This is a genomic window from Planctomycetaceae bacterium, from assembly GCA_041398785.1.
In the GTDB taxonomy this organism is placed as follows: Bacteria; Planctomycetota; Planctomycetia; order Planctomycetales; family Planctomycetaceae; genus JAWKUA01.
This window is the reverse complement of sequence record JAWKUA010000004.1, coordinates 173015-230685: the sequence shown is the minus strand read 5'-3', so window position 1 is coordinate 230685 and position 57671 is coordinate 173015. Positions and strand designations below refer to the sequence as shown.

Genomic DNA, 57671 nt, shown 5'->3' with positions numbered 1-57671 from the left:
GGGATGACAGCAATCGACGGTGGCGGCGATGGCTTTCCCGAAGCCAGCCGATTACCCCATGGCTTCCCTGAGAGCATCCCGCGTCAATCTCCGGACGCGCTTGACGCAGCAGGTCGGGAAGCCGGTGCCTGCATTAACGCGACGTAAGGCGTGCGGCAGATGAGAATCTACCCGCCAGCCCCGGTTCTCTGCGCACACAACCGCGGCGAGCGCCGTGCGGCTCGCGGGCGGGTAACAGCTCAACTGCCGCTCGCGTAAGGTCACGAAAGCTGGCGGCAAGAAGGTGCCGTGCAATTCACGCGAGGTCGCGATCTTCGAAGAGGATGAACGCCACCAGGATGATTGCTGCCGAATATGCCACGCCGTACAGCAGTGTGTACCCCAAATAGGAAGGCTGAACGGCGCGGCCTGTCGCGATGGCGGCGGAGATGTTAAACGATTCCAGCGACGGCAGAATTGTGGCAATCAGTCGAGCCGTAAAGGTCACGGCTTCGTTCTTGATGACGCGGTCACCCTGAGAAACCATCATGGGCGTCAGGTTGCCGATCACGAACACCGCGAAGCAGGCCACCAGATTCACAACCATCGGCAGCCGAGTGGCGATCGCGACGCTGATGGCAGCCAGCACGCTGACCTGAAACAGGGTCAGCACGATGCCCGGCAAGACCTGCGTCACAACGCTGAGTCGGTATGACTCCGGCCAGGGGTATTCAAAGCCACTGGAAGTTTTCGCCCACTCAAACAGCGGAGCAATTTCCTGCGACATCTCTCGCTGGTCGTAGCCGACCTTGTAGTAGACCAGCAGCGTGAACAGCAGCGCCAGCGGAGCAAACAGCCACAGCACTCCCTGAATGATCCCGATATACTTTCCCAGAACAAACTGTCGTCGATTGATGGGCTTGGAAAGCAGCGTCATTGCTGTCTTCCCTTCGATCTCACTGGTGATGCTGGTCCCCGCGGTCCAGACCGCCAGAAGTGCTCCGGCGATAAGCAGCGTCGCCAGGCCGCATTCCTTCAGCATTTTCACGTCATCTTCCAGCGTGAAGAATGGCATGAACGTGTTGACCAGCAGGACGGTGGCCGAAATCAGCAAAAGCAGCACGAACAACGGCTGCCGAATGGCCTCTTTAGTGGTCGCTCTGGCGATGATTCCGGCGCGGGTGCCATAGGCAAACCCAACCAGCGAGAAAAACAGCAGAAGAGCAACAACCCAGGCGGGGCGCCAGTCGGCGACGGACGCGACATTCTGCTGTGCAACAAGGAGAAGGTGGTTCATTGAGAATTTGCAGTAAAAACCTGTCAAACCGGGTCCACGGACGTCCTGACTACGCCGCCCCTATGGGCAGCGTTGGACGGAATTGTCAGAACTGCCGGATCAGTGCCGGATTTCGAAACTGCTGAATTCCCGCACTGGTTCGATCGCCATCTGCTCTACGGATTCGATATTTCCGCGAAAATGCTGGCGAATCGCGTCCAGCAGGGACTCGATTGCCGCCTGGTGGCCGGAAACAACGGCTTCGACACGACCGTCAGCCAGGTTGCGGACAAAGCCGGTCACCGTCAACTCCGCCGCGAGCCTGGAGACCGTCCAGCGAAATCCTACTCCCTGAACCTGTCCGCTGAAGAAGAACTGCCTCGTCGAATCGTCCACAGTGTCAGTCCTGCGGCCCCGTCAGCACTTCGTCGATCACCGGATTTGTCAGCATGCCGATTTTTTCGATTTCGACGCTCACGGTGTCGCCGTGTTTGAGGAAAACCGGGGGATTGCGAGCCATGCCGACTCCATGAGGCGTCCCGGTCAGAATCACGGTGCCGGGAGCCAGAACAGTGCTGGCACTCAGGAACTCGATGATTGTCGGCACGTCGAAAATCATGTCGTCGGTGTTCCAGTCCTGAACGACATCGCCGTTCAGTACGGTTCGAATCGACAGAGAATTCGGGTCGGGAATCTCGTCTGCTGTAACCAGACACGGACCCAGCGGGCAGAACGTGGCGAACGTCTTGCCGCGGCACCACTGGCCTCCGCCGCCGTTGCGCTGCCAGTCGCGGGCGCTGACGTCGTTGGCACAGGTGTAGCCGAGCACATAATTCAGCGCATCGTCCTTCGACACGTTGTAGCACGTCCTGCCGATCACAACCGCCAGCTCGCATTCATAATCGACCTTGTCGCTGTTCAGCTTTCGGGGCAGCACGATGGGATCGCCCGGATTCTGAGCTGCGGTGCTGGTCTTCATGAACAGCACCGGGTTTTCGGGAATCGCCGCTCCGCCTTCCTGAGCATGCCGCCGATAGTTCAGACCGATGCAAAGAATGTCCACCGGCTGAATCGGAGCCAGTTGCTTTCCCTTCACGACTTCGCCCGTATCCGTGAAATTTCCGAACAGAAAGCCGCCGATGCGCGTGAAATGGCCGTCGTCGTGCTGACGTGCGAAACTGGACGAGCCATCCTTTTGTTGCAATCGGGCGATCTTCATCGGCTTTGTGACCTCCGGTTAAGTGATGCCGAAACGGCTGGAACTGACGGCTTTCCTTTTTCCGGCATACCGCACGAATGGAAAGCATCGTCGTTCGCCGCGACCGTGTTCCGTGCCCGGCCGGGCGATTTATCGGAGATCAGCATACCAAAGAAAAATGCCCTGTCTTCCGTCTGAAGGAAGCAGGGCATTCTTTGAAACCGGGGGACTCTGTTCGAAACGTGCCGCGGCGAATCAGCGGGCTGCGCTCCATCGCCACGGGTTCGGCGGGCGAACACCTCCCGCGAAATCGGGTTCATGTCACCACTGAAGGCCGCAGTTTGCGCTGTCGGAACATTCGGCGCTGGTCGCCGACTTCATCCGGGCCGGGTTTTCAATATCCGGCGGTTCCGGGATAGACATGCACCGGCTGCGAACTGTACGGGTTTTGAGCCGGAGCGTGGCCGGACAGCAGTGGCGCCGCCTGGTAGCTGACCGGTGCTGCGGGAACGCCGTATCCGGAATTCTGAACCTGCTGCAGCGGGCGCTGTACCGGAACGGCCTGAGAATGCAGATTGCCGTTCAGATAGGGCTGGCGATAGCGATTCCAGAACTGCTGCGAATAAGGAGTGCCGTGCGACGCTCCCCAGACGCTGGTCGCGATCTGGGTCTGCGACAAAACGTGGCGGTAGTTGTACGGACGGAAGCTGTTGAACCCGCCGTATGCCGGAACTCGCTGGTATTGTCCGTGCAGCCACGGATCCTGGCGGTCGAACGGAAACAGCTGGCCGCCGGTTCCTGCGGCGATGCTGTCGGAGTACATGACTCCGGGCATCCCGACGTCCTGAGCCGAAGCACTTGCCACGCATAACAGGCAGCCGAGGGCCGCAATGAGGTGAGTTCGACGCATTGAATCCCTCCAAAGTCGAAAATTTCCGCGGAGACGCCTGGTCATCCGATAGTGATCGCGCTGCTGTACTGCATCCCTGACAGCGAATGTTCCTGTCTTCCTATCGGTCGCCGTGATCGTCGTCTTTTTCCAAAGCTGAAAATGTGAACGCTTCATTCAATTCTACGCGGAAGGCGCATTTCGGACGCTCTGACCGTCACATCTTGCCGCGGCGGGATTCTGCGGGAATTGCCAGCGACGATCACTCATTCACCGGGTAGAGATGTGTCTGTGCGGACACGCCGTCGTGTTGACGGGTCACGGTCCTGCTTCCCCGGTCACGATGAGATGAGAGGTTCCATCACATGAAGTTTCTGACTCTGCTGGCTGGTGTTTCCACACTGGCAATCACATGCACAGCATCCGCCACCGCCGGAGGACACGGGCTGTTGGGCCTGAGACCGTTCCATCATGCCGCCGACTGCGGCTGCGCTCAGCCCGCGGCATCCTGTGCGATGCCGACCTGCGCGATGCCGACGTGCGCAGGGCCAACGTGCGCGGCACCGGTGGTTCACGCGCCCGTTCTTGAACCAGGATGTCACTGCGGAGCCGCCGTCAGCGGTTGCTGCGGTCTGGGAGGTGCGGCCGGGCTCGCGGGACTGTACGCAGGCGGCGGTTATGCAGCGGGCGGATCGCTGACCGGTTACGAGGGACTTCCAAACATGGATGGCGGCGGAATCCACAATCGGTACCCGTACCACAGTTACCGACGTCCCTGGGCGCATCCCGGGCCGGCCTCAACCAACATCAACATTGTCTGGTAAGGCCTGCCGCGATCGGTCAATGTGGTTTCGGGGACCGTGACGGCAGACGGACACGATTGTCAGTGGATTCCCTACGGACAGGACGCCGACGCCGGCGGCGTCCTGCAATTCTCACCCCGCGGCGGTCCGTCAGGCAGTTTCGGCCGGCTCTGAACACCGCTTTCGGATTCCGCACCACCGTCAGGCATTCCCTATCTTTCCTGACCGGACCCCGCAATCGCCCCGCGGCGAATTTGATCGCAGTTCGATACGAGCGCCATCAGGTTTCGCTGAATCGAACGACGATAAGCCTTGCAATGATTGCACGGTGTCCGCCCCGTGACTCCGGATGTTCCGCGCGAGCCAGATCCTGGCGTTGCGCGGGGTAACGGCGTCGCCGCGGAAGTTCAACGATTCCGGCGGGCGAAAGCCCGCTGCCCCGAAGATGCGACATGGAAGGAGCAGCTTCGAATGTCAGCCGACCTTTTCGGTTCCTTTGCTCTCTTGCGACGACTGCGGACGACCGCATCTTCACTGGCCCGGCGTGCGTTTGTCGCGGGAACCGTGGCGGGCACCTGCCTGGCCATGTCATCCGCGGACGCTCAGATCGGACTGCCGGGGCTGCACCATACGCAGCCGCAAGGCCAGCCACAGGTCGCCGCGACGCCCGTCGCGATGTCCATGCAGCCGGACTCGACGGTGTCGGGTCGCGTCGATGCGATTCACAGCCCCAACGTCCAGAAGCTGCTGTCTCCGCAATACAAGCTGGACCTTGAGCGACGTCACAGCCAACTGGTCATCACCAACCGGAATATTCGCCGGATTGCCGTGACGGACTCAACGGTTGCCAACTACGTCCAGTACAGCCCGACGGAAGTTGCCGTCGTGGGACTGGAAATTGGCAAGACAGACCTTGCCATCTGGTTTGAAGGTGAAGCGGCGCCGTCGATCTACGAAGTGTCGGTCGTTCGCGACCACAGCCTGGAAGAGCAGCGGCAGACGGACTTCGGACGCCTTGAACGACGCCTGTCCGTCATCTTCCCGAATTCCAATGTCTACCTGGAACCTGTCGGCAATCAGGTCATCATCAAAGGACAGGCCTACGATTCCCAGGAAGCCTCTCAGATCATGCAGATCGTCCGGACGGAAGTCTTCAGCTCCTTCGGACGATACAACAACTTCTACGATCAGGGCGGTGCGGGCGCCGTGTCCGGCATCAACGGACAGTTCGGCCAGAACCAGTTCCAGAACGGAATCGGCGCTGCCAATGACATCGTTGTCAACATGCTGCAGGTTCCCGGTGAGTTCAACATCAAGATGCGAGTCGTCATCGCGGAAGTTGACCGCTCCCAGATGAGGAACGCGGGCATCGACTGGGATGTGTTCTTCAACAACGGACGACACGTTGTCAGCGGAGCACTCGGCGGGCTGACCGGAACAACGCTTAGCGGCGTCTTCGAAAACGGCGAAATCGGAGTCTTTGTTCGCTGGCTGGCAACGAACGGAACCGCCACTCTGCTGGCCGAACCGACGATCGTCTGCATGAGCGGCCATTCGGCCAGCCTGCTGGCCGGCGGTGAATTCGCCGTTCCCACAATCATCGGACTCGGCGGAGGACAGAACACGACCTTCCGCGGTATCGGTACCAGCATGATCGTGACGCCGACCGTCATCGATCGCGACCTGATTCGACTGCAGATCGTCCCGGAATTCAGCGCTCTGAACAACACCAACGCCGTGAACGGAATTCCGGGAACGACCGTCAAGCGAGTTCAGACGACCGTGGAACTGCGGGAAGGTCAGACGCTGGCACTCGGCGGCCTGATTTCGCGAAAGACGAACTCATCAGTCAGCCGGATTCCGCTGCTGGGAGACATTCCGTTCATCGGCAGCCGCATTTTCCACGCCAAGAATGCTGACGAAGGTGAAACTGAACTTCTGGTGCTGGTGTCTCCGGAAATCGTTCGTCCGATGGAACCCGATGAAGTTCCGCCGCTGCCGAACTACTACGTCACGCATCCCAACGATCATGATCTGTGGAAGTATGGCCGCACCGAAGGCAACCCGGACACAAACGTCTACCAGGTTCAGCCCTTCGGATCAGGTGCAACCTACGGCGTTCCGCAGGGATACAGCCTGTTCAATCCGCCGGTCAACGGACCGGGATTCACTCCGACTCAGACGGCCATGTCGCCTCAGCCGATCCAATACAACGGCGGCTATGACCAGAGTGCTCAGTACCTGACACCGCAGCCTGACATGATGCTGCCGCCTGCATCGGGCTATCAAAGTCCCGCTCCCATGTACCAGGCTCCGCCGGCTTATCAGCAGATGAACCCGGCTCCGCAGATGGGAGTTCCGGGAGCTGCCCCGCAGACACCATTGCCTCCGATTCCCGGCGGCTACCAGGGTTCCATCGAACCTGCCGGGAAGTCGAATGAATCGATGCTGACCAAAATGGGCAACCTGTTTCGGGGTGGTCAGGCTGCCGAACAGAACAATCGGCCGATCCACACAGTCGGATGGACCCGCTGACCGGAAGATGAATCCGCATCGGGAACAACTTTGGTATCCGGGGACCGCATGAAGTCTCCGATACCCGGGCAATGCCGGATGCTGGTTTCAACAGTCTGCAACAGCAGCGTTCCGACGGGTACATCGCCCTGTGGAATGACGCCTGACCTGAAACACAAAAACTCCTCTCTCAAACCCGCCGGACCGGTAATACGAGGATTCTCATGCTGACTCATCGCCTACATCAATGGAAACTCGTCGCCGTGGCCGCCCTGACAGGTGCCTGCACCGGCTGCATTGTCCCCATGCCATTGGCGTCCTCTCACCATTCAATGGCGGTTCCCGACATGATGCCGCTGGGAGCCATCAGCCGGGCTCACTGGCATATGATGGAAACCAACGGCGAAGCCAGTGACTTTGTCATTCATCGCAGTGAGTTCGTCGACAACTCATCCGAGCTGTCGCCGTATGGTCGCGATCATATTCAGGAAATTGCTGCACGCATGTCGTCCGCTCCGTTTCCGGTGCTGGTCGAACGCAGCGTCAACAACTCCGATCCCGAACTGGATGCAATTCGTCGCAACCTGGTCTCCCGCGTGCTCACCGACTTGGGCAACCCGGATGCCGATCAGAGGACGGTGGTGGCACAGCCCTACAGCAACGGCATCAATTCCATCGAAGGCGAAGCGGACCTGTCACGGTTTCGTCTCAGCCGCGGCCGTTCGGGTGGGTACGGCGGCGGCGGGTTCGGCGGTGGTTTCGGAGGCGGCGGATTCGGCGGCGGCGGATTCGGCGGCGGATTCGGTTTCTAAACCCTGCGGAACGGCAGTTCAGCCGGCAGCCCCGGTCATCAGAATCAAGACGGGCGAACGGACTCATCAGGAATCCGGTCGCCCGTTTTCGTTTGCGCAGAAGACCGGAAATTCTCCATTCTCTGTCATCGCCCCGGTCTGCGGCACAAATTGCCGGTTCGCCGGTTTCGGTGCAGGGTCATCTCGACATGGTTTTTCAGTTGGCCTATAACGCCAGTCCTCTCATTGCCGGATCGAGTTAGGATTCGGCATCTCCGACCGATTCACCGGTCAGACAACTGCTGTCTCTGCAGACTCCTCTCACAACTCTCCCGCCGTTTTCGCAATAGGGAAGCCCTGTTATGTCAGGCCACTCGCAGTGGGCGTTGCTTGTCTGCGCCGTTGTGTTGTCCGGGTGCCAGTCGACCGGTTCCAGCCGATTTCCCTGGTTGCCGCTTGCCAGCCGCGACGAATTCTCCGCGGACAAGATGAGTTCCGTGGATGAACTCCAGCCGGCGTTCGCCGCGAATTCGTCGTCGACGGGGCAGCCGTCCGGCGGCTCCGGAGACCAGCGAGCTGTCGCATCGGAGCGAGTTTCCCGACTGATCGCCGACGCTCAGCGTTCCGTTCAAAGCGCCGGGCAATCTCCGACCGATCCTGCCCGCCTGGAAAACGCGAAGCATCTTTATCAGCAGGCACTGCAGCTTGATCCTCGCAGCGCGGCCGCGCATCACGGGATTGCTGTCATCGCCGACCTGGAAAAGAACTGGGGACTTGCCGAGATTCACTACAAACAGGCCCTCGCCCGGTCTCCGCGAGACGCCAGCCTGCTGAACGACCTGGGTTACTCTTACCTGCTGCAGAACCGCTTTCATGAGTCGTCTGAGTATCTGAATCAGGCAATTCAGGTCGAACCCAATCATGAACACGCACGAATCAACCTGGCACTGCTGTCGGTGAAGCGAGGTGATCGGGACGCCGCCTACGCTCAGTTGTCGCACCTGTTTCCACCGCAGGAAGCGCAGCGGATGCTGACACGTCTGGAGAACGATGTGCAGTCAACGGCCAACAACGTGGCCGCCACGGAAACACCCGAGATTCCAAGAGGCGCCAGCTTCGACGAAGCAATGCGCATCGCAGCGCAGGTCGGTCGGCAGGAACGACTGGAACGTCAGCAGCGATCCGCTCCCGCGCCCATCGCTCCCCATGGCGCGAACCCGCAGTGGCCGGGATCCTCCGCGAATCAGCAGGATCCTCGTGCCATCGCACAGGGTGCCTTCCCACAAGGCACCTTCCCACAAGGCACCTTCCCACAAGGCACCTTCCCACAAGGCACGGCTGCGCAGGGAACCTTCGCACCCGTCAGTGACACCAGAACTCTTCAGCCGCCCAGGCTTCAGCCGAATCTGTCGCAACCGAATTCGGGACAATTCGCAGCCCCGCTGCCGCAGGTGCTTCCCGCGGCAGTCGCTACTTCCGGAACCGGGAGGATGGGTGCGAATGTCAGTACGGCCACGCTGACCAATCCGCCGCAAAACTTCCAGCCGCCTCCGCAGTTCCACAACATTCCGTACACACAGAATGTCACACCGAATATTCCGGGCAGCAACCAATATGCCGGAAGCGGTCAACCATCCGCGGCAAACAATTACCCGAACTCCGGGCAGCCTGTCGGAGGCGTCGTGGCTCTGAACCATGAAGCAGGAACCACAGCAGCAGCCTCAAACATCCAGACCGCATCCTATCCACAGACGGGAACTCCTGGACCGAGTTCATTTCCCGGCGAGCAACAGCCGTACTCACAATCGCAGTACACTCAGCCGGCATACTCGCAACCACAATACGACCAGCAACGTTATGGACAGCCGCAATACATGCAGCTTGGACCGGTTGGTTCCAGTGCCGGGAACTACGGCCAGTATCCGGCGACAACGTCCACAGCAAACAGTCAGGTCTCCGGACTGGGATTGATTCAACAGGTCACGCCGCAGTCCTCGCTCAATGGCACAGGTTCACCGCTGAATCCGCGTGTCAGCCAGGCTCCGATGACGGGACTGAACACCGGCCCGGATTCGCTGTTTCCCATTGGCGCGCCACCGCGATCAATGGCAGCCTATGAGAATTCAGCCGCATCCGGCGGAGAAGCCTACGGACTTCCACCCCAGCAACAGCCAACGTCCGGTCCCGCCTTTTCTTCGTCACCGGGATCGAATTCCGTCCTGAACGGAGCCATGTTCCCGCAGACTCAAAGCTATCTTCCGACGCAGCAGCAGTTCGACGTGGCGTCACAGCGATATCAGAACATGTCCTCGGTGCCATCCGCTATCGGAATGTATCCCGGCGGCTATCCTGCAGCGGGTCAGCAGCCGGGCTATGGTGTGAATCCGCCGAATCCGTCGCCATACTCGACGGCCGCATACGGGCAGTCGCCTGCGGGTCAGAATACCGGTCTGCCCGTATCGCCCGCCAGCTACGGAAGCAATCCGCCACAGCCAACCGTGGCAGCTCCGAACCCACTGGCCGCCTACGAACAGCAGCTCCGCAATCACGACAGCGACTACCACCGCGCCCTGCAGCAGATCAACAATCCGCAGGCCGGAATTGAAGCTGTCCCCGCGCAGTATTGAGCCCGGCAGCAAAGAACTCGCTCTCCACGTTCGTCAGCCTGACGTGACCAGTACGTTCCGGCGGTCCAACGGAACCCCGCGCGATGGCCCCACTGCTGTGCGAATTCGACTTCTGGAGCTGCGGCAGACCGCAATCACTCCCGCCACGAGCCAAATCAGGCACGATTGCGGTTCGGGAACGGCCGTGGCGGTTCCTTCGACTCGAAACGCCAGCGGACGCTCAATGGCCGCATCGGTCCACGGGTCAACTGGAAAGCCACCGCGGCGTGACTGCGACAAGACGGACACGCTCTGCCCCGTCGTGTTCAGCGCCCAGTTGTAATCGTAGTTGGACGTCGTGCCGGAAATTAAAGTCCGCGTCGGTTCCAGGACAATCCAGTACGTGCCCCCGTTTATGAGCAAGGGGTTTAACGCGGACTCCAGTCGGGTGTTTTCCGCAAGAAAGGGACTGTCATTCGGCCAGAGAATGCTGCTGTCGTCGAGGATTTCCAGTGTGTTTCCCGGCATTCCCATTTCGTCAGCGGCCAGCCGAACTTCGAGGCTTTGGTTGAACGCCGGGGGACCAGCGAACGTGACTGGCAACGTCACTGCGGTCAGGCGAAAGTCGTTTCCCGAAACTGTAAAAGCTGCCGCACTTCTCTTGTAGCTGGATCCCAGAATCGGAGCAGATGACCCGCCAGCCGCGCGATAGACTGATGCTCCCGCTGCACCGCCTGGGTCGTAGTTATCAAAAACGATCGCCGCAAATGAGGTCTGAGCCGTCGTTGGAATTGCGAGCAGTATGGTGAAAAACAAACCCAGCAGGCGAGTCGATCCCGACAGACAACGAATCCTCCTGTCGCTCATCATGGAACTCCTGATTTTTCACGAAGCCAGTCCGCTGGAAGTTCCGCGGCGGATCTCTGAGTGCGCTACAAACTTCAGCTGCCGAATGTTCCAGGGTGCTGCGGGCAAGTCACTTTGACCATGAGCCCGGAAGCTGTCCCGCTGCAGGAAGTTATGCAGTCGCCGCCGACCACCAGCAGCGAGAAACAGCAGGCCAAACGCCATGATCATCGGCGCGGTGGCCGTCGGTTCCGGCACGGCGGTGAGATCCAGATTGCGCAGAAAATCTCTTCCGTAGCTGGCATCGATGTCAAAAACCAGTTGCCGGACTCCGGCGATGCTGCCGTTCAGCGTGGCGGTGTGCGGGGTTGTCGAACCTCCGATCGTGGCGTAATTCCAAAAATCGTCCGCGACGTCGTAGGACCAGGGATCTGATCCGAACCCCGATGTTGTGTCTGCCGTCAAGCTACTGAGATCAATTGCTTCTCCAGAGGCATCGAACATCTGGACGCTGAAAATGCTTCGGTCTGCAACTTCGTTCAGTCCGGTGAAACTCACAGCATTGAATTGCCAGGATTCCGGCAGAGTCATCGTGATGGTGAAGTCGCGGCTGCTGGCGACGCTAACATCACCGCCAATTCCCCAGTCGAGGCTCCGTGTGGAGCCGTCTCCCAGGACTTCACGAACCGGATTCACCACATCCGCGTTGCTGCCATCGGGCACCGCTGTCCAGGTGAAAATCCTGCCGTCGACCGTGCCGGTTCCCGATGAACTGCCATCCGAAAACGAAACCAGACCGCCGTTCGCCACCGAACTGAACAGCAGGAACCCGGCTACATACGCCAGCCGACAGCCGCTGAAAATCCGTCGGGGTCGGCAGCAGGTTGAAAACGTCGCTGGTCGAATGAGCTGCACTCCGCCAGCTTCGATAGTTTTAAGAAAGCCCATAGACATGCCTCAACGATCCGAGTCGCCTGAAGATTGCGCAGCTCCGCCGCGTAAGGACGGCGTTCTTGCTGGAAAAGGTCCGGGCGGGAGGCCGCAATCACACAATCCTCCCCCAAGAGACTCAATCCAAGCGCGCCACACGAAAATCCGGTGAAACAGGGCGCGCGGCGTAAGTCAGTCTTCCAGAACGACTTCGCAGTCGGGAATCGCCGCCAGCAGCCTGTCTACTCCCGCCTCGGTGACAGCGGTTTCGACGAGATACAGAGTCTGCAGCCGCCGCAGATCCTTTAGAAACGACAGACCGTCGTCCGTCACACCGGTGTTCGACAGGGAAAGCGATTCCAGACTGGTGAGCGACGACAAATGAGCCAACCCGGAATCCGTCACACTGGTCTGCCTCAGATCGAGTTCCTCCAGCGATTCCAGCTGGCCGACGAACTTCAGTCCGGCATCTGTGATCCGCGTGCCTTTGACAAACAGTCGCCGCAGGTGTTGCTGATCGGCGAGTCGCTGCAGCGTCAGATCAGTGATTTTGGTATCGCTGAGAACCAGTTCCAGCAGGTTGCTCAGTTGTGTCAGAGGCTCCACTCCTTCGTCGGTCAGCGCTGCTCCGTAAAGGTAAATATCAGACAGCGTTTTGACCTGACCCAGCAGATGGACGCCGCGGTCGCTGATTCGAGTGTGCTGCAGAGTCAGTCCGACCAGGTTGCGCAAGCCGGAAATTTCTTCCAGGAATTCGTCGTCGACCTGCGGATTGCCAGCCAGCATGATGTACACAAGACGAAAGGGAGTTTGCGGCAAATCGTCGGCCGACGTGACTCGGATCGAATCTTCCCGGTCAGCAATATCGATCTCGCCACCGATCTCCAGCACACGGACGGCGACTTCGCGATCGGTTTGAATGGCGGCTTGCGCTGGCGGTGTGATTGTGGAAGCATTCGTCACATTCGCCTGTGACAACTTGTTACCGGATGTCTCGTCGGGCCCCGGGAGCGCAGTCCACAATGCGCCGGCCAGAACCAGCAGCAACGCGCCAATAATGGCTGCGGGAATGGGCATCGCGCGACGTAGACCGGCCGTGTCAACAGTTTGCGCTTTCCACGTGGTGGCCAGCTCTGCTGAAGGAAACGCCAGGTCCGTTCCGATTGCAGTCGCCAATTCATCCGGCTCGGCGATGCCTGCGGCCATGCTCAACGCGGGCAGATCGCATCCCGCTGTGAAGGGTTCGAGTGCCGCGGCGACGTCAACGGGCTGTGAAGGTCGTTCCTCCGGGTGTCGGTTCAACATGCGGTTGACCAGGCTAGCCAGTTCCGGTGGCAGTTCCGAACGGCGCGTCGTCACGTCGGGTGCTTCAAAGTTCGGCAGCGCGGCCGCTTTCTTCAATGGAGTATCCAGGTTGAGTGCGTCCAGTGGCGACTTTCCGGTCAGCAGCTTGAACAGTGTCGCTCCGAGTCCATAAACGTCCGCTCGAATATCGACTTCGGTGCTGACCGCCTGCTCCGGAGCCATGTAGTCGAGCGTGCCCATCACCTGTCCGGTTTCTGTCAGTTCTTCGGCAGTCGGAAACCGCCGGTCATCCAGCAGGGCAAGTCCCAGGTCTGTCACCTTCACGGTGCCCTCTCGGGTCAGCATCAGATTTGATGGTGCGATGTCGCGGTGAACGAGACCATGTTCGTGAATGTGCTGCAGCCCCAGCGCCGCCTGTTTGACAATTTCACAGGCGTCTGGAATCGTCAGCGAGCCTTGCGACCGCAGCAACCTTGAAAGATCGCATCCGTCGACGACGTCCATCACCAGAAAATGCTGCCCGCGGTATTCGCCGGCATCAGCCGCGCGGACAAGATTCGGATGATTGAACCGCCCCATCGCTTCAATTTCACGGCGAAAGCGAGCGATTGCCTTTGAAGACTTTGTCCGCGAAGGATGCAACAGTTTCAACGCCACCTGACGGTTCAGACCGACGTGAACCGCAAGGTAGACGACTCCCATTCCGCCTTTTCCCAGAATTCGCAGCAATCTGTAGTCGCGAATCTGAGTCGCAGGCGGTTCCGTTACGGCAGCGGGTGCCGGCGCTGCAGGTGACTCGAATGGCGTCGCCTGTTCTGCCATCCGGATGGCGGTTTCACACTGCGGCTCATCGGCGTAGTGGTTGTCCGGCGGCTGATCGTTCAGCAGCTCGAATTCCGGCAGGCCATCGCGTTCCATTTCAGCGACCGACTCGCTGCATCGCTGGCAACCATCGACATGATCGCTGATCCGAGCCGCCTGGGATTCGTCCAACTCTGCTGTCAGCCATGCATGCAGCGTTTCTTTGGCGGGGCAGGATGTTTTCATGTAAGTCGAAGTGGTTTCCGGAACTGCCGGCCTTGTTTTGAAATCTACAGTAGAAAGGTCTTGGCGCATTCTTCGCGCAGTCGTTTCAGCACACGATACCTCGCCTGCCGCACCGCCTTGCAGGTCATCGAATGGTCTTCCGCGATGTCTGCGGTTGCGTGACCAAGTACTGCGGAACGCCAGAACACTTCCCACGTATGCGATTCGAAATCAGCACGAATCGTATCCAGAGCGGAACGCAGCAGCAGGACCGATTCTGATTCAAACGACGGATCGTCTTCGCAATTCTCAGGAACTTCATGAAGCCGCAGCAAGTGGTCGGTGCCGCCAGTTCCCTGAGCATCCTGCTGATGTCGGCCGGCATAGCGGCGGACCGCGTTCCTCGAAATCGTCCACAACCAGCCGCGGAATGTACTTCCCGGATTGTGTCGCGAAAAACGACGGACGGCCGCAGCGACCGATCGAAACACATCCTGCACGATGTCAGGAGCGTCGTCGGCAGGAACCTGCCAACGCCGACACCAGCGATAAACCAGCGGACCGTACAGTGCAACCAGACGAGACCACGCCGCCTGGTCCAGATCCGGATCCTGCAAACGCCGCAGCAGATTTGCCGAAATCGATTCCGACAAGTCTTCGAGATTCTCGATTGACATCTCCGATCCAAACTCCGGCGACACCTGACAGCAGTTCGTAAATCCACAGATCTTTCTCGCCCATGGCGTCGCATCAGTATAACCATGCCGTGCCGCCGAAGCGGCGAAGAATTCCGTGAACCGATCCGCCGGGTCCAGCTTTCGTCGCGCCGGTCTTTTCCAATTTGATACAGGAGTACCTTATTTCGCCGGGCTTAGCGTAGAGTATTCCCACTCCATTCTCGGCTGGATTCTTCTCTGCATCGTCCGCAGGAGCGGTGAGTGGTGCTATGCTTCAGCGGCGGCTCCACGCGGAACACACCGCGTTGCGGGATGTCGAATTGATCATGACGTCGTCTCAATTGTGAAAGTGTGAGTCGAATCTGCAGACTGCCAACACTGTTGGATGTCCGATTCGGTTGATTGTGCCGCCGAACGATGTGATTTGAGCCCCCATTACCAGAGTCTGGACAGAGGTTCTCTCAGGCACTTTGCTGCTTGATTACTTGCCCGACGGAAGCAACGCAGTCTTGAGCGCTTCCTGGATTCGCCGTTCCGAGCCGGGGGCGACCCAGAGCCATTTGTCGTGGAAGCTGTCGGCGAAGGCGGATTCTGTGGGGATATAGCCGGGCCAGCATTCGCCGTAGCCTACCGAAACGACGAATGAATCCGGTTTCATTTGCTGAGCCATCAGTTGATAGCCGACGAAGGATTCCCCAGGAAACAGCAGCAGTTGCGCGTTGCCGAAGTCGATGCACGGGACGTCAATCGGCTGACCCGAGGATGCTCGCTGGAAGTTCGACAGGCCCATGGCTGCCAGAATGCGGTCTTCCGTCCGCTGTGTTTCGTCGGCAAGAGTTGCTCGCAGCTTGTCGGGTTCCAAATCGCCGTGACGGTAGTACTCAAGCTGCAGCGGTGTGCTTCGAAACGTGATCTTCGTCAGCGGAACGGTGGTGGTTGCGTCCCAGGCGGCGGTCATCGCGGCGTGAAGCCGGTTGGTTAGTTCAACACGGCTCGCTTCTGAGCCGTCGTTGTATTTTCCCGCTGTCACGTCGCCGCTGCAGCCTGAGGCGTAGATCTGCATGACGCCGGGAAGATCCCGCTGGCGCTGTCGTCGCGCGAGTCCGACGAAATCGGCCGACACCTCGCCCTGTCCGTAGTAGCTCATCGGATGGGTCGCGTAGACACTGAGCGCGACCAGCGGTTTGTCGCCGTTCCAGAACGAAAGCGTCCTGACATCGGGGTCGATCTCTCCGACGGGAGCACTGCTGAGAAACTCATCGGCGCCGCTGCGGCTGCCGCGATCAAATGTGACTCGCCCGTCCGCCATGACGACTCGACGATTCGACGCGATGTTTTCAACCGGTGCTTTCCCCGTTCCGACATGCGTCACCGGCTGTGACGATTCGAGTCCCTGCCTCAGCGCTGCGGCAACGCGTTCGATGCAGACGGCGTGGAAGTCTTCGTCGTAGAGTTCGCCTTTCAGGCCGACTTCGGCCAGCAGCGCTGCCGCACCGGCATCGGCGACCGGAGCGTCGTGCTGATGCAGACTCGTCACCAGCACGTGACCCCGCACGGTTCCGGCCGCCGCGGCCAGAGCGTCTCGCCATTCGTCGTAGGCTCCGTTGCGGATTTCGCACCAGTCCACGGCAACGACGACAATCGGCTTGTCGGCTCCCAGCAGCACAAAGCCGTGAGCTTCCAAAGGATCAGCGATCTTCCGGACTTTCGTCGGCAGAACTCCCATGCACCGATGGCCGATCGGTACGGTCACATCGGCGGAGAACGTGGCGACGCGGAACCCTCCTTCGTTCGGCGGATCAGCGACCGCATTCACTGCGAACGCAGCGAGCACGACGAGCGCCGCGATGATCCGGGCACCAAGTACGAATGGCCGACCGACGACAGTTGATGGCGTCTGCGAAGCGCGCGTTCGCCGCTGCTTCGTCATCAAAGAGAGCGTTTGGACTTGATTCCGCCGGACCATTATTCATCTGCCTCCAACTTGACCAGCGCATCAGCAAACTGACGGCCGAGATCCACGTAGCCCGCCGAATCGTAATGCCACGGATCGGAGTAGCCGTACTCATCCGTTGAAACTACCAGCGCGGCATTCGCATCGTTCTTCGCAAAGTCGGCCTGAGCCTGTCGCACGATTTCGCCGTGGACCCAGGCCGGCTTGTTCCTGTCCGCGTAGGAAATCCGGCCGATCACAACCGGAAGGTCATCGGCCCGAAACGCGGCACGAATCAGGTCCATCAGCCGCTTCAGGTTTGCTTCGTACTTTTCCGCGATTTCCGGTGAGTAGGCCGCATCGCTTTCCCCCTGCATCCAGACGATGCCGGCGGGGATCAGTCTGTCCGGGGTTCCGTCGTCGTCGATATCCGCATCGGCGCAGGCACCTCGAACGGTGGCCAGGAAATGGTCGTACTGGTTCACTCCGTTTTTGCCCTTGAAGTCGGGTTCCCAGCAGCCGAACTGACCGGCCGCGTCCTGAGCAATCGACGTCCCGCCGCGCGAGTACTTGATGATCGCGATACGGCGGTCGGGAAATTGTTTTTTCAGCTCATGCGCAAACGTGACTTCAACGCCGAACCGGTTGGAGTAGTTATTCGCTTTGCCGTCCGACGTGAACCCGGTTCCGTGGCCGGGCCGCACTGTTGCCCACACACCCCTGCCGTCCACGGCTGTGTCGTCAGCAGCCATGTTGCCGTGAAAGATCGGCACATCGTCAACGGGCTGCCTGAGTTCCTCCGGCAGCTCCTCAACATAACCGAACCCGTCCATGTTCGACTGACCGCCGAGATAGTACACGTGGAAGTCAGTGGCGAACGCAGGGACGGAAGTCGATGCGAAAAACGTCAGACAGAAACAAACTGAACGGTGAGAAAACATGCAGCGTCCTTTGTGATCGAAGAATTGTGTCGGAACACAGCGGAGTCACGCCAGTGACGTCGCCGACATGTTACCGCAGAAACCCGCACTCCGTCATTCCCGCGCAGGCGGCGGCGGCCCGTCATTCCCGCGCAGGCGGTCGCTGTCCCGTCATTCCCGCGCAGGCGGGAACCCAGTCTCGTTCCAGCTGGGTTCCCGCCTGCGCGGGAATGACGGGGCGGAGGGACGGCTGGGTTCCGGCCTGCGCGGGAATGACGGAGTGGTGGGGCGGCTGAGCGATGACAACCGAGTGAATTCAGATGATTGCCGGGTAGAGATCGTTCCAGTCAGAGTTCTTCTCTTCGATCAAACGCAGCTTCCACGCGCGATTCCACTTCTTGATTCGCTTCTCCCGCGTGATCGCGGATTCCATGTCTTCGTGCAGTTCGAAGTAGACCAGCGTGTGAACGGCGTAGTCTTTCGTGAAGCCTTCTCGAACGTCGTTCTTGTGCTCCCACACGCGCTGGACCAGATCACTGGTGACCCCGGTGTACAGTGTGCCGTTGCGTTTGCTGGCAAGTATGTAAACCGCCGGTTGTTTGGGTGTGAGTTCGCCAGCCATTTCGCGAATCAGAACGTGTCGTGGATTGGTCGGGGTGAAGCGTACTGGTCAAGCGGTTCAGTGCACACCTTTCTTCGGGGTTCCGGGCTTCGCGGGAATGACGGGACGGAGAGGCGACGCTGGGTTCCCGCCTGCGCGGGAATGACGGAGCGGAGGGGCGACGCTGGGTTCCCGCCTGCGCGGGAATGACGGGGCGGAGGCGACGGCTGGGTTCCCGCCTTCGCGGGAATGACGGGCGGAGGGCGGCTGGGTTCCCGCCTGCGCGCGGAATGACGGGAATGACGGGGCGGTCCCGGCGCGGGAATGACGGGGCGGTGACTGCGGGAATGACGGGGGTCGGTTGGCTCGGTAGAATGAAGTTGCCTGTGGTTAGCCACCCGCCATCGAACTCTTACCTGCATTCCCGCCACTCTTCGGTTAGACAGCAATGACTCAGAATCGTTGGATGAAAACTGCTCCCGCCGTCACCGCTATCACACTGCTTTTTGCCGGCGTGGTCCGCGCTGATGGACCCGTCACCGAGGCGAAGGTCGACTTTCCTCGTGAGATCCTTCCGATCCTGTCGAACAAGTGCTTCGTTTGTCACGGCCCGGACTCCCACGATGCTGATCTGCTGCGACTTGACTCATTCGAAACCGCAACTGCGGACCGCGGCGGCTATCGCGCGATCGATCCGCAGCACCCCGACCAAAGTGAGATCCTGAAGCGGATTCACTCCGCCGATGACCCCATGCCGCCGGCCGACGCGGAAAAGCAACTGTCGCCACAGGAACGCGACGTGATCACCCGGTGGGTGAAGCAGGGCGGGACGTATGCCATGCACTGGGCGTTTGTGCCGCCAAAGAAACAAGTTCCCGCGATTGTGACATCATCGAACGCAAGCGACATCATTGATGCGTTCATCGCCGAAAAGCAGGCGGCTCAGGGAGTCACGTTCGCGCCGGAAGCCGACCGCGCCACTCTTGCACGGCGGGCGGCTCTGACGCTGATCGGTCTGCCTCCGGAACCCAAACAGCTTGAGGCGTTCCTGTCCGACAACCGCCCCGATGCGTATGAGCGATACGTCGACGACCTGCTTGCCGATCCGCATTACGGCGAACATCAGGCGCGGTACTGGCTGGACGCGGTTCGGTACGGCGATACTCACGGTCTGCACCTCGACAACCGCCGCGGCATTTATCCGTATCGCGACTGGGTCGTAAACGCCTTCAACAGCAACCTGCCGCTGAATGAGTTCATTACCTGGCAGCTTGCCGGAGACCTGCTGCCCGAGCCGTCGCTCGATCAGCTTGTCGCGACGGGTTACGTTCGCCTGAATCCCAGCACAGGCGAAGGCGGCGCGATCCCGGACGAGTTTCAGGTCAAGAACAATTTCGACCGCGTTGAAACGCTGGGCACGGTGTTCCTCGGCATGTCGCTGACCTGCGCTCGATGCCACTCTCACAAGTACGATCCGATTCCGCAGACGGAGTACTACCGGCTGCTGGCATTCTTCAACAACACCACCGAACCGCCTCTCGACGGCAACAAGTACGAATATGGTGCCGTCGTCAAAGCTCCGCAGAATCAGGACTCGTGGAATGCGTGGCACGAACTGGCCGCCGAACGCGCGGATCTGATCGACACCGCCAAAGCGGCTCTGACGAAGTCCGCCACGGCTGAAGAACTGACCGCATGGGAGACTGCCGACGCGGACCAGCGGCTGCAATTGCTGGCCGACCAGAACGGACCGTTCGCGAAGCTCGCGATGCAGCAGCCGGCAGCCGATCTGATCGCAAAGATCACCGCCGCGCAGGAACAATTCACGACGACCCTCGTCGCCGAGGAACTGCCCGAACCCCGCAAGACGTTCCTTCTGCGGCGAGGAGAATACGATCTGCCGACCGGCGACCCGCTCGATCCGGGTGTCATCAGCGTCATGGGAAGCCTGCCGGCAGACGCCCCGAAGAACCGCCTTGGTCTGGCTCAGTGGCTGACGTCTTCCAACCATCCGCTGGTCGCCAGAGTGCTCATCAATCGAGTCTGGCAGAACACGTTTGGCTACGGTCTCGTGCGGACTCCGGAGGATTTTGGTCTGCAGGGCCGCCAGCCGACTCATCCGGAACTGCTGGACTGGCTGGCCGTCGAACTTCAGGACAGCGGCTGGGATCTGAAACACATGCGGCGGCTGATGGTCAACAGTCGCACGTTTCGTCAGAACTCCGCGTGGCGAACCGACGTGGATGACCCGGAAAACCGGCTGCTCGCGCGAGGTCCGGGGTACCGGCTGGATGCGGAAGTCATCCGGGACATCGGACTCTGGTCCAGCAACCTGCTGGATCCTCAGATGGGAGGCGAAGGAGTGAAACCGTATCAGCCCGCGGGCATGTGGGAGGCTTTAGCTCATCCGGCGAGCAACACAAAGAATTACGTCGCCGACACAGGCCCGCTGCTTTACCGCCGCAGCCTGTATGTCTACTGGAAACGCACCAGCCCGCATCCCATGATGACGCTGTTCGACGCACCGGATCGCGAATCAAGCTGCGTTCGCCGTTCACGAACCAGCACTCCGCTGCAATCGCTGGGCATGCTGAACGAAACACAGCGGATTGAAATGTCGCGAAAACTCGCCGAACGCCTGCTGCACGAAGGTGCGAATACCGCAGAACGGCTGAGTCTGCTGTTCACATTGGTCGCCAGCCGTCCGCCAACGGATGTGGAACGTTCCGCCTGCGAACGTCTGCTGAAGACGATGCAGGCACGATATCAAAACGCCACCGAAGATGCGGTCGCATTGCTGTCAACCGGCGAAGCGAAGCGGGACGAGTCACTGGATCCCGCGGAACTCGCGTCATGGACTCAGGTTTGCGTCACGGTTCTGGCCAGCGACCTGGCGATTCTGATGTATTGAAAATCTGTCCCGCGCCGTCGCGGGTTCGACTGACATCGGAACGCGCAGACGGAAAACGAAGATGTCGAACAACACACTGCAAAGACACAACTTCAGGAGTCTGACAATGCATCACATGAATCCCCTTCGAGAATACGATCTTATGCTGACCCGCCGGCAACTCTTCGGCCGCTCGGCTCTGGGTCTTGGCACGGCTGCGATGGCCGGACTTCTGGCGCCGGAGATGGCTCGCGGCGACGAACTGACGCCTCCGGGAACACACCACACACCGAAAGCACAGCGAGTCATCTATCTGTTCATGAGCGGCGGTCCCAGTCAGCACGACATGTGGGACTATAAGCCGAAGATGACCGACATGTTCAATAAGCAATTGCCCGATGAAATCCGCAGCGGGCAGCGAATCACGGGGATGACGGCGAACCAGAAGAACGGACTGCCTGTTTGCCCCTCGAAGTACAAGTTCACGAAATATGACAACAACCAGAACGGTGTCTGGGTCAGTGAACTGCTGCCTCACACCGCCACCGTCGCGAAGGAGTTGTGCGTCGTTCACAGCACATTCACCGAAGCAATCAATCACGACCCGGCGATCACCTTCATTCAGACGGGCAGCCAGATTCCCGGTCGGCCGAGTCTGGGAGCGTGGCTGAGCTATGGGTTGGGCAGCATGAATGAGAATCTGCCGCGATATGTGGTGATGCACGCCCATTCCAATTTCGCTGAACAGAGCCTGTTCAATCGACTGTGGGGCACGGGATTCATGCCGTCGGACTACCAGGGAATGCTGCTGCGAAGCACGGGCGACCCGGTCCTGTATCTCAGCAATCCCGACGGAGTCACGTCGGCCGATCGCCGTTCGCAACTGGACGCGCTGGCGGCGATCAACGCCGTTCAGCACGACCGGTTCGCCGACCCGGAGATTCTGGCAAGAATCCGTCAGCACGAAATGGCGTACCGAATGCAGACATCCGTTCCCGAACTGATGGACCTGTCAGGAGAAACCGAAGAGACGTTCAAACTTTACGGCGAAGACGCGAAGACTCCCGGGACATTTGCCGCCTGCTGCCTGAACGCTCGACGTCTGGCAGAACGCGGAGTCCGCAACATCCAGATCTTCCACCGCGGCTGGGACGCTCACGGAAATCTGCCGAAGGAACACGAATCACAATGCAAAGACGTCGACCAGGGCTGCGCGGGACTGATCAAAGACCTTCGTCAGCGAGGCATGCTGGATGAAACGCTGGTGGTCTGGGGCGGCGAATTCGGCCGCACCGCCTATTGCCAGGGCAACCTGACAAGAGAAGACTACGGTCGTGACCATCATCCGCGATGTTTCACCACGTGGATGGCCGGCGGAGGAATCAAGCCCGGCATCACTTACGGTCGCACGGACGACTACGGCTACAACATCACCGATGCCGATGGCGTCACGCTGTCGCCTCAGCCGACACCGGCCACGTGGACGCCCGGCACGATGCACGTCCACGACCTGAACGCAACGATCCTGCATCTGGTGGGCATCGACCACAAACGCCTGACCTACCGCTACCAGGGCCGCGACTTCCGCCTGACCGATGTCCATGGCCATGTAATTCACGATATTCTTGCGTAACGGCGTCTGGAATTCGATTCGTCGTCCTTGCTGTGTAAGCAGAGTCCAGGCCGAATTGGGGAAAGCAAAGTGGTCAGGCAGAATACGACGCTCGCAGATCATGTTCGGCTGGTTCGTTGCGATCCTGATCGCGGTTCTGGGCGGATACCTGACGGGCCGTGGCATACGCGAGCTGCGAATCGGTGTTGTCAGCAATGACTGGCCAGCAGGTTACGCCGCATCGCCAAATCGCTGATTGAAGAAGACAATGGCGGCGACAATACCGTGTACAAGGCGGTAGTTCAGTATTCGTACACGGTCGACGGCGTTCAGTACGTCTCTGACAGTGTCTATTCGGGTTATCATTCCTCGCCAACAGAGTCGTCTGCGGAAGCGATTGTCGCGGCGTTATCCCGCTGACAAGGAAATCACGGTATATTTCGACGCCGCGCATCCGCAGACTGCGGTCCTGGAACGCGGCGCGTCGGCGAGGCCGATCATCGCAATCCTCGCCGGTATCCCGTTGCTGATCTTCGGTCTGTTACTGGTTCGCTGGCTGATCGACGGGGCAATGTAGCAGCCCTGCCGGCATACACTGGGACCAGGAAAATAAATCTGTCGGTGACCGACGTCCACGGCCATGTAATTCACGACATTTTGGCGACCACGGGCCTGCTTCGCCCCGACCGACCTGAGCCTCGTCCGGTGTGCTTCGGCCCAACGGCCAGCGTTCGTGCAGCCTGGGCATCGCCCCGGAATGCGCTCCCACAACGCACGAAGTCCCAACGGACGACCGTTCGAGCGGTTTCACGTATGTGATTGGCGGGGTCCATCAATCGATCAACACATCGCCTTTGAACGGCGGCCCGTTGGAAGCCCGCCGGCCTGAATCGAAGTCTCGCACCGCTACCTGGGACTTTATTCAGGCTGGATGAATGGTCGTCCGTTGGGACTGAACTTCGGGAGCATCGTTCTCATGCCGATACCCCGTGAAAGGTCAGCATATTACCGTTCCTGCGTGATCGATGATGGCGATCAGTTTCACTACACCGGCGGAACGTGCGGCATTTCTCGCCAGCGAGCTGATTGTCAGCCTCATCCGTCACGGAATGTTGTTCTTCCGTCACAACGATTACACGAATTTTGTGGAATCGTTGCAGCGATCGAGCTTGCGTCGTGCGGTGGCAGTACCGCTCCAAGAGTTGCACGCGATCGTTTGATGGCACCCAGAACCAGCCGAGCATCCTTGCTGGTCTTTACGAACATGGCATCGCCTTCCGTATCGCAGGACCGCAATGGCTCGCCCGTCTTTGGATCCAGCAGTTTCGGATTGCTGAATCTGAACTCCTGTGGCTCCAAAGTCCAAATGCTGAGTTCTGCGGGACGCGGCTCGGTCACCAGTCTGGGAGATGTTTCCTTCCGTTGCGGTCTCTCCGACTCATCGGCTTTCGAGACATTGCCGGTGGCTTCAGCGTCAGCGAATACGATACGCGTACGGTGAAAAATGGTGTATCTGACATCCGGCGTGGCGACGGCGATATCGGCAGTCAGCAACCATTTCCCGGCTGCAGCGTCGTCCATCGTGATTTTGTAAGTTCCAAAGCGTGCCAGCCTGCCGGAGTCTTCATTGGCATCAGATTTCGAGGTCTGTGCAGCTGCAACCTGCGTCGCTCCGGCACAGATGCCAAGCCATGCCAGCAAAGAAAGGCAGGATGACGTCTTCATCACTATCGCCTTTCTCATCATCTTCGCCTTCTGCTAACGCTGCGGCACCTGGGCACACGACATCTGGATGTTATTTTCCGCCAGTGAATGGATTCTACCAGTCGTTGCAGAAAGATCGCGCACCAAATACAGAAGCCCGGCTGAGTTTCCTCAGGCCGGGCTTATTCGTGTTTGATGAAATCGGACCCCGAATCTACTCGTCGAACTCAGGGCGTCGCTCACAAAGCTGTTCCTTCAGTCGGCCGACGATGCTGCTGTGCATCTGGCTGACTCGGGATTCTGACAGGCCCAGAGTGCTGCCGATTTCCTTCATCGTCAGTTCCTCGTAGTAGTACAAAATGATGATCAGCCGTTCGTTGCGGTTCAGGCCCTTGGTGACCAGTTTCATCAGGTCCAGCTTCTGAATGCCGTTGGTGGGATCTTCACCCTTCGCGTCTTCCAGCACATCGACTTCGCGAACGTCCTTGTAGCTGTCGGTTTCGTACCACTTCTTGTTCAGACTGACCAGGTTGACGGCGCTGGCTTCGGTCTTCAGACGTTCGAATTCCAGAATCGGCAGCCCCATTTGAGCGGCGATTTCGGCGTCCGTCGGCGGACGGCCGGTGCGAGCTTCGACGGCCTTGCGAGCGGCTTCCATCTTGCTGGCCTTGCTGCGGACAAGACGCGGAACCCAGTCCATCGTCCGCAGTTCATCCAGCATGGCTCCGCGGATTCGGGGCACACAGTAAGTCTCGAACTTGACTCCCCGGTCCATATCAAAGGCTTCGATCGCGTCCATCAGTCCGAAGACTCCGGCGGACATCAGATCATTCAGATCGACACCTTCCGGAAGCTTCGCCCAGACACGTTCCGCGTTGTATCGCACCAGCGGCAGGTACCGCTCCATCAGCCGATTCCGCAGCGCCTGATTGGTCTGGTCTTTCTTGAATTCGATCCAGACGTCTGCGACATCTTCACTGAGCTTCGTAGCCATTCAATCCTCCATGACGAACTGCACACCATGTGTGCATGACGCTCCGTATCCGGAAGCATCGGCAATGAACCGGTCGGGGGTTCAGTCAAACCATCAGCCCGGCCGCGGATGCGTCAATTGGCGCGCAACCCGGCAATTTCTGCTGATCACTGAATCAGCCGCCGAGTTGTTCCGCCCGCGAACCGGCGGTCTGTTCTGAACAAAACCGGATCTGTTCCCGCGATCCTTCGTTTCGTTGAAATCTGCGCGACGTTCGACCAGGTCGCATTCTGCCGACGACGGTCGAACACCGTGCTCCGCGAATAACGGCCAAACAGCGCTCGTTGACCGCTGTTCCGCATGGCCGCAACTCATCGGAGGCGGGGTGATAGTGGAGGGCAAAGCGCGAGTCCATACGGAAGAACGCGGGAATCTCGCGCTTTTCCCGGCCCGTGCGCGGGTTCGGCAGAAACAACCGGACAGGTTTGCTGCGGTCGGCAAAAACAATCCGGCGCGCGCATTCAGGTCAGCCGGTTGAAAATGCCAGGGGCATATTCTGCAGAAGCACGTCGTCGCGCAGCGTGTCTGACTTCCGCAAGAATCGTGGCCTTCGAGTCGCCCCCATCGGTTCTGTTCGGACGGTCGGTGATTGCCACACCCGGTGCCGGATCACTTCGCGACAAGACGCCATAGCCGCATCGCCGCGCGGCAGAGATCTCACACATCGCACAGCCATGCCGCGTGACGCAGGCCCGCGACCGGGTCGTCCCAGGTCGGGATAAATTCCTGCGTCACATAGCCTTGATAGCCCGTGTTCAGGATCGCGTGCATGATGGCCGGATAGTTGATTTCCTGAGTTTCATCCAGTTCCCCGCGGCCTGGATTCCCCGCCGTGTGGTAGTGGCCAATCAGTGAGTGATAGTTGCGGATGCGCCGAATGACGTCGCCATTCATGATCTGCACGTGGTAAATGTCGAACAGCAGCCTGAAGCGTTCGGAATCCATCTGCTTCACCAGCCGGATGCAGCGTTCCACATCGTCGCCGAAGTAGCCCGGATGGCCCTTCATCGGGTGAGAATCGTCGCGCGTATTCAGGTGTTCCAGAACCAGCGTAATCTGCTTGTTCTCTGCGTAATCGATCACCTGCTTCCAGCAATCGATGCAGTTTTGTTCCTGTTGAACGTCGCTGATTCCGTCGACTCGCATGCCGGTGAAGGTAATCACATTGGGGGCCTCCCATTCCGCGGCGATGTCGATCGACTTCTTCAGCGCGGCGATGACGTCTTCGTGGTTTTTCGGGTCGACCGGGCCCTTCACGAAACCATGACTGTTTACCAGTGAAACCTTCAGGCCGTGCTTCTTTGCCTCCGGATAAAACTTCGGATCAATGCCCTCCATCGCCAGGTAGCCGATGTCCGCACAGTGCCGAATCAGGTCGGGGATCGGCATGGGATCAAAGCACCAGCCCATGACCGCCTGGTGAATGCGATTCTTCGCGATCCTGAATTCGCCGGGAACGGCACTTCGCGTCTGCTGCGGAGCTGCGGCAGCTGCGCCGACAGACGCGGCTGCGACCGAAGCGCCAAGACCGGCAACCACGGTCCGTCGCGATATTGATGCGTGAGACATGATTTTCTCCGTGCGTTGTGCCATGGGGTAATCGCTGGAAATCGACGGATTTCGAACAGCGATCATGGTGACGAAGACGAAACCGTTTCGCCAGTAATGGCGCTCAATCACGCAACGGGTACACATCCTGCCGTTCAGGCAAGTTGTGCCGCGCAGCGGCCGGAAGGCGTTGAGGCGGGAGCGAGCCAGGTCTCGAGCACTGCCATCACGAACGCCGTGCGAAAAATGACCGCCGGTGGACTCACCACGCACAGGGAACGTTTCCGACGGCTGCGCCGCACAACTTGCTGGACGCAGGATGTGGTACCCGCCGGAACGGCCAGCAACCGGAAAGCAACCCCTCGGAGCGGTCGTTGACAGAAATGTAGCATCGGCTACACTTTATTCCCTGAAACGCAGCACTGGCTGCTTTCATCCATCGGACGGAGTAAACACGTCGTGATTCTCAGACTGTTTCAATACGTGGTTGCGATCGTGCTGGCCGGTGTTCTGGCCGGGTGCGGCGGTTCGGCAGGTACGAGCGGCACCGGGAGCGACAAAGCGGCGTCGGGCCATAATCCCGTCAAAGTCGTCGCCACGGTCGGCATGGTTGCGGACATCGTGCGGCAGGTCGGCGGAAAACACATCAGCGTCACGCAGATCTGCGGTTCCGGCGTCGATCCGCACTTGTATAAGGTCACTCGCGACGATGTCAAAACAATCATGGGCGGAGACATCGTCTTCTATTCCGGTCTGATGCTGGAAGGCAAGATGACCGACACGCTGGTCAAAGTTGCTCGGTCGAAGCCCGTCATCGCAGTGACGGAAGGGATTCCTGAGACGTCGCTGCTGGAACCGGAAGATTTCGCCGGACACTATGACCCGCACGTCTGGATGGATGTCAGTGCCTGGTCGGAATGCGTCGCCGTGGTCGCGGACTCACTGGCAAAGTTCGACCCGAACCACGCCGAAGCGTTCCGATCCAGCGCGGCCGAGTATCGACAGCAGTTGTCGAAGCTTCACGAGTATGGCGGCAAAGCGATTGCGACGATCCCTGACGGCAGCCGCGTCCTGATTACATCTCACGACGCCTTCAACTATTTCGGGCGAGCCTATGGGCTGGAAGTGCTTGGAGTGCAGGGCCTGTCGACGGAATCGGAGGCCGGCCTGCAGCACATCAACGAACTGGTAGACCTGCTGGTTGAACGCGATATCGCAGCCGTGTTTGTGGAAAGCAGCGTGCCGCGCAAGAACATCGACGCACTGGCTGAAGGAGCCCGCTCAAGGGGCCATGACGTGAAAATTGGCGGCGAACTGTATTCCGATGCCATGGGAAGCGAAGGCACCTACGAAGGAACATACATCGGAATGCTGGACCACAACATCACGCTCGTCGCCCGGATGCTGGGCGGGGAAGCTCCGGCGGAAGGGTTTCAGGGAAAGCTCAAGCCGGATTAATCGTTTAACCGCGACCCCTGGCGAGCGCTTCGCTGTCGACGGTGCTTTCAGATTGCCGCTTCCGAAATCCCATCTACTTCTATCCCTGAACGGCCGGAGCAACTCGGTGAGCGCAGCGCTCGCCAGGGCTGGCGGTTAAACATGTCGAACAGAATGCGAGGCGTTTTCCAGTGTCCAGTGTCGTTCACGATTCGGGCGTTGCATCAAGTGCCGCACCGTCCCCCGACATTCCGCTGTCGGTTTACGACCTGACGGTTGCGTATCATCGCAAGCCGGTCATCTGGGATGTGGAATTCGACGTGCCGCCGGGGACGCTGGTCGGCGTCGTCGGGCCGAATGGAGCAGGGAAGAGCACGCTGCTGAAAGCCGTCATGGATCTGACTCCGAAGGCTTCCGGCCGCGTCCGGGTGTTTGGCGACACGTACCGGCACAATCGCCGGCGAGTCGGCTACGTGCCACAGCGCGAAAGCGTCGACTGGGACTTTCCGGTGAACGCACTCGACGTCGTCACGATGGGACTTTACAGCCGCATCGGCTGGTGTCTTCCGGTTCGCCGCAGGCATCGCAAGGCCGCGATGGATGCGTTGGAACGCGTCGGAATTGCGGACCTCGCACACCGGCAGATCAGCCAGTTATCCGGAGGCCAGCAGCAGCGCACATTTCTGGCGCGGGCGCTGGTACAGAACGCGGATCTGTACCTGATGGACGAACCGTTCGCTGCCGTCGATGCGTCGACGGAACGAGCCATCATCCAGATTCTTCGCGAGATGAAGGCGGACGGAAAAACGGCGGTCGTGATTCATCACGACCTGCAGACCGTGCCCGATTACTTCGACCACGTCGTGCTGCTGAACATGCGCGTGGTCGCTCACGGACCGGTGGAAGAAGTGTTCACGTCGGAGAATCTTCAGAAGACCTACGGCGGTCGTCTGACGCTGCTGGACGAAGTTTCGGATGCGATGCGCAGACGGGAGCGGTCGCTGTGAGTGCCTCGCGTAACGTTGCTCCGCATGCAAAAACTTTCGTAGCGGAGGTTTCAACGAAGGGTCGTGATGAGGCCGGCAAACGCCAGCAGCGATGGAAGCATCCCGGCGCTACGTCAATTCTGCCGAGTGTCCACTATCCCGTCATTCCCGCGCAGGCGGGAACCCAGCCAGCGCGTCACTGGGTTCCCGCCTGCGCGGGAATGACGGGACGTCTGATCTTCGCATGTCGGCGGGTGGTGCTGTTCCTGATATGGGGGATGGCTTGCGCGAGCACCGCGTTCGCCGCACCTCCGACACACCCATCCGGCCATGAATCCCTCAGCGACCGGGCGCTCGCATGGCCGTCCGTCGAACAGTGGCGGCGAGTCCTCCTGCTGGAGGACTACAACTCGCGAGTCGTCATCCTCGGCACGACGCTGCTCGGCTGCGCAGCCGGAGTCGTCGGCAGTTTCACGCTGCTTCGCAAACGGGCTCTGATGGGAGATGCGATCAGTCACGCCACTCTGCCGGGGATCGCTTTGGCGTTCATCGTCGCCACAGCCGCCGGTGCCAACGGGAAAGCGCTGCCCGTGCTGCTTTCAGGAGCCACCGTCAGCGGGCTGGTTGGTGTCGCCGCGATTCTGATGATCCGCCGGCTGACGCGGCTGAAGGAAGACGCGGCGCTTGGAATCGTGCTGAGCGTGTCTTACGGAGCCGGTGTCTCGCTGCTGGGCGTGATCCAAAACATGTCGACCGGTCACGCCGCCGGTCTGGAATCTTTCATTTACGGCAAGACCGCTTCGATGGGCCTGAAGGATGCCTGGATGATCGCACTGGCCGCCGCCGTGTGTCTTGTCGTTTGCCTGCTGCTGTTCAAGGAACTGAAGCTGTTGTGCTTCGACGAAGGCTTTGCGGGTTCCGACGGATATCCGACAGTGCTCCTGGACATTGCACTGATGACGCTGGTGGTCATCGTGTCAATCGTCGGACTGCAGGCGGTGGGTTTGATTCTGATGGTCGCGCTGCTGGTCATTCCGGCGGCCGCGGCCAGATTCTGGACGGAGTCGATGCTGCGCATGACGGTAATTTCCGCCGTGCTGGGAGCCGCGGGCGGAATGCTGGGGGCGGCGATGAGTGCTCTGTTTTCAAACCTGCCCTCCGGAGCAATGATCGTACTGGTGTGTGCGGCGTTCTTTGTCGTCAGCATGATGTTCGGTTCCGCGCGAGGCGCGCTGACTCGCTGGCTGCGTCGTCGCCGGCTGAATCGCAGAGTCCAGCGTCAGCATCTGCTGCGAGCGATGTTTGAACTGCTGGAGGCGGGCAGCGCCGGTGTTACTTCCGGCATGCCTGTTCCGGCGGGGGCTGCCGGTCCGGACGGCTCGGCGGGAGCGTTACTTTCGCAATGGCTTGAACTGCGGACGGTTGCCGTCGCCGATTTGCTGCAGGAACGAAGCTGGTCAATTGGAAGACTGCGACACGAAATACGAAGCGCCGAGGATGACGGCCTGGTCAGCACATCGGACGCACAACATGTCCGGCTGACGACGCAGGGTTTCCGTGAAGCGGCCCGGCTGACTCGACAGCACCGCCTGTGGGAGCTGTATCTGATCACGTATGCCGAAGTTGCCGCCGCGCGAGTCGACAGGGACGCGGACGCGATCGAACATGTTCTGGAACCGGAAATCGTCGCTCGGCTGGAAGCGCTGCTGGAGAAGCGCGAGGTGGTCAGGCAGGTTCCCGCAAGTCCGCACGAACTGGCGGAACCGCGCGCGGCGGGAGGTGCGGGATGATGTCCGCTCTGAACGACTGGACGTTCGCGCTGGATGGCTGGATCGTCATTACGGGAGCCCTTTGCGCGGTCGCCGCGGCGCTGCTGGGAAACTTTCTGGTGCTTAGAAAGCTCAGCATGCTCGGTGACGCAATCACTCATGCGGTCCTGCCGGGCCTGGCGGTTGCCTTCTTCATCAGCGGAACTCGCAACAGCGTGCCAATGTTCGCGGGAGCCGTCGTCGTCGGGCTGCTGACGGCAGTGTTTACCGAATGGGTTCGGGGAATCGGCCGCGTCGACGAAGGCGCTTCGATGGGAGTCGTGTTCACGTCGCTGTTCGCACTCGGCCTGGTGATGATTGTGCAGGCGGCCGATCACGTCGACCTGGATCCCGGCTGCGTCCTGTACGGGTCACTGGAATCCATTCCGCTGGACCTGCTGGGTGACGAGGATCGCAGAATTCCGCAGCCGACGCTGACTCTGGCAGTTGTCGCATCCATCAACCTGCTGTTTGTGGTTGTGTTCTTTAAGGAGCTGAAGATCACGTCCTTCGATCCGGGTCTGGCGACGTCAACCGGTTTCCACGCCGGATTGATGCACTACGCGCTGATGGTGCTGGTTGCCGTGACGGCGGTGGCGAGCTTTGAAACGGTCGGCAGCATTCTTGTTGTGGCGATGCTGATCGTGCCGCCGGCTGCCGCGTACATGCTGACCGATCGGCTGACGACGATGATTGTGCTCAGCGTCATTCTGGCCGCGCTGTCGGCTCTGCTGGGACACGCTGCGGCGCTGATTGTGCCGTCGTGGTTTGGTTTCGGCAGCACGACAACCGCCGGCATGATGGCGGTCGTGGCGGGGCTGCTGTTTCTGCTGGCGGCGGTGCTGGGACCGCGTCACGGGATCCTGGTGAAATTTGTCAGACGCCAGGTGCTGGCACTGCGGATTCTGGCCGATGATGTCGTCGCGCTGCTGTATCGCCTGGAAGAGAAAGCGGAAACGTCGGCGGCATCGCTGACAAGTCTGCAGGATCTGCTGCTGGCGGATCAGATGTCGCTGCGAACGGTCCTGAAGTGGCTGCGCATACGCGACGAACTTGATGTCACCGATTCCGGCTACGTGCTGACAGAACACGGACGCGCACGAGCCCGCGGACTGGTGAGATCTCATCGGCTGTGGGAACAGTACCTGGTGTCTCTGGCGGGAATTCCGACTGACCGGATCCACGACAAGGCCGAGCGACTGGAACACTTCACCGATCAGGAACTTCGCGACCGGCTGGACGAAGCAACGGAAGCTCCAACAATCGACCCGCACGGTTCCGAGATTCCTGCGGAAAAATAGCTCCATTCAAGAGCCCACCGAATCGCACCCCGTCATTCCCGCGCAGGCGGGAACCCAGAGGACGTTCAGCTGGGTTCCCGCCTGCGTGGGAATGACGAGGGAGAGAGAATGCTGACTGGGTTCCCGCCTGCGCGGGAATGACGGGGAGAGGGCTCGTGGTTCACACACGCGGCTTTTCGAAGCCGCCCGCCGCAGCGAGATTTCCGTCGCGTTCCCTGAGAGCCTTCTCGACAGCGGCGACCGATGAGTCGTCCAGCGTGCGAGCGCCGGCGGCGACCGTTTCTTCAATTTGGTCCGGTCGGCGCGAACCGACAATCGCCGACGTTACTTCCGGTCTGCGCAAGACCCACGCGATGGCCAGTTCCGGAATCGTCCAGCCAAGTCCGTGCGCGATTCCCTGCAGTCGATTGACGAACTGAAGATTGATCTCAAGCTGCGGCGGCTGGAACCGCGGATCCCGGCTGCGGTGGTCCTTATCAGAAAGCTGAGCGGCTCGTTCCGCAGTGAACTTCCCCGTCAACAGCCCCTTGCCCATCGGGCTGTAGACGATGACTCCGATGTTGTTTTCACCGCAGTATGGCAGGATTCCTTCCTCGACCTCGCGAGCAATCATGCTGTACGGCGGCTGCAGCGACGTGATCGGAGCGATCGGCTGCAGGCGATTCATCTGCGACACGGAATGATTGGAAACTCCGATGTGTTTCACTTTACCCTGCCGCTGAAGATCGAGCAGCGTCGACCAGCCTTCTTCGATGTCTTCATCCGGTTCGGGCCAGTGCATCTGGTACAGATCAATGCAGTCAACGCCCAGCCGCCGCAGACTTGCATCGCACTCGGCGATGACGCTGTCTCGCTTCAGGTTTTTTCCAATGTCACCATTGCCCAGAGCAACGCGACCGCACTTGGTGGCGATGATCGGGCGGTCGGCTTCGGCAATCTGCCGCAGCGCTTTGCCGACCAGGATTTCGCTGCGGCCTTCGCCGTAGATCGCGGCGGTGTCGATCCAGTTAATGCCAAGTTCAACAGCGCGGACGATAACCCCGATGGCTTCGTCTTCGTTCTGATCACCCCAGCCGAACTTCCAGTCACCGCCGCCGATGGCCCAGGTGCCGAGTCCGATGACGCTGATGTCAAGATTGCTGTTGCCGAGTTTGCGGTACTGCATTGTCCTGGATTTCTGCTTTCTGTGTTCAGCTTCGAGCGGAGACTGTGAACCGGAATGGGTCAGGTTCGAAGATGAGTTCGGTGGAGTTCACTGCCGAACACGCGACTCATGTCCAGTCGCCGCAGAGCGACGTCGCAGACAAACAATACCAAAGCGGCAGACAGCAGCCACGGCCACAACGGAATCAGTCTCCACGCGGAATCGCCCGGCAGCGGTTCGAAGACATTCGATGGGCTTACGTTGAACGTACCTCCCGTTGTCGACGACAGGGACTGCAGAAGCTCATCGTTCACCGGACGCAGCCGAAGTTCGTCGCTGTAGCCGACGACGATCCCGCGCGTTTGGCGGAACAGGATCTCCGAACCGCGGGTTTGCGTCAGTTGCAGACTCCACGCGCCTGGTTCCGTCAGTTGAATGTTCGACTGATACCGCCCCGGCGAAGTCTGCGGCAGCGTGATCGATTGAGTCGCCAGTTGCGGGCTGATCAGTTGCAGCCGCGTGTCGAGACCGTTCAGAAACTCACCATCCGGCTGCGTGGCATCGATCGAAATCGTGGCCAGATCACCGTGGCGGGCGATGTCGACAACGAAACCCTTCGATTCCTTTTTTCGAACGGCGTACCGCACGACCTGTGCCCAGAACGGATTGAAACCGTCCCACGTCAGCCATTCCGCCGCCCATCGGCTGCTGGCGTCCGAAGTAAACGCCACGCTGATGCCGACACCGTAGCGCCACCAGGCAAGCAGCGGGTCGCCGGATTCCGTCGCCAGGATGACTTCACTGGTGGGCTTGGTCCGCGTCACGACATAGCCCAGCAGAAACGGAGCGGCCTCAAAATCCAGGTTCGCGAGCACCGATGACGCACGCATCACCTGCGGCAGAAACGGTTCTTCGCTGATGGCCGACTTGCTGGCGGTCAGCGTCTCCTTCGCAAAGATCTGCGGAATCGAAGACGGATCGTCCGTGTAGTAGTAGCGACCGCTGCCGAGTTCAGCGATCTGCCGCAGCAGTTCCTGATCCGTGTCGCCGATCCCGACGGTGGAAACAGTGATGCGTTCGTTGACCATATCCTGTGTGATGCCGGCGAAGTCGCCGGGCGTCGAGTACCCATCCGTCAGCACGATGACATGTTTCAGCCTGGCGGTCGTCGCTTTTAGCGCGGCGAATGCCTGTTCCATCGCCGGGTACATCGATGTTCCGCCGCCGGGTTCGATTGCGGCGATCCGGTCCGTCACGGCACCTCGCTGAGTCACCGGGCGCAGTTCGCTGACCCATACCGGAGACCCGTCAAACGCGATCACACCGATCTGGTCTCTGACGCCCAGCAGTTCCACGGCGGCACGAGCAGCGTCTTTGGCCAGTTCAATCTTCTGGCCACCCATCGAACCGGACTTGTCGATCACCAGGACCAGGGCCAGTCCCGGCTTTTCCTTTTCCTTTTCAAAGTCGCAGCGAACCGGCAGCACTTCTTCGACGACGGTTTTCTGGTAGCCGCCCAGACCGAAACTCTGATCGCCGCCGAGCATAATCAGACCGCCGCCGACTTCGCTGACATACGACCGGATCGCCGTCATCTGCTGAACCGTCAGGTCCGTCGACGGAATGTTGGAAAGCACAACAGCGTCGTAATTCTGCAACTCGGTAACAGACGCCGGCAGGCCGTCCGGTGGCCGCGTGTCGATGGCGATGCCTTCCTCTTCCAGCGCCCAGACAAGGTTTTGAGTCGTTTCCGGAGTGCTGTCGACCAGCAGAATCTTCGGCTTGCCGGCCACAAACACCAGGCCCGATGCCGTGTTGTTATCCAGCAGCGTATCGTTGAAGTATTCCGCTCCGTCCGCCGCCACGGCTGGTGACCGGATCGATGCGGTGTACTGCGTGGGCTCAGTGATCTGCTCGGTGAAGGGAAATCGGTTCTCACCGGCCTGAACGGATTTCAGTTCCGAAGCAATTCGAAACTCGCCGCCAAACAAATCGATGCGGACAATGTCGGCGTGATTTGCCGTGACAATGACTTCGATGGTAAACGGCTCTCCTTCGGCCACCTGAGCCGGCACGTTGACTGCGGCAAGCTGCAGTTCCGGATCGTTGCGAACCGGCAGCGGAACCGTGGAAATTCTCAGGCCGGATGACGCCGCCGCCGACAGAGCATCACCGGCTGTTTCATTGCCGTCGGACAGCAGCACGACGTGCGGCACATAGTTCGGCGGAACAGCGGCTGCGGCGATTTCGATCGCTGCGGCAATGTCGGTGCCGGGGCGGAGGGACTTCGATCCGGTCGCGATGTCCGCAGGAATATCGCGCCGCGAAGAGGCATCGATGTCAGCGGAGTCACGTCGTACGGCAAGCTGCTTCGCGAATTCCCCAGGTTCGGCTGCAAACGATAACACCGCGAACCGGTCTTCCGGCATCCCCTCGGTGGCGGCCGAAATGAATTCTGCTGCGGCAGCGAATGCGGCGTCTTCATCAAGGCTCATGCTTTCGTCGACAGCAAACACAACGAAGACGTCATCGCCGCGGCTTAACAGATTCAGTCCGGCGAGACTCAGCACCAGCAGCATCACGATCACGCAGCGAACCACCAGCGACGTCCGCAGTTGCTTCTTCGGCAGGTCCACCAGGCTCTTCAGGTACCCAGCCACCAGCAGCGAAATGACCAGCAGCGCGATCAGCCACTCCGGGCGGGAAAACTCAAGTTGAAAGGGCAGTTCAGGCATCGGTGAACGATACGTTTAACCGCGACCCCTGGCGAGCGCTGCGTTATCCGAGTCGCTTTGCCGAGCGGAAGTTTCAACTTTGCTGCTGCCGGGCGAACGGTGCGAGGATCCGGTTCGGTGACAGAAAGTCGGATAGCGCAGCCCTCCCCAGGGGTCGCGGTTAAACATGGCTCGCCTGAGACTCGGTGCGCGATAAACTTCGCCGATGAGTTCACTCCCCGACGCCGAAGAAATCGCACTGCGGTATCTCGAACAACTGCCGTGGCCGCCGTATCCGTTTCAGGAACAGGCCATCCTTGGCTGGTTTGACGACGATGACGGCCTGATGGTGTGTGCTCCGACGGGCACCGGCAAGACCGTCATCGCGGAAACGGCGCTCTACGAAGCGCTGCTGACCGGACGGCGAGCCTACTACACGACTCCGCTGATCGCTCTGACCGAACAGAAGTTTCATGAACTGCAGGAGTCCGTCGAACGCTGGGGGTTCTCGCGCGACGATGTCGGTCTGGTCACCGGTAACCGGCGAGTCAACCCGGACGCCCGCATTCTGGTGGTCGTTGCGGAAATTCTGCTGAACCGGCTGCTGAGTCCCGACGAATTCTCCTTTGCCGACGTTTCCGCCGTGGTGATGGACGAGTTCCACACGTTCAACGATCCGGAACGGGGCATCGTCTGGGAGCTTTCGCTGGGACTGCTGCCAAAGAATGTCCGAGTTCTGCTGATCAGTGCCACAGTCGGCAACGCCGTGGATTTCGTCGTCTGGCTGAACCGACAGCACGATCGGCGGCTGCGTCTGCTGCAAAGCGAAGAGCGCCGCGTGCCGCTGGAGTTTCGGTGGGTGCCGGATCAGCTGTTGGCCGAACAACTGGAAATCATGGCCGATGGCGATGACGAGTCTCGCTACACGCCGGCTTTGGTGTTCTGCTTCAATCGCAGCGAATGCTGGAGCGTTGCCGAACAGTTGAAGGGACGTCGCCTGCTCGCGGACGGCCAGCAGCAGCAGTTGCAGCACGAAATTGATCGCATGGACTGGTCCGCCGGAGCCGGAGGCAAGCTGAAACAGATCCTGATACGCGGCGTCGGCATTCATCATGCGGGCCTGTTGCCGAAGTACCGCAGAGCGATCGAGCATCTGTTTCAGAAGAAGCTGCTTTCCGTCTGCGTGTGTACGGAAACACTTGCCGCGGGCATTAACCTGCCAGCACGCTCCGTCGTGATGACATCGCTGCTGAAGGGGCCGCCAGGCAATCTGAAGCTGATCGACGCCAGTTCCGCCCATCAGATGTTCGGCCGAGCCGGACGACCACAGTTTGACGATCGAGGCTATGTGTTCACGGTCGCTCATGAGGACGACGTGAAGCTGTTTCGCTGGCAGGAAAAGTACGACGCGATCCCCGAGGACACGAAGGATCCTTTGGTGCTGAGGGCGAAGAAGGCGCTGAAGAAGAAGATGCCCAAACGGCGTCCCGGCGAAAGTTATTGGACGGAAAAGCAATTCGAATCGCTGCGCGCCGCGCCTCCGGGAAAGCTGTCGAGTCGCGGTCGTTTTCCGTGGCGGCTGCTGGCGTTTCTGATTCGCAAGTCGGGAACCGTGTCGTCGCTGCGCGATTCCGTGCGCCGCCGATTACTGGATTCGCAGGAAAAGGAAGTCGCCGAAAAGTCACTGAAGCGAATGCTGATGACTCTGGAAGCCGGAGGTTTCATCACTCTGCAGCCTCCACCGCCGAATCTTGTTGCAACAGCCGACGATGCTCCAGCGTTTCGCAGCCGGGTCGCCGGAACGGAAGCCGCGTTTGAAGTGTCAATGGAAGCACTTCGCAGCAGTGCGAAGAATTCGGTCTGGGCGGCAGGCATCGTGCCCGATGAATCACTGAGCGAGATCCACGACTTCAGCAGCCACGAAGACGTCGACGGCAGCGACTTCGGAGAAGGCGGGAACCCAGCACAACCCCTCCGTCATTCCCGCGCAGGCGGGAACCCAGCACGACCCCTCCGTCATTCCCGCGGAGGCGGGAACCCAGCACAACCCCGCCGTCATTCCCGCGCAGGCGGGAACCCAGCACAACCCTGCCGCAACGTCCCCCGGCCTCCTCGGTCAACTCATTAAAGAAGCCCGCAAGACCGGCGGAGTCGCCACGACACAAGTCGCGAAGAAAAAGCGATCCTCGACTGCGGAAGCCGATGCCGACAAACCCAACGAAGCGACTCAGCGTCTCGACGACTACGATCCGCAGTACGCACTGGCAACGCCGCAGTTGGAGATGCTGTTCGCATTCCGCAGCATCAATTCGATCTACGGGATCTTCCTGGCAGAACACATGCACAAGGCCAGCCACGAAGAACGATTGCAGCTTCTGGAAGCGGCGCTCGATATGCCGGGTTCGGTCGCGAAGATGGTGCGAGTTCCGTTCCCCGATCAGATGCCTCCCGGCCCGCTGGCGGTAGAATTCCTTGATGAGAAAATTCTCTCCCGGGGTTTGGCGACGCAGGATGAACTGACCGGTTACCGCGATGAAGTGCTGGGCAAACGCATTCCCGCGCTGAAGCTGGCGGAGAAGATGCACCTCTTGTTCAACAGCGAGTTTCCTGGCATCCACGACGCTCGATCAACAGCCGTGTGGTGCATCGGCGATCTGCTGCGATTTGGCGGTGACTTCAACAAGTATGTGCGAGCCCGCGATCTGACAAAACAGGAAGGGATCATCTTCCGTCATTGTCTGCGAATGATCCTGCTGTGCGGCGAGTTCGCTCAGATCGAACCGCCGGAAATCCCCGCTTCCGAATGGCGCAGCGACCTGGCAGAACTGGCGGCGCTGCTGACCGATTCCTGCCGCACCGTCGACCCGACCAGCACTGACGAAACGCTGTCACAACTGGAATTGCGAAAACTGGATGGTGAGACACTTGTGGTCTGAGGTTCAGCTATCAGTACTGCTTCGGCCTTCCCGGTCTACAGTTCCCACGTCCAGTCGAATCCGGTGACGTAGTACAGGCCGCCGAAGATGTTGTCGAGCGACGTCGCGAAGATATCGAAACCGCTACCGCCGGCAGCCACGAAGTCGCCGAGGAACTCGGAATTGGACAACAGCAGCAGGTCGTTGTCATCGCCTGTTTGCAGGTCCGTGTTGCCGGCAATTGTGGTGTCATGGAACTCGAAATAGTCCATCCCCGCGTTGGAATGGATTTCCGTGTCGCCTCCGATGAACGCGCCGTCGAAGTAGGTTCCACTGCCTCCATTACCGTTCAGTGAAACCAGCCGGCCGTTCACGGTGCCTTCGACGAGCAGATCATCAAATCCGTTGCCGTTGGAGATTTCGACTTCGCCGACCTCAGCGTAGAAGCCGATTGACGTTCGCGAATTGCCGTTGCCGTTGTCGATCTTCAGCGAGCCGATATCGGGGAGGTCGCCGTGGCCGTTTTCTACAACGATTTCATCCGAACCGTCGCCGTTCATGATTGACAGACGGCCGATCTCAAGCCCGAAGGGGCCGCCTTGTTCGACCAACTTCGTGAAACTGCCCCCGTCGCCGTTTTCGATTTTCAGTTCCGGTGTCCAAACGCTGCGGAATTCGTACGTGTCATAGCCAAGCCCGTTTCGGACCTCGAGGCCTTGAGCGAAACCGCTATGCACGAGATACACATCGGTGGAACCTTGTATGTTTTTGAAACGGGTGGTGCGAAGTACCGAGAAGTCTCCCAGGAATACCTCAGACATGCCGCTTTCGACGAGAAACGACAGATCTCCGGACACACCGGAGAAAATTGAACGCAGGCTCGCGTCACCGTGACCCAGATTCAGCCAGAGATCCTGGCGGAGACTCCCGGAAACCTGAACGGTGTCTGGTCCGTAACCATGGTTGTCAACCAGGACTGCCCCGTCGACGAACGCGTAGTAACCAATACCTAAGCTCGTACCGATCCAAATCGTGCTGCCGCCGTCCGGGCTCTGGACAAAGACGTTTCCACCGTAGTTTCCCGACATGATGAATGTCTGGAATCCCGGTCCGTCCACGGCGGAAACGTCACCCACGACCGAGCAGGCGAACAATTGCAGCCTGTTGTCGCCATGCGGGTCTTCTGAATAGACGCCTCCCTGCGTGTCGAGGTGGTTGATTCGAGTCCGATCGTTGCCCTGCTCACCATACAGCAGCAGGTCCGCGGTGAAACCAGGCAGTGACTCGCCGTCGACCGTTAATTCGTCATCACCGCCGCCGAACGCGATGAACAGGATGTCGGTCGGCTGTTCGAACTGAATCGTGTCGAACGTGCCGTTCGTGCTGCGGATCTGAATGATGTTGTTGAACGGATCTCCGTCATCTTCCAGCACCGCCTGATTCGCTTGGTCGTTGAGCACAATGTACTCCGCGCAACCGGCGTGCAGTTCCGCTGCAAGTCCCGCGAAACACACAGTCAGCAGCCACGTCTTAACGAACTTCAGCATGAGAATCTTTCCCTTCACACAGCATGGGGTAACTGAGGAGATTCGATTGTGTTCGCCGGCCCGGTGGCAATTCCACAGTGCATCGTTCAACCGCGGCAGTTTTCACGAAATATGCAGCATGACCGTTAGAGCCGGACTGGCATCCCGGTTGGCTGCCGAATATCAGCCAATGCCCATGCTCTGTCGTGGTCTCCGGCCACGGGAGTCTCTGATGGCAACTTTCGGTACATGCCTGAAAAACACGGGAGTTTCACCGGACAAACCCGTCCGGAAACCGAACTTGACCCGATTTTTGATTTTGTCGTATAACGCCGCGCGTCGACACTCTCCTCTTCTGTGTTGACTTGTCATTTCCGCCGCTGAGCGGCGGTTTTCGGATGAATCAACACCCTGCCGCAGTTCAGAGAAACCGTCCGGTTTCACTTCGCCCATTCGTAAACCTCTCTCCTCCACCATCCGCCTGAATATGTCGGCCTCGGCTGCGGAACGGTTGCGTGACCGTTGTCGCAGGCGCGGATACGGCAGTCAGGTGACGGTCCAATTCAGACTCTCCGGGAGCTGTTACCATGCAGGATGCAACGCAGTTATTGAACACAGAAACCAACGGAAGCCGACTGATCGCACCGAAGGCGGGTCGCCGCAGCACAATGCTGGTTGGCGGCACGCTGATCGCGCTTGTCGCGGCCGGAATCGGCATGCAGGTCTGGCGCGCTCAGAACAGTAAAGCAGCCGAACAGAAGGATTCCGTTGCCGGCAGCGTGCGACTGGACGACACGCTGGCCACTCCGGTGGGTCGAGTCAACGGGCAGCCGGTGACGTACGAAATGCTGGCGAAGGAATGCATCGAACGGCACGGCAAGGATGTTCTGGAAAACGTCATCAACCGGACCATCATTCAGCAGGCCTGTGCCGAAGCCGGTGTCACAGTGACCGAAGCGGAAGTGAATCAGGAAATCGTCAAGATCAGCAAAAAGTTCGGACTGCCGGTCGGCCAGTGGTACAAGATGCTGGAAGCCGAACGCGGCCTGACAGCGCTGCAGTACCATCGCGACGTCATCTGGCCGATGCTGGCCCTGAAGAAACTGGCTGGCAAGGAAGTCAAGATCACGAACGAAATGATGAAGGAAGCCTACACCGACAACTACGGTCCCCGCGTCAAAGCGAGGATGATCGTGATGGACAATCAGCGACGAGCCACCGAGATCTGGGAAAAGCTGCAGAAGGATCCGGAACTGTTTGAAGACTTTGCCAGAGACTACTCCGTGGAACCGACCAGCAGAATTCTGGGCGGCAGCATTCCTCCAATCCGCCGTTACTCCGGCGCTCACGAGAACATTCGCAAGGCCGCGTTTAATATGCAGGAACCCGGCGAAATTTCGAACAGCATCATTCAGATCGGCATCAATCAGTACGTAATTCTGAAGTACGAAGGCCGCACGGAACCCATCGACCATGACCGGGATGCCGTCGCCGCGCAACTTCATGAAGAACTTGTGGAACGCGAAGTCCAGAAGATGGTTGCCGAAACGTTCAGCCATCTGCGTGAAAACGCTCGCATCGACAACTACCTGACCAACGAATCGACGGTGCCGGCGGAAGAATCAGCCGCTACGGTGAATCCATCGAAGGCAGTCAGCTTCACGACACTGACAGAGCCGACCGCCCCGTAAACCAATCTCGACACGTCACACGCCTGACGGCCGCGCACAGTTGACATAAAGGCAACATGCGGGCCCGTCCGGCAGAGATATTCTGACCGGCTGCGATGACGTCCCCGGACGTGGTCGCAGCCGGTTCTGCTTTATGCGGCAATCTTTTCCAGGACGCTTTTTTCAGGCAACGGAAACCGTCAGACTCTCCGGCGATGACTATCCGATTCGACGCTGACAACGCCCGGGCGAGGTTCTGATGCCGGAATACACTTTTCCGCCTGCGTATTTCCTGTTACTGGCCGTCGGTGTCGCTGTCGCCGTGGCTGACTCTTCCGTGGCGAACGAGAACGTCCACCTTCGCGGTTCGCTGGAAAACTGCCGGCACCGGTTCTCTGAGCGGCAGGGCCATGTCGCGTTTCTTGGCGGATCCATCACGGAAATGGACGGTTATCGGCCGATCGTCGAGAACTGGCTGCGTAATCGCTTTCCCGAGACGAAGTTTTCCTTTACCAACGCCGGCATCGCGTCGACCTGTTCGCAGACCGGCGCGTTTCGGCTGAAGCGGGACGTGCTGGATCACGGGCCCGTTGATCTGCTGCTGGTTGAGTTCGCGGTCAACGACGATCAGGACGCCCATCATTCCTCCGACGACTGTGTTCGCGGGATGGAAGGAATTGTGCGACAGGTGCGGCGCCACAATCCGTCAGCCGACATCGTCATGATTCATTTTGTCAACGAAGCGATGCTGGAAACGATCGCCGCCGGAAAAGAACCGCTCAGCAGCGCGCAGCACGAACGAGTCGCCAGGCACTACGACGTTTCGTCAGTCTACCTTTCCCGCGAAGTCGCGGATCGCATCAAAGCCGGAACACTGACGTGGCAACAGTACGGCGGTACTCATCCCGGTCCCGTCGGTAACCAACTGGCTGCGGATCTGGTGACGGGACTGCTGGAATCCGGCTGGACAGAAGCGGCGGATAACTCACCGCCGAAACCGCACGACGTGCCGGACGATTTCATTCTGACCAGCAGTTTCGCGGACGGTCGCCTGCTGCCTTTCGGCGCAATCCGGATTGTCAGCGGCTGGGAAAAATCGGAACCGGACTGGGACCGTATTGCCGGCAGCAAGCGATCACGGTTTCTGGGCATCCCGCTTCTGCACGCGACGCAGCCCGGCGCCACGGTGGAATTGTCCTTCCACGGAACAGCCGTCGGAGCGTATGTACTGGCGGGGCCTGACGCCGGGCGTCTGGAGTATCAGATCGACGGGGGTGACTGGCGTCAGGCCGAGTTGCTTCATCACTACAGCAAGGGCCTGCACTATCCGCGCACGGTGATGTTTGCCACGGGGCTCGACGACGACGCGCATTCCGTGACGGTTCGCGTGGCGGAATCGCATCACCCGGACAGTACCGGCTTCGCAGCGAGAGTGCTGAACTTTGTTGTCAATGGTCGGGATCCGGACTCCGAATGAGTGCTTCGAACGAATCCGGCCGGCTGGTTCCGGGACTGACCGTTTGGCTGACTGGGTGCATTTTCCTGCTGTCCGGAGTTGCCGGTCTGATCTATGAAGTCGTCTGGTTTCGAATGCTGGCCACGACATTTGGAGCCACCGGCCCCGCTCTGGCCGCGACAACGGCTTCGTTCATGGCAGGACTGGGGCTCGGAAGCCGATTGGCGGGCGGGCGAGCGGACCGGATGCAGCGCCCCATCCAGGTCTATGCGCTTTTGGAGCTGCTGATCGGAACCTGTGCATTGGCAATGCCGTCGGCCATTCACGGCGTGGGGTTAGTGCAGAGAATCCTGTTTGACGCGGGAGAATCATCAGTCACCCGCGCGGTCGTTCAGTTCAGCCTGATCCTGCTGGTTCTGGTCATCCCGACGGCACTGATGGGTGCGACTCTGCCCGTGCTTTGCCGAGCGGTCATCCGCAGCAACGCGCACGTCGGCCGCCGGTTTACCTGGCTTTACGGCATCAACACGCTCGGCGCGGCCGCGGGAGCAGTCCTGGCCGGCTTTCTGCTGATTCCACTGCTGGGGATTCGAAATACCGTGTACGCGGCGATCGGACTGAATGTCGCCGCGACCGTTCTCGCGCTGCTGATTGCCGGTCGTCGCCGCAGCAGCGTCGGTGAAAATCGATCGACGGAATCGCAATTGTCGGAAACCCCGCCGGTGTATCCGGAGGAGTCCGCGACGGACGCCCCGCCGTGGATGCTGTTGCGCTGTTCCGTGTTTCTGTGCGGCTTCGCGGGACTGGCGACTCAATACCTATGGACGCGGTCGCTGATTTTCGGATTTGACCGGCTGAAAAACACGACGTACAGCTTTTCGGCCGTGCTGACCGTCACGCTGCTGGGCCTGGTGCTGGGGACAGCCGCGACTTATCTGTTTATCGACCGGCTGAAAAAGCCATGGCGCGCGTTTGCCGTCACGGTCGCGTTGATGGGACTCTCGATTCTTGCATCGGTCGCGGTCCTGGTGCTGTCGCCGAAACTCCATGACATCGTTGACCCGAAGACACTTCAGGTCGACTTTGGCCATGCCGTGTCTCAGGTTGTCGTGCGGACCATCGCTGTGCTGGGAATTCCCACAGTGCTGATGGGAGCGGCGCTGCCGCTGGCGATGAGAAGTGCGGTGGAACAATCTTCGGCGGGAAAACAGGTCGGCGGGCTTTATGCGTGGAATACGTGGGGCGCCGTCGCCGGAGCCATCATCGCCGCCTTCGTCATCACACCCGTTGCAGGGCTGCTCCGCGGCGTGGCCGTGCTCGGCATCGTGCAGATGTTGCTGGCCGCACGAATCGAATGGCAGCGGCGTCTGGTGTCAGCATCGCTGCTGGTGATGTCCGCCGTCGCGGGGATCGTTCTGGTTCTCGCGCCGGAATCCACCTGGCGGCTGCAGACACTGCGCCCGGGCGAATTCATTGTCGGGTACCGTGACTCCGCCACGGCTACGGTCGCGGTGATTGAAAATGATGTCAGCGAACGCCGAATCTGCGTCGATGACGTCCCTGTGGCCGGCACGTCCACGATCATGCAGACGGACCAGAAAAGCCTGGCTCACTGGAGCCTGCTACTCGCGGAAAATCCCGAGTCGGCGCTGACGGTCGGGTTCGGCAGCGGAGGAGCATCGCATTCGTTTCTATTGCACGACCGGTTGCAGCGTCTGGACTGTGTGGAAATCTGCCCGGATGTTCCCCGCATGGCGCCGTTGCTGACGGAGGCCAATCACGGACTGATGGAAAAGAACGACTCGCGATACCGGGTGATCATCGCAGACGCCCGCGCGTATCTTGCGGAAACCAGCCAGCGGTACGACGCGATCGTTTCCGACTGCACGGACCTGCGTTATCGATCCAGCGCGAATTTATACGACCTGGAATACTTTCGGCTCTGCCGCGACGCTCTGCGACCGGGCGGCTGCACGGTGATCTGGATGCCGCTCGGCGGACTTTCAACGGATTCCTTTCGACTCACGCTCAGAACGTTTGCTCGCGTTTACCCGGAAACCAGCGTGTTCTATCTGCACAATCGCTGGACTCATTATGTGCTGTTGGTCGGACATCAGCAGCGTCCGCAACTGACGGTGGACCGCGTTCGCAATTTCCTTTCTGAGTCCGACGTGTGGGAAGATATGTCAGAAATCGGGATGTCGAACCCCTACAAGATTATTGCCACGTTTCTGACATCGGGTCGGCGACTGGAATACGCACTGAAGGGCGACGAATTGAACACCGAAGATCGTCCGGTGCTGGAATTTGCCGTCCCGCGTTTTGACACGGGACCATGGTCGGCTCAGCGGAATCTTGACTTCCTTAGGCAGCATCGTGCGCCGCTGCATCACCTGCTGGCCGACAGCGTTCCCGAATCTGAACTGCAGACTTGTCTGGCATGGCAGCAGGCCGCGGAACACATTCTGGCCGCTCAGGCGGCGGAACGGTCATTCGACCTGGAGACCGCCACACGCCACTTTCTGCAGGCACAAATCCTGACACCCGACGATGACGCCATCAGCGGTGCCCTGGACTTCCCGGAGTTCCGAGCACTGGCCGACCGAGGACAGCCGACCGCGTGGTTGTTGCTGGGCCGCACACAGCAACTGCAGGGAAACCCGGACGAGGCGCTGGCCTGCATTCAGCAGTTTGAACATTGTCTGGACAATCTCCGCTCGCCGCTGAACGACGAACAGCAGGCGTGGCACGACCAGGCCGTCATGTGGAAACCGACTGCCGAGCAGTGGAAACGCGAAATCGGCGGAATGCAGAAATCGAATGAAGACTCGCAGCGATGACTTGATCCGGCGGCGGCGGCGACAAGAATGGTCGTCACCATTCACTTCCGGGCTTCTCAGCCGTCTTGATGTTTCCTGACCACCTGTCTGTATTTTTCTGAATTGAAGGTAGCGATCGGTATGGCTTCACGTCTTATGTTATTGGTCTTTCCGGCGATTGTGGTGCTGTCCGCCGGGTGCCAGGATAACTCCCGGGTTGTGGCAGAATTGCAGAGCCAGGGAGCTTCCGTGGCTCGAAATCTTGACGACACCGTAAAGTCCGTTCGGTTCGACGGACAGTCACCGACAGATGCCGACCTGCAGAAACTGGAGTCCTTCAAGACGCTTCAGGAAGTCTTTGCGGTGGCTCCCGATGTGACGGACGCCGGACTGACCGCGCTGAACGGCATGGAAAAACTCCACACGGTTTCCGTAGCGGGTTCTGCCGTGTCCGGCGATTGCCTGGCAACTCTGATCAAACTTCCGGCGCTGAATTACCTGGACCTTTCGAATTCATCAAAGCTGCAGGAAGACAAGCTGGAATCGCTCCGCGGAAACTCACAGATCCAGACACTGCGGCTGACGAATACCAATCTGACCGACAAGTCGATCGATGTCATCGCGTCCATGACCGGTCTGAAGCACGTGCGGATCGCAGGCACGCAGGTTACCGACGAAGGAATTGCAAAGCTGGCGACAGCGCTGCCTGGTCTGGAGACGCTGGAATTCGGCTCGGATCAGATCACCGATTCGGCCGCCATGTCGCTCGCGCCGCTGACCGGATTGCAGGAACTTGAGATTCTGAATACGCAGATCTCCGATGAAGGCCTGGGTGCGCTGGCGGGGCTGTCCAAACTCAGAATTCTGGCGGTGCATCACAGCCCGCGAATCTCCGATGCCGGCATTGCTCTGCTGGGCAGGCTTCCGGAGCTTTATTCACTGGATGTTTCCCACTCGGAGTTCACGGGAGCGGACTTCAAGCAGGCCGGGTTCGTCACGCTGACTCGATTGTTTGCCGACAACACGAAAGTCACCAATGACAACATCGGCAGCTTCAAGGGTCTGCCGGAACTCGGGGCGCTGAAACTGCGCGGCACGGAAGTCACTCAGGAAGGTGTCAGCCGGTTCTTCGCGTCCAATGATCCGACGGCGGTGGCTGTCGGGCCAATGCCGGCAGAATAGCACCCGGCGATCACGAAGCGGCCGACGTCAAAAACACGCCGACCAGCAGATCGTAGGCGGAATGGCAGCCCACGGTGATTCCAAAGCCGCGCACAAAGAAGACCGTGGCAAAGAACACACCAGCCGCCGCGCGGAATGAAAACGTGAACAGGTTGAACGCGTCGGCGCTGGGTCCGATGTGGTGAGCCAGAGCAAACACAAAGCTCGTCGACACCGCCGCCAGCGCCGCTGCCCACCTGGGCGGAAACTCAAACAGCCGAAACGCCCAGAATGCCAGCGGTACCAGCAGCAGTCGGAACATGACTTCTTCGTAAACGCCCGCTCCGATAAACGTCACCGCTCGCGTCAGCCCGCCGGACACCGCCAGACGCAGCAGCTCAGCCTGCGGCTCAGCAGGTTGAAGCCGCACAAACATCAGGTGATGAAGCTGGCCGACACCAACCAGCACCACCGCCAGCAGCAGACTTTCCGCCAGCATTCCCATCTGAGTTTCCAGACGAACGTGCCAGGGGTGCCGTCTGACCAGATGCCAGCCCAGCAGCACGAAAACGACCAGAGCCGGAAGCAGCAGCACCTGACCGAGTCCGGCGCCTGACAGCAGGGACCGCATCCAGTAATCGGCACCGTTCCGCAGATGGTCCGGCTGACTGTCCGCCAGCATCAGCACACCGGCTTCATAGACCGCGATCAGCGGCGCAAGAAACAGCAGGCACGAAAGCGGGCGTCGTGCATCGGACCAGTAGTCACCTGGTTGCTGAACTGTGGTTGCCATACCGGCAGTTCCTGCCGCTGTTCGAAACAGACAAGCCGTGCGGCACGCGTCCGCGATTGATCGACTTTCGTGGAGAACGCTGAACTCATGCGACGCCGCTCGCCAGTTCGGGTGTCCGCGGCATCAATCGGACACCGTGCGATCACCGAACGCCTCTCGTTGGAAGAATCGGCCATTCCGGCCGACCGCGTTTAAGGAATCCGGAAGACGCGGAGTGGTCGCATCGGGAAAGCTTTTCCGAGTCTGCCAGACGCGATGTTGCAGTCGATTCAACGGGCAGCAGATGGCACGGGTCTCTTGCAGAGCACCAGCAACCGGTGCCGATGCTTCTGCTTGAGAACTTCTGCTTCCGGTTACGTTCGAAAAGGGAATTTCGAGCCATGCGGTTTCGTGAAACGCACGCGTCGGATATTGATCAGATTGTCCGGGAACTGCTGAGCGAAATGACGGATCGCGGCTGTTCGCTGCACGAAAACGCGCTGCCGTCCGTCGAAGGCGTCATCGCCATCGCCGCGGACGTTCGCGACCTGCTGCTGCCCGGATACCGCAGCACAAGAAGTCCCCTGGCCACGGACCGCTCCGTCGAATTCACCAGCCTGATGCATCGCGTCAACTCGCGACTGCGGATCGAAGTCGGCCGTGCCATCCTGCATCACGGCGGAGCACGGCTGAAGATTCACGACGGCGGTGATGCAGACGATTCCGCGCTGCGGTGCCCGACCGAACTGACCGCGGCGTTTCTGAAGCGGCTGCCGAACCTGAGACGCATGTTGCTGGAAGACGTTCAGGCGGCCTTCGACGGTGACCCGGCCGCAAAGACGCCCGACGAAATCATCCTGTGCTATCCCGGCATCGAAGCTGTAATGATTCATCGAGTCGCGCATGAACTGCTGCTGCTGGGAATTCCGTACCTGCCGCGAATTCTGTCGGAGTGGGCTCACCGCGAAACCGGCATCGACATCCATCCCGGTGCCTCGATCGGCCCGCGATTCTTCATTGACCACGGCACCGGTGTCGTGATCGGCGAGACCTGCGTGATTGGTTCAGGTGTGACGCTGTACCAGGGCGTGACGCTCGGAGCGTGGTCGTTCCCGCGCGACGAAGACGGCAACCTGATCCGAGGCACGAAACGTCATCCCACGCTGGAAGACAACGTCACCGTCTACTCAAACGCCACCGTGCTGGGCGGCTCAACGGTGATCGGAGCCGGCTCGCAGATCGGTTCCAACGTGACACTCAGCCGCACCATCCCGCCCAACACCATCGTCACCATCGAACCGCCGTCTCTGCGGTTCCGCGAAGCAGGGTGAGTCATCCGGTTCGCGCCGGAGCGCAGAAGCAGCGGTCTCAATTCAGGATCGCGGCGTTTGCGGAGGAGGCATCGGAAGCTGCCGCCGGCGGCGTTGCGAGCGCAACATAATCCGGCCGGTCAGCAGCAGTCTTGTGTTTGTATGCCCGCAGGATCGTGCCTTCGTGCAAAAGAAATACGCCCGGCATTCGAAACACATTACCCTGAAAAGCGCCTGCTTTGTGCCCCCGCTGCGATGCCAGCAGTCCCTTCCACCACACTTTCGGACCGAGCAGTTGTCCGAACGTTCCCAGTTTCAGGCCAAACGTGTCGTACAGGCTGCAGGACGGATCGCGGAACGTGTGCAGGTCTGTCAAATTGTACTTCTTCAGCAGCTCGACGGGTTCCTGCTGGCCCATGTGTACGAATGCGATCTGCGTTCCCAATGCTTCAATCTGCTGCCGCTGCTGTGCAATGTCTGACACTGCTTCACGGCAGAAAGTGCAGCCGGAATGTCTGAGGAACACCGCCAGCAAGGGTCGGCCGCGGGACAGTTCCAGCAGAGAAACGCCGCGATTGCTCAGCATCCGTCCCACAGGGTCGATCTTCCGCGTTGGTGCGGGAACGGTGAAGTATTCCTGGCGTGAGTGATGAAACTTCGTTGCACTCCACAGCACGGAAGCAAACAGGAACCAGCACACCAGACTCAACGCCAGGACAACACACGCAACGCTCCATGACAGCCGGCCGGCCGATAGTGGACTCATCGCCCAAACCGGAACGAGTGTTGTCGCCAGAAGCCCGGTCACGACCATCGCCCAGTGATCGAACGGTCGTCTTGCCGCAACCAGATACCCGACACCGAAGGCGATCGCCAGCAGTCCGATGGCCCGTGCCAGATCGAAGCCGATCGAGTCCGGTTCGGCCGACAGCAGCCGGAACACCACGGACGGTGCCAGCAGAACTGCCGCCCCGGCAAACAGGCTGCACGCGCCGGTCGTCACAAGGAAGCATCTCATCCATGGCCGCGGTGCCAGCGCCACGGACGCGTCGGTGGCATGCGTATTTTCCGATTCGGCCATTCTTAAACGCTGTCCCGGGCCATTAAGAGATCCTCACCCGCGAATCCGAACGCGGCTGACGCAATTTGAACGCACTTGTGTTGTGGAAGAACCTGCAAAATTGAATCAGTCGGCAGAGGTGATTCGCAACGCCCCGCACCCGGCTGCCAGTCAGACGGGAATGACCACCCGCCGGCCAGTCTACGATGCGGCCAGGTCAGGGCTACATTCGTCGAAAAGGTCACGAAGCTTCTCCACCGCAGCGATCTGCAGTTGACGAACGCGCTCCTTGGAGAGTCCCAGTTCCTGAGCCAGTTCCCGCAGAGTCTTCACAACGCCGTTGTTGCCAATGCCGAACCGTCCGCGAACCACGACCTGTTCCCGCTCGTCGAGCTGCTCTGCCATGCGGGCGATCAGATCGTTGACGCGATGCTCTTCCTGGATCCACTCACTAATTAGCGGATCTTCATCGACGGCAGCAACGCCGTGCAGCAGTTCTGCGGTGCCGGGAGCGTCGATGGGCTGTCGTCGGCGCCGTCGCTGCGCCAGACGAAAGAAGTGCCTCTGCACCGAATGCGTCGCGTAGGTGCTGAAGCGAAAACCTCGCGACGCATCGAACTTCGCGATCGACTTCAGCAAGATTTCATTTCCTTCGCTTGTCAGCTCGTCGAACTCGTGGGAGGAGTTCGCGAACTTTCGGGCGATGGAAATTACCAGCCGCAGGTTGCATTCCGCGATGTGATTTCGGACAGCGTCAGCGTCGGCGAGAGCGTGTTCAAGGCACTTGCGCAGCTTCGCATGTTGCGATTTGGCGGTCACAAGCTGTCGGCGAGTTTCTTCCGCACGGCGCAGCAGGAAATTCATCTTGCGAAACAGGAAGACTTCCCCCTGCGGCGAAAGCAGCGGAGTGCCGCGCATCACTTCAAAATCGCCGTTTTCAGGAAAGTCGTTCGTCGTACAGTCCTGATCGCTGTACAGCGAAATGCCCTCCGGCAGGCTCAGCAGGTCAGCCGCATCCAGAGTTTCAAAATCCGGGTCGTCAATGAAGAAAATAGGGTCATTCACCGAAGAAACCGTCCATTCTTTTTTTCTTGCTACTTTCGGGGGGGCCACGGGAAAAACGCACTGGTCCGGCGAATGTACTCCGCATAGCCGTCCCGGCGGGAAACCAGTGATTTTTCAAGCAAAGGCACGCCAGAGATCCGCAGCAGGAGTATAGACATCAGCAAGCAACTGGCCAGGATCAGGACCGGTGCTCCGCAACTGAGACTCAGCACGCCCAGTCCCCACCAGACGCAGAAGTCGCCGAAATAGTTGGGATGGCGCGTCAGCCGCCACAGGCCGGTGTTCAGCACGCGGCCCTTGTTTTCGGGATTCCTGCGAAAACGGGCAAGCTGCCAGTCGCCAACGGTTTCAAAGCAAAGCCCGACCGAAAACAGCACAATGCCGGTGATCAGCAGGGCGACACGATCTTCCTGAAGTGCCTGAGCAAACTGCAGCGGCAGGCTGACAAGGAACAGAATCAGGCCCTGCAGCCAAAATACGGTGAACAGGCTGATCCAGCGAAACGCAGTGCCGTGCTTTTCCCGCATTTCGGCGTAGCGATAGTCTTCCGGTTTGCCGTGGTTTCGCCGGGCCAGATAGCCGCTCAGTCGCACGCCCCACACCGTCGTCATCACGGGAATCCACAATGAACGCTCGCCCGCGTCGCGGCTGGCCCATGAAGTCCATGCCACGAGCACGAAGCCCATGCCCCAGACGATGTCGATGATGCTGACGTCGCTTCGACGGATGCTCACCAGCCAGACGCAGAGCATCAACGAAAGTATGCCAACGGCGTTGAACAGCAGGATCGTTTTCATCAGTTTCTCTGCCTTCGCCGATTCGATCCGCGACGGCACGGTCTGTTGCACGCCGGTCGACGTCCGTGGAATGCCGCCGCGCAGTGCGCGATTTCCGTGCCGCCGTTATCCTGCCTGCCGTTCGAGCAGGTAGTGTGCGACCTTCCATTCGGTGCCCTGTCGGAAGCCGAAGAGTTCTGAGCAGGCCATGAAGAACAGTCGCCAGCGATTTCGCCAGACCGCAGCGTTCGGGCCGTACGTTCTTTGCAGGATTCGACGTACGTCGTTGGGGTGTTCGTCCATGTTGTTCAGCCACGCGTCGCTGGTCCGCTGATAGTGCCGGCCGTTCCATTCCCACTGCCGCGTGACTTTCATGTGATCCTGTGTCTGCAGCAGCAGAGATTCCGCGGGCATCATGCCGCCTGTGAAGAAGTAGCGGGCCATCCAGTCAGATTCGTCGCGAGTTTCGAACAGATACGACTGGCTTCGATGGCAGAACAGATGAACGAACAACCGGCCCGCGGGGTTCAGCCATGTCGCTATTCGTCGCAACAGTTCGGCATGGTTCCGCATGTGCTCGAACATCTCGACGGAAACCACGCGGTCGAACGTTTTCGAGATCGAAAAACTGTTCATATCGGCGGTGATGACTTCCGGCGCTCGCAGGCCGCGCTCGTTCGCCTGCTGCAGGATGCTGTTTCGCTGTGACTGAGAATTGGAAACGCAGACCAGCCGGCTGTTTGGAAAATGCTCCGCGATGTACAGGGACAGTGAGCCCCAGCCGCAGCCCAGTTCCAGAATGTCCATGCCGTCTTCCAGTTCGGCCCGCAGGCAGGTGGTGGCCAGTGCCGCCTCTTCCGCTTCATTGAGGCTGCTGCAGGAATCGGTCCATTCGCAGCAGCTGTATTTCCGGCGGCGTCCCAGCACCAGCTGAAAGAATTCCGGCGGCACTTCGTAGTGCTGTTCGTTCGCGGCTTCCGTGGCAACAGCGACCGGAGCCGAGCGGCACTGTTCCATGAAAGACTCCGATCGCTGGCGCAGAGTCTCCGGATCGGCCGCTTCGATCTCCTGCAGCCGTTTGCGCAACAGTCGCCGGATGCCCGAACGGGCGATATCGTCCGGCAACAGTCCGCGTTCCGCTGCCGCGAGCGCCGCGCGGAAAACGTAACGCGGAATCATCGGAGCTGTCGCTCCCAGACGGCCTGAACGACACCGACGGTGCGTTCCCGGAATGCAGCTTCGCAATAGGCCAGGTAGTAGTCCCAGGTACGCAGAAAGCGCTCGTCGAATCCCTGACGGCGAACGTCCGCGAGCCGCTTGTGGAATCGAGACCGCCATTCCCTGGTGGTCTGAGCGTACCCGTCGGCGAAGTCATCCAGTCGCACGAGCCGCATGGAAGTGTTTCCGGTCGCCGCAGTCTGCAGAGCCGTCACCGACGGCAGACAGCCGCCGGGGAAAATGTACTTCTGGATAAAGTCCACGGACCGAAGATAACGCGAGTACCGCTGCTCCGGCATGACGATCGCCTGCAGCAGCATCTGCGAATTCGGCTTCAACAGTTGTTCACAGATGCGAAAGTACCGCGGATAGTATTCACGGCCGACTGCTTCGATCATTTCCAGTGAGACAAGGCGGTCGAATTGTCCAACGCGAGTTTCCGCAGCAGAATCAGCACGAGTCAGGTCACGGTAGTCTTTCAAAAGCACCGTGACCCTGTCGTTCAGCCCCGCCTGCTGAACCCGGTTGCGGGCATACTCGTACTGCTGCGGCGAAATGGTTGTCGTCGTCACTCGACACCCCACCGTCTGCGCCGCGTGGAGTGCGAATCCGCCCCAGCCAGTCCCGATTTCGATGACATGGTGTTCGGGCCGAAGATCCAACTGCCGGCAAATGTGATTGAGCCGTGAAACCTGAGCCTGCTCCAGCGTCATGCCGGGCGATTCGAACATGGCCGACGAATACATCATCGTCGGGTCGAGAAACAGTTCGAAGAATGCATTGCCAAGGTCATAGTGGGCACGGATATTTCGCCGGCTGCCGTTCTTCGAGTTTCTCGACAGCCAGTGACGGCCCCGGGCGGCCAGTCCCGCTGGCAATTCCACCAGAGAACGGTTCGGCCGGAAGCAGTTGAGGTGGCGTCCGAACAGTCGGAACAGAGACACCAGATCATCAGCGTCCCAGTCTCCGTCCAGGTAACTTTCCGCGGCACCGAGGCTGCCGCGCGAAACCAGCCGCCGGTAGAACCTCTCGTTGCGGACCATCACAGTCGCTTCAAGGCCGTCATCAGCAGCATCTCCAACGACGGTCCGATGACAGCCGTCGTCCAGATAGAGGCGACCATCGTTGATGCAGGAAAGCCGCTCCAGCAGCCTTCGCTGGCAAACCTGCGACAGCCACCGGCGAGGCTGGCCGCATGCCGGCTGCATCGCTGCGGCCGGGCGGACATGGTCGGCGGGGTCGCCAGGATCGTCGCGGGAAATCAGAATCGCGCTCATGTCTCTCTGGTAAACTCTCTGCCATTAAGCCATACCGGCGGTCAATGATCGGATCTGTCTCGTGTTGCCGCCGGACCGTTTCTGCGTAGTCATAGACGGTCGGCTCCAGGTTTCGACCGAAATTCCGGTTTTCCGGCCAGCCGTGGCTTCAAGGCAGCTACTTCGATTTCGGTCACGCCGGCGCGGCCAGTCGGAAAGCGGATTGGCGAGACGACCGACCGAAAGTACAGCGCGCGAAAACTCTGCTCCCGCGGGCTTCAACAGCAAGCGGCTTCATTTCATGGGGAGCGACGACTGCCTGGCCCCGAGCGTTTCGGTCTCTGAGCCGCGGTGTTCGATCTTTGCATTCCGCGGATGCGGGTGGAACGCAGCTCGCTTCCACCACAGTCTTGCGGCCTGCCAGTAGATTCGCAGGGTCGTCTGCATGGAAATTGCCGGATAGCGCAGCACCAATCGCGCGAGCCCGGCAGACGAGATTTCGCGACGTGCCAGCAGCAGCGACGCGTCGAAGATTCGCTTCCCGCTGACGTCGAGATCCTCGAGGTGGACTGCCAGTGTCCTGCCCGGCGTGCGGATGCGCCATTGGTAATTCAGGTTCATCGGCAGAAACGGCGAGACGTGAAACTGCTTGTCATGACGATGCCGGATAACAGAGGGCCGACTACCGGGAGTCTGTCGACCGTCTGCTGTAAACGGCCTGCCATCGATCACGTAGCAGTGCCGTTCGTTCCAGGGTGTGTTCGTGACTTCAGCCACCACCGCGTCGACCTGCGTTCCGGTCGTGTTCCAGCAGTAGAAGAAGCTCACCGGATTCATCACGTAGCCCAGCCACCGCAGCTGAGTCAGCAGGCAGATTCGTCCCGACGGGCGGAACCCCAGCCGCTCGTGAACAAGATCCTGAACGCATTCATCCAGCGGCCGGTCCGGGTCGCCGAAGTGGTCGTTCCTGCGAAACCGGGCCAGCGCAGGTTTTGAAGCCGACCACAGCCAGAAATCGTCGAGAATCCGGGGCAGTTCGTCCAGATCAAGGTACATCAAGAACAGGCTGGCGGTGAACGTGTGAGCGGGATTTCCGAACCGCCGGTGCCGCACCCGTCCTTCATAAATGCAGCTATGCACCGCTTGAATCCTGAAAGGCACCGACGACGGCAAGCGCGCTGTTGACGCCGTCTTCATGAAACCCGTTGCCCCAGTACGCGCCGCAGCAGGAAACGCGGTTGTTTCGAACCAGTTCCGGATGTCGATGCTGGGCGGACCTGCGTTTCACCGTAAAGACCGGGTGGCTGTAGTGGTATGTCCCCAGGACCTTTTTCGGATCGATACGATTGGATTCATTGAGCGTCACGCAGAACGTGTGCTTTGACTTCAGATGCTGCAGGATGTTCATGTTGTATGTCAGCGTCGCCAAATGGGAGTCGCTGTTTCCGGAGATGTGGTAGTTCCAGCTCGACCAGACTTGTCGCCGCTTCGGCAGAACGGATTCATCCGTATGCAATACCGCAGTATTCGGTTGGTACGGGAATGACTCCAGCACCGCATTTTCCACGGGCGTGGCATCTTTGCCAAGCAGTCGCAGCGTCTGGTCGCTGTGGCAGGCCATGACGACTTCGTCGACTGTCGTCGTATCCTGCTCTGTGATGATGTCAACCCCATCAGGCCGCCGCCGAACTCGCTGCACGGCAGAATTCAGGCGGATGCAGTCACGAAAGGGTTTCGTCAGTGCCTCCACGTAGCGCTGAGAGCCTCCCGAGATGACTCGCCATGTCGGCCGGTCGCGGAGACTGAGCAGACCGTGGTTCTGGTAAAAGTCGACAATGAAGCGGACCGGGAATGACTCGAAGGTCGTCACAGGGCACGACCAGATCGCTGCCCCCATCGGCAGCAGATACCGCTGAGCAAACTCGGTCGAGTACCCGTGGCGGCGCAGAAATTCGGCAACTGTGACGGAATCGTCCAGCTCCGATGCCAGTGCCGGGGCCTTCCCGTTGAACCGCAGAATGTCGCCAATCATTCGGTAGTGACCGGGTCGCAGCAGGTTTCGTCGCTGAGCGAACAGCCCCGCGAGACCGCTGCCGCTGTATTCCAGGTCATCGGGCTCTGAACTGACGCAGAAGCCCATCGACGTCGGAACTGACGCGACCTGCAGTTCCTGAAGCAGGTGAATGAAATTCGGAT

Annotated in this window: 44 protein-coding genes (1 of these 44 cut by a window edge); 20 read left to right on the top strand and 24 right to left on the bottom strand. The window is 59.8% G+C overall.

Translation table 11 applies throughout. The features are described 5' to 3' along the window. Positions 1-295: 295 nt before the first annotated feature. The 3 genes from R3C19_06480 to R3C19_06470 all read right to left on the bottom strand — a co-directional run bounded on the left by R3C19_06480 (position 296) and on the right by R3C19_06470 (position 2351). Positions 296-1276, bottom strand: a complete 981-nt coding sequence (locus R3C19_06480) for an ABC transporter permease subunit (protein MEZ6059989.1) — start codon at positions 1274-1276, stop codon at positions 296-298. A 99-nt stretch (positions 1277-1375) separates the two neighbouring features. Continuing rightward, complete coding sequence (locus R3C19_06475) at positions 1376-1651, bottom strand: acylphosphatase (protein ID MEZ6059988.1); 276 nt, start codon at positions 1649-1651, stop codon at positions 1376-1378. A gap of 4 nt (positions 1652-1655) precedes the next feature. Beyond that, positions 1656-2351: a fumarylacetoacetate hydrolase family protein gene (locus tag R3C19_06470; protein ID MEZ6059987.1), complete on the bottom strand. Its 696-nt coding sequence runs from the start codon at positions 2349-2351 to the stop codon at positions 1656-1658. On the opposite strand from R3C19_06470, the gene R3C19_06465 reads away from it, so the two are divergent. Next, a complete protein-coding gene (locus tag R3C19_06465; GenBank protein MEZ6059986.1) occupies positions 2337-2651 on the top strand; it encodes a hypothetical protein in 315 nt (104 codons plus the stop codon). The two genes, R3C19_06470 and R3C19_06465, sit on opposite strands and share 15 nt — an antisense overlap. A gap of 196 nt (positions 2652-2847) precedes the next feature. Here the strand turns inward: R3C19_06465 and R3C19_06460 are convergent, their stop codons facing one another. Next, the gene (locus R3C19_06460; protein MEZ6059985.1) at positions 2848-3363 is read right to left on the bottom strand and encodes a hypothetical protein; all 516 of its coding nucleotides are present in this window, start codon (positions 3361-3363) and stop codon (positions 2848-2850) included. A 344-nt stretch (positions 3364-3707) separates the two neighbouring features. Here R3C19_06460 and R3C19_06455 point away from each other — a divergent pair, with 344 nt between their 5' ends. From R3C19_06455 to R3C19_06440, 4 genes are all read left to right on the top strand, one after another. After that, entirely contained in the window at positions 3708-4166 is a 459-nt protein-coding gene (locus R3C19_06455) for a hypothetical protein (GenBank protein ID MEZ6059984.1), read from the top strand. Positions 4167-4616: 450 nt separating this feature from the next. After that, positions 4617-6680, top strand: a complete 2064-nt coding sequence (locus tag R3C19_06450) for a pilus assembly protein N-terminal domain-containing protein (protein MEZ6059983.1) — start codon at positions 4617-4619, stop codon at positions 6678-6680. A 203-nt stretch (positions 6681-6883) separates the two neighbouring features. Continuing rightward, positions 6884-7471: a hypothetical protein gene (locus tag R3C19_06445; protein MEZ6059982.1), complete on the top strand. Its 588-nt coding sequence runs from the start codon at positions 6884-6886 to the stop codon at positions 7469-7471. Positions 7472-7812: 341 nt separating this feature from the next. Further along, entirely contained in the window at positions 7813-10077 is a 2265-nt protein-coding gene (locus R3C19_06440; GenBank protein MEZ6059981.1) for a hypothetical protein, read from the top strand. 33 nt (positions 10078-10110) lie between these two features. Here R3C19_06440 and R3C19_06435 read toward each other — a convergent pair whose 3' ends face one another. The 7 genes from R3C19_06435 to R3C19_06405 all read right to left on the bottom strand — a co-directional run bounded on the left by R3C19_06435 (position 10111) and on the right by R3C19_06405 (position 18315). Beyond that, a complete protein-coding gene (locus R3C19_06435) occupies positions 10111-10923 on the bottom strand; it encodes a choice-of-anchor R domain-containing protein (GenBank protein ID MEZ6059980.1) in 813 nt (270 codons plus the stop codon). A gap of 18 nt (positions 10924-10941) precedes the next feature. Continuing rightward, on the bottom strand, positions 10942-11817 hold the full coding sequence (locus R3C19_06430; GenBank protein ID MEZ6059979.1) for a hypothetical protein: 876 nt from the start codon (positions 11815-11817) through the stop codon (positions 10942-10944). Between the two features lie 207 nt (positions 11818-12024). Further along, positions 12025-14184 carry a protein kinase gene (locus R3C19_06425; GenBank protein ID MEZ6059978.1) on the bottom strand — a complete coding sequence of 720 codons (2160 nt, stop codon included), beginning with the start codon at positions 14182-14184 and terminating at the stop codon, positions 12025-12027. Positions 14185-14228: 44 nt separating this feature from the next. Beyond that, on the bottom strand, positions 14229-14840 hold the full coding sequence (locus R3C19_06420; GenBank protein ID MEZ6059977.1) for a sigma-70 family RNA polymerase sigma factor: 612 nt from the start codon (positions 14838-14840) through the stop codon (positions 14229-14231). Positions 14841-15321: 481 nt separating this feature from the next. Then, positions 15322-16674, bottom strand: coding sequence for a hypothetical protein (locus tag R3C19_06415; GenBank protein ID MEZ6059976.1), 1353 nt, complete (start codon positions 16672-16674; stop codon positions 15322-15324). Positions 16675-16805: 131 nt separating this feature from the next. Next, positions 16806-17714 (bottom strand): sialate O-acetylesterase, encoded by a 909-nt coding sequence (locus tag R3C19_06410; GenBank protein ID MEZ6059975.1) that lies wholly within the window; start codon positions 17712-17714, stop codon positions 16806-16808. 295 nt (positions 17715-18009) lie between these two features. Beyond that, a complete protein-coding gene (locus R3C19_06405; protein ID MEZ6059974.1) occupies positions 18010-18315 on the bottom strand; it encodes a GIY-YIG nuclease family protein in 306 nt (101 codons plus the stop codon). A 445-nt stretch (positions 18316-18760) separates the two neighbouring features. Between R3C19_06405 and R3C19_06400 the strand changes: the two genes are divergently transcribed. The 4 genes from R3C19_06400 (at position 18761) to R3C19_06385 (ending at position 24016) form a co-directional block, all read left to right on the top strand. Further along, positions 18761-21205 carry a PSD1 and planctomycete cytochrome C domain-containing protein gene (locus R3C19_06400; protein MEZ6059973.1) on the top strand — a complete coding sequence of 815 codons (2445 nt, stop codon included), beginning with the start codon at positions 18761-18763 and terminating at the stop codon, positions 21203-21205. Between the two features lie 61 nt (positions 21206-21266). Beyond that, a complete protein-coding gene (locus tag R3C19_06395; GenBank protein ID MEZ6059972.1) occupies positions 21267-22817 on the top strand; it encodes a DUF1501 domain-containing protein in 1551 nt (516 codons plus the stop codon). 325 nt (positions 22818-23142) lie between these two features. After that, complete coding sequence (locus tag R3C19_06390; protein ID MEZ6059971.1) at positions 23143-23373, top strand: hypothetical protein; 231 nt, start codon at positions 23143-23145, stop codon at positions 23371-23373. A gap of 448 nt (positions 23374-23821) precedes the next feature. Next, positions 23822-24016: a hypothetical protein gene (locus R3C19_06385; GenBank protein ID MEZ6059970.1), complete on the top strand. Its 195-nt coding sequence runs from the start codon at positions 23822-23824 to the stop codon at positions 24014-24016. A 698-nt stretch (positions 24017-24714) separates the two neighbouring features. Here the strand turns inward: R3C19_06385 and R3C19_06380 are convergent. Together R3C19_06380 and R3C19_06375 are read right to left on the bottom strand one after the other, a co-directional pair. Continuing rightward, positions 24715-25494, bottom strand: a complete 780-nt coding sequence (locus R3C19_06380) for a FliA/WhiG family RNA polymerase sigma factor (GenBank protein ID MEZ6059969.1) — start codon at positions 25492-25494, stop codon at positions 24715-24717. A 696-nt stretch (positions 25495-26190) separates the two neighbouring features. Next, positions 26191-27102: a TIM barrel protein gene (locus tag R3C19_06375; protein ID MEZ6059968.1), complete on the bottom strand. Its 912-nt coding sequence runs from the start codon at positions 27100-27102 to the stop codon at positions 26191-26193. A gap of 438 nt (positions 27103-27540) precedes the next feature. On the opposite strand from R3C19_06375, the gene R3C19_06370 reads away from it, so the two are divergent. The 4 genes from R3C19_06370 (at position 27541) to R3C19_06355 (ending at position 32613) form a co-directional block, all read left to right on the top strand. Then, entirely contained in the window at positions 27541-28539 is a 999-nt protein-coding gene (locus R3C19_06370) for a zinc ABC transporter substrate-binding protein (GenBank protein MEZ6059967.1), read from the top strand. A 170-nt stretch (positions 28540-28709) separates the two neighbouring features. After that, positions 28710-29525 carry an ABC transporter ATP-binding protein gene (locus R3C19_06365; GenBank protein MEZ6059966.1) on the top strand — a complete coding sequence of 272 codons (816 nt, stop codon included), beginning with the start codon at positions 28710-28712 and terminating at the stop codon, positions 29523-29525. Continuing rightward, complete coding sequence (locus R3C19_06360) at positions 29522-31294, top strand: iron chelate uptake ABC transporter family permease subunit (protein ID MEZ6059965.1); 1773 nt, start codon at positions 29522-29524, stop codon at positions 31292-31294. The genes R3C19_06365 and R3C19_06360 overlap by 4 nt, the downstream gene beginning before the upstream one ends. Next, positions 31291-32613, top strand: a complete 1323-nt coding sequence (locus tag R3C19_06355) for a metal ABC transporter permease (GenBank protein ID MEZ6059964.1) — start codon at positions 31291-31293, stop codon at positions 32611-32613. Before R3C19_06360 ends, R3C19_06355 begins: the two co-directional genes overlap by 4 nt. Before the next feature lie 160 nt (positions 32614-32773). Here the strand turns inward: R3C19_06355 and R3C19_06350 are convergent, their stop codons facing one another. Together R3C19_06350 and R3C19_06345 are read right to left on the bottom strand one after the other, a co-directional pair. Continuing rightward, entirely contained in the window at positions 32774-33778 is a 1005-nt protein-coding gene (locus R3C19_06350) for an aldo/keto reductase (protein ID MEZ6059963.1), read from the bottom strand. Between the two features lie 59 nt (positions 33779-33837). Then, positions 33838-36492 carry a VWA domain-containing protein gene (locus R3C19_06345; GenBank protein ID MEZ6059962.1) on the bottom strand — a complete coding sequence of 885 codons (2655 nt, stop codon included), beginning with the start codon at positions 36490-36492 and terminating at the stop codon, positions 33838-33840. Between the two features lie 205 nt (positions 36493-36697). Here R3C19_06345 and R3C19_06340 point away from each other — a divergent pair, with 205 nt between their 5' ends. Both R3C19_06340 and R3C19_06335 read left to right on the top strand, forming a co-directional pair. Further along, a complete protein-coding gene (locus tag R3C19_06340; protein MEZ6059961.1) occupies positions 36698-38599 on the top strand; it encodes a DEAD/DEAH box helicase in 1902 nt (633 codons plus the stop codon). Positions 38600-38753: 154 nt separating this feature from the next. Continuing rightward, entirely contained in the window at positions 38754-39407 is a 654-nt protein-coding gene (locus R3C19_06335; protein ID MEZ6059960.1) for a hypothetical protein, read from the top strand. Between the two features lie 35 nt (positions 39408-39442). Here R3C19_06335 and R3C19_06330 read toward each other — a convergent pair whose 3' ends face one another. Next, positions 39443-40933, bottom strand: a complete 1491-nt coding sequence (locus R3C19_06330) for a hypothetical protein (GenBank protein ID MEZ6059959.1) — start codon at positions 40931-40933, stop codon at positions 39443-39445. A 566-nt stretch (positions 40934-41499) separates the two neighbouring features. Between R3C19_06330 and R3C19_06325 the strand changes: the two genes are divergently transcribed. The 4 genes from R3C19_06325 (at position 41500) to R3C19_06310 (ending at position 48039) form a co-directional block, all read left to right on the top strand. Next, entirely contained in the window at positions 41500-42603 is a 1104-nt protein-coding gene (locus R3C19_06325) for a peptidylprolyl isomerase (protein ID MEZ6059958.1), read from the top strand. Between the two features lie 238 nt (positions 42604-42841). Beyond that, the gene (locus R3C19_06320) at positions 42842-44059 is read left to right on the top strand and encodes an SGNH/GDSL hydrolase family protein (protein MEZ6059957.1); all 1218 of its coding nucleotides are present in this window, start codon (positions 42842-42844) and stop codon (positions 44057-44059) included. Beyond that, positions 44056-46878, top strand: a complete 2823-nt coding sequence (locus tag R3C19_06315) for a fused MFS/spermidine synthase (GenBank protein MEZ6059956.1) — start codon at positions 44056-44058, stop codon at positions 46876-46878. Before R3C19_06320 ends, R3C19_06315 begins: the two co-directional genes overlap by 4 nt. 120 nt (positions 46879-46998) lie before the next feature. Next, positions 46999-48039: a hypothetical protein gene (locus R3C19_06310; GenBank protein MEZ6059955.1), complete on the top strand. Its 1041-nt coding sequence runs from the start codon at positions 46999-47001 to the stop codon at positions 48037-48039. 10 nt (positions 48040-48049) lie between these two features. On the opposite strand, the gene R3C19_06305 is transcribed toward R3C19_06310, so the two are convergent. Further along, the gene (locus R3C19_06305; GenBank protein MEZ6059954.1) at positions 48050-48811 is read right to left on the bottom strand and encodes a CPBP family intramembrane glutamic endopeptidase; all 762 of its coding nucleotides are present in this window, start codon (positions 48809-48811) and stop codon (positions 48050-48052) included. Between the two features lie 380 nt (positions 48812-49191). On the opposite strand from R3C19_06305, the gene R3C19_06300 reads away from it, so the two are divergent. Further along, on the top strand, positions 49192-50121 hold the full coding sequence (locus R3C19_06300) for a serine acetyltransferase (GenBank protein ID MEZ6059953.1): 930 nt from the start codon (positions 49192-49194) through the stop codon (positions 50119-50121). 37 nt (positions 50122-50158) lie between these two features. Here R3C19_06300 and R3C19_06295 read toward each other — a convergent pair whose 3' ends face one another. From R3C19_06295 to R3C19_06265, 7 genes are all read right to left on the bottom strand, one after another. Continuing rightward, positions 50159-51181, bottom strand: coding sequence for a SelL-related redox protein (locus R3C19_06295; GenBank protein ID MEZ6059952.1), 1023 nt, complete (start codon positions 51179-51181; stop codon positions 50159-50161). A 180-nt stretch (positions 51182-51361) separates the two neighbouring features. Beyond that, the gene (locus R3C19_06290; protein ID MEZ6059951.1) at positions 51362-52225 is read right to left on the bottom strand and encodes a sigma-70 family RNA polymerase sigma factor; all 864 of its coding nucleotides are present in this window, start codon (positions 52223-52225) and stop codon (positions 51362-51364) included. Between the two features lie 29 nt (positions 52226-52254). Further along, complete coding sequence (locus R3C19_06285) at positions 52255-53022, bottom strand: DUF1295 domain-containing protein (GenBank protein ID MEZ6059950.1); 768 nt, start codon at positions 53020-53022, stop codon at positions 52255-52257. 105 nt (positions 53023-53127) lie between these two features. After that, positions 53128-54180: a cyclopropane-fatty-acyl-phospholipid synthase family protein gene (locus tag R3C19_06280; GenBank protein ID MEZ6059949.1), complete on the bottom strand. Its 1053-nt coding sequence runs from the start codon at positions 54178-54180 to the stop codon at positions 53128-53130. Beyond that, positions 54177-55496 carry a cyclopropane-fatty-acyl-phospholipid synthase family protein gene (locus tag R3C19_06275; GenBank protein ID MEZ6059948.1) on the bottom strand — a complete coding sequence of 440 codons (1320 nt, stop codon included), beginning with the start codon at positions 55494-55496 and terminating at the stop codon, positions 54177-54179. Before R3C19_06275 ends, R3C19_06280 begins: the two co-directional genes overlap by 4 nt. A gap of 273 nt (positions 55497-55769) precedes the next feature. Continuing rightward, entirely contained in the window at positions 55770-56615 is an 846-nt protein-coding gene (locus tag R3C19_06270; protein ID MEZ6059947.1) for a DUF1365 domain-containing protein, read from the bottom strand. Beyond that, positions 56608-57671: the 3' portion of an FAD-dependent oxidoreductase gene (locus R3C19_06265; protein ID MEZ6059946.1), read on the bottom strand. Its footprint extends 190 nt past the window's final position; 1064 of the gene's 1254 nt are visible here — the last part of the coding sequence; its start codon lies off the right edge, out of view; the stop codon is at positions 56608-56610. Before R3C19_06265 ends, R3C19_06270 begins: the two co-directional genes overlap by 8 nt.

Bases quoted from the DNA above. Each gene is read 5' to 3' on its own strand.
- R3C19_06340 (MEZ6059961.1), top strand. From the start codon at position 36,698: ATGAGTTCACTCCCCGACGCCGAAGAAATCGCACTGCGGTATCTCGAA.
- R3C19_06380 (MEZ6059969.1), bottom strand. From the start codon at position 25,494: ATGGCTACGAAGCTCAGTGAAGATGTCGCAGACGTCTGGATCGAATTC.
- R3C19_06410 (MEZ6059975.1), bottom strand. From the start codon at position 17,714: ATGTTTTCTCACCGTTCAGTTTGTTTCTGTCTGACGTTTTTCGCATCG.
- R3C19_06395 (MEZ6059972.1), top strand. From the start codon at position 21,267: ATGTCGAACAACACACTGCAAAGACACAACTTCAGGAGTCTGACAATG.
- R3C19_06315 (MEZ6059956.1), top strand. From the start codon at position 44,056: ATGAGTGCTTCGAACGAATCCGGCCGGCTGGTTCCGGGACTGACCGTT.
- R3C19_06320 (MEZ6059957.1), top strand. From the start codon at position 42,842: ATGCCGGAATACACTTTTCCGCCTGCGTATTTCCTGTTACTGGCCGTC.
- R3C19_06285 (MEZ6059950.1), bottom strand. From the start codon at position 53,022: ATGAAAACGATCCTGCTGTTCAACGCCGTTGGCATACTTTCGTTGATG.
- R3C19_06440 (MEZ6059981.1), top strand. From the start codon at position 7,813: ATGTCAGGCCACTCGCAGTGGGCGTTGCTTGTCTGCGCCGTTGTGTTG.
- R3C19_06295 (MEZ6059952.1), bottom strand. From the start codon at position 51,181: ATGGCCGAATCGGAAAATACGCATGCCACCGACGCGTCCGTGGCGCTG.
- R3C19_06420 (MEZ6059977.1), bottom strand. From the start codon at position 14,840: ATGTCAATCGAGAATCTCGAAGACTTGTCGGAATCGATTTCGGCAAAT.
- R3C19_06385 (MEZ6059970.1), top strand. From the start codon at position 23,822: ATGATGGCGATCAGTTTCACTACACCGGCGGAACGTGCGGCATTTCTC.
- R3C19_06280 (MEZ6059949.1), bottom strand. From the start codon at position 54,180: ATGATTCCGCGTTACGTTTTCCGCGCGGCGCTCGCGGCAGCGGAACGC.
- R3C19_06460 (MEZ6059985.1), bottom strand. From the start codon at position 3,363: ATGCGTCGAACTCACCTCATTGCGGCCCTCGGCTGCCTGTTATGCGTG.
- R3C19_06400 (MEZ6059973.1), top strand. From the start codon at position 18,761: ATGAAAACTGCTCCCGCCGTCACCGCTATCACACTGCTTTTTGCCGGC.
- R3C19_06455 (MEZ6059984.1), top strand. From the start codon at position 3,708: ATGAAGTTTCTGACTCTGCTGGCTGGTGTTTCCACACTGGCAATCACA.
- R3C19_06300 (MEZ6059953.1), top strand. From the start codon at position 49,192: ATGCGGTTTCGTGAAACGCACGCGTCGGATATTGATCAGATTGTCCGG.
- R3C19_06325 (MEZ6059958.1), top strand. From the start codon at position 41,500: ATGCAGGATGCAACGCAGTTATTGAACACAGAAACCAACGGAAGCCGA.
- R3C19_06310 (MEZ6059955.1), top strand. From the start codon at position 46,999: ATGGCTTCACGTCTTATGTTATTGGTCTTTCCGGCGATTGTGGTGCTG.
- R3C19_06275 (MEZ6059948.1), bottom strand. From the start codon at position 55,496: ATGAGCGCGATTCTGATTTCCCGCGACGATCCTGGCGACCCCGCCGAC.
- R3C19_06355 (MEZ6059964.1), top strand. From the start codon at position 31,291: ATGATGTCCGCTCTGAACGACTGGACGTTCGCGCTGGATGGCTGGATC.
- R3C19_06330 (MEZ6059959.1), bottom strand. From the start codon at position 40,933: ATGCTGAAGTTCGTTAAGACGTGGCTGCTGACTGTGTGTTTCGCGGGA.
- R3C19_06445 (MEZ6059982.1), top strand. From the start codon at position 6,884: ATGCTGACTCATCGCCTACATCAATGGAAACTCGTCGCCGTGGCCGCC.
- R3C19_06435 (MEZ6059980.1), bottom strand. From the start codon at position 10,923: ATGAGCGACAGGAGGATTCGTTGTCTGTCGGGATCGACTCGCCTGCTG.
- R3C19_06335 (MEZ6059960.1), top strand. From the start codon at position 38,754: ATGCTGTTCGCATTCCGCAGCATCAATTCGATCTACGGGATCTTCCTG.
- R3C19_06305 (MEZ6059954.1), bottom strand. From the start codon at position 48,811: ATGGCAACCACAGTTCAGCAACCAGGTGACTACTGGTCCGATGCACGA.
- R3C19_06345 (MEZ6059962.1), bottom strand. From the start codon at position 36,492: ATGCCTGAACTGCCCTTTCAACTTGAGTTTTCCCGCCCGGAGTGGCTG.
- R3C19_06405 (MEZ6059974.1), bottom strand. From the start codon at position 18,315: ATGGCTGGCGAACTCACACCCAAACAACCGGCGGTTTACATACTTGCC.
- R3C19_06480 (MEZ6059989.1), bottom strand. From the start codon at position 1,276: ATGAACCACCTTCTCCTTGTTGCACAGCAGAATGTCGCGTCCGTCGCC.
- R3C19_06375 (MEZ6059968.1), bottom strand. From the start codon at position 27,102: ATGTCTCACGCATCAATATCGCGACGGACCGTGGTTGCCGGTCTTGGC.
- R3C19_06350 (MEZ6059963.1), bottom strand. From the start codon at position 33,778: ATGCAGTACCGCAAACTCGGCAACAGCAATCTTGACATCAGCGTCATC.
- R3C19_06450 (MEZ6059983.1), top strand. From the start codon at position 4,617: ATGTCAGCCGACCTTTTCGGTTCCTTTGCTCTCTTGCGACGACTGCGG.
- R3C19_06425 (MEZ6059978.1), bottom strand. From the start codon at position 14,184: ATGAAAACATCCTGCCCCGCCAAAGAAACGCTGCATGCATGGCTGACA.